A 57671-nucleotide genomic window follows, 5' to 3' on the forward strand; every position below is an offset into this window, starting at 1 on the left:
GCCTCGCGGCCGCCGGGCAGGATCAGGCCGCACACGGCCACGGCGGGCAGGACGACCAGAAGCCGCAGGAGGTCGCCGGCGGCGGAGACACCCCGGTGCTGACGATCGGCGGCGAGCCGGTCCCGGTGCCTCGAGGGGGCGAGGAGATCGCGGCCCCGTCGTCCGACGAGCGTGCCGCCACGGTCTCGCTGGATTCGCTGGACGAGGCCCTGGCCTCCCGGTCCGAGGCGTCCTCGGCAGACGAGGGTCCCTCGCGGCGCACTGCCGACTCAGAGGCCTCCGGCCGCCCTCGGGGGCGCCGGCGTCGCCGAGCCGCAGGCTCCGCTCAGGGTGCCGCCGGTGAGGTGCAGGAGGTCTCGGCCGAGGTCACCGGGCCGAGTCGGACGTTCAGCAGCACCGAAGCGGGGTCCGCTGACTCCGCGGATGCGCAGGCCGGCTCGGGATCCCGGGGCGGGCCGGCCGGTTCAGGAGCCGGTGAGCCGGTGATGCTCGGCGTGGGTGTCAGCGCGGAGGAGATCAGCCAGATCTCCTCCGACGGCGGCTCGGAGTCGGAGACCGAGAACGGTGACGCGCCCTCGACATGATCGGCGTGTCGGAGGGGCCGCTCAGTTGCTGCTGGGCGGTTCTTCCCGTAAAGTAGATCCCTGGTGTCATCGGCACCAGCACGTCTTCTGTGCTCGGAGATGAACGAGTAGACCGCCAGTCAGACGATCCGCATTCCTGAGATGCTCAGGCGTGATGCGAATCCCGCCTGACCGTGGTCGAGTCCTCGTGTCCGACCAGATCAGGAATTTGTCCATATTTGTCATCGAGAGAAGTGAGTCCCAAGTGGTGTACGCGATTGTCCGCGCTGGCGGCCGCCAGGAGAAGGTTTCCGTCGGAGACCTCGTGACCCTTGACCGCGTCCCCGCCGAGGCAGGCAGCACCATTGAGCTGCCGGCAGTGATGCTGGTGGACGGGGACAAGGTCACCACCGCAGCCGACGACCTCGCCAAGGTCACGGTCACTGCCGAGGTTCTGGAGAACGTCCGCGGCAAGAAGGTGGTCATTCACAAGTTCAAGAACAAGACCGGCTATCACAAGCGCCAGGGTCACCGTTCTGAGCTGACCCGCGTGAAGGTCACCTCCATCGCCTGAGCGGCGAGACGACGCACGCTCATCCCGTTCCACACAACCATCCAGCTGAGAGGCAGGCAGACCTATGGCACACAAGAAGGGTGCGAGCTCGACTCGCAACGGCCGTGACTCGAACGCACAGCGCCTCGGCGTGAAGCGTTTCGGCGGCCAGACCGTCAACGCCGGTGAGATCCTGGTGCGCCAGCGCGGCACCAAGTTCCACCCCGGCACCAACGTCGGGCGCGGCGGGGACGACACCCTGTTCGCCCTGGCCGACGGCGCCGTGGAGTTCGGCAGCCGCCGCGGCCGCAAGGTCGTCAACATCGTCCCAGCCGCACAGTGAGTGCGGCGCCGGGCTGAGCTGGGCGCCTTGCGCCCTGCGGGCCCGGACGACTGACTGACAGCAGATCGAGGACGGGCCATCACGGTCCGTCCTCGATCTGTCTTAACAGCCGGAGATGAGACCGGCCCATCGGCCCCTGAGAAGGAGCATCACCATGGCACACTTCGTCGATCGCGTCGTGCTGCACGCCGCAGGCGGTGACGGCGGGCACGGCTGCGTGTCCGTCCACCGGGAGAAGTTCAAGCCGTTGGGCGGCCCGGACGGGGCCGACGGCGGCGACGGCGGCGACGTCGTGCTCGTCGTCGACCCGCAGACCACGACGCTCCTGGACTACCACCACCGGCCGCATCGTCGGGCGGAGAACGGCGGCGTCGGCCAGGGCGGACTGCGTCACGGGCGCCGCGGAGCGACTCTGGAGCTGCCGGTGCCCGACGGCACAGTGGTGAAGGATCGCGACGGCACTGTGCTGGCGGACCTCGTCGGCGCCGGGGCTCGGCACACGATCGCCGACGGCGGACAGGGGGGCCTCGGGAACGCCGCGCTGGCCTCCAAGAAGCGCAAGGCCCCCGGCTTCGCGCTGCTCGGAACCCCCGGCGAGGAGCGCGAGGTCGTCCTCGAGCTGAAGACCGTCGCCGATGTCGCCCTGGTCGGGTTCCCCTCGGCGGGCAAGTCGAGTCTGATCGCTGCGATGAGCGCGGCCCGCCCGAAGATCGCGGACTACCCCTTCACGACCCTGGTGCCGAACCTCGGTGTGGTGCAGGCGGGTGAGACGAGGTTCACCGTCGCCGACGTGCCCGGCCTCATCCCCGGCGCGGCGCAGGGCCGGGGTCTGGGACACGAGTTCCTGCGGCACGTCGAGCGCTGCGCGGCACTGGTGCACGTGTTGGACTGCGCCTCCCTGGAGACCGACCGTGACCCGCTGAGCGACTTCGAGGCGATCGAGGCGGAGCTCGCGGCCTACGCGCCCGACGCCGTCGTCGATGCCTCCGGGCACACGGGCGAGGCCGCGATCCCGCTGAATGAGCGTCCGCGTCTGGTGGCGCTGAACAAGACCGACCTGCCGGATGGGGAGGCGATGGCGGACATGGTCCGCGAGGAGCTGGAATCCCGCGGTCTCCGGGTCTTCGACGTCTCCGCGCTGAACCGGTCCGGGCTGCGGGCGATGGGCTTCGCCATGGCCGAGATCGTGGAGGAGGCCCGCCGCCAGCGGGAGGCGCCCTCCGCTCCCGTGCAGGTCACGGTCCGACCGAAGGCGGTGGACTCGAAGCCGTTCACCATCACCCGCGAGGAGAAGGGCGGAGAGCCGCTCTTCCGGGTGCGTGGGGCCAAGCCCGAGCGCTGGATCCAGCAGACCGACTTCAACAATGACGAGGCGGTGGGCTATCTGGCCGACCGCCTGGCGAAGCTCGGCATCGAGGACGAGCTCTTCCGCCAGGGAGCGACTCCCGGAGACGCCGTGGTCGTCGGGGGAGAGGACGGCGTGGTCTTCGACTGGGAGCCGACGATGGTCGGTGGAGCCGAGCATCTGGCTGGACCCCGGGGGAGTGACCTCCGCTTCGAGGATACGAACCGTCCCACCCGGGAGCAGAAGCGTGCCGAGCAGCAGGCCCGCCGTGACGCCAAGGCCGCGGTGCGGGCCGAGATGGAGGCCCAGTACGCCCACTGGGATGCTGAGGAGGACGAAGGCGCCGGTGGGGACGAGGACGAGGTGGAGGTCGTCTACACCCACGGCGATCCTGAGGAGGACCTGCGCATCGAGCACGGTGGACGCTCTGCGGAGGAGGCGGAGGAGACGGGGGAGGGCCGTCGATGAGCACTCCTCGCCTCACCCAGTCTGTCATCACCGAGCGTTCCGAGATCACCCGCGCCCGACGGCTCGTGGTCAAGGTGGGTTCCTCCTCGCTGACGACCCTCGACGGCGGGATCTCCGTGGACGCGCTGAACCGCCTGGTGGACGCGCTGCAGCTGCTGCGTTCCCGAGGGACGCAGATCGTGCTGGTCTCCTCCGGCGCGATCGCGGCCGGACTGGCCCCGTTGGGACTGGAGCGTCGGCCCCATGACCTGGCCACGCAGCAGGCCGCGGCCGCCGTGGGACAGGGGCTGCTGCTGGCCCACTACAACCGGGCGTTCGCCACATACCGAACCACGGTCTCGCAGGTGCTGCTGACGGTGGAGGACCTGATCAGGCGCACCCACTACACCAATGCCCTGCGGGCGATCGAGAAGCTGCTGAGCCTCGGATCGGTGCCGATCGTCAATGAGAACGACGCGGTGGCCACCCATGAGATCCGTTTCGGAGACAACGATCGCCTCGCGGCGCTGACGGCGAACCTGATCCGCGCCGACGGCCTTGTGCTCCTCTCCGACGTCGACGCCCTCTACGACGGGCCTCCGGAGCAGGGCGGACGCCCTGTGCCCACCGTGCGGGGCCCGAGGATCTGGAGGGGGTGACGCTGGGCCGACGCGGCAAGGCCGGCGTCGGCACCGGAGGCATGGTCACCAAGGTCGAGGCTGCGCAGATCACAGCCGGCAACGGCATCCCGGCGATGCTGACCTCTGCGGCGCAGGCTCCGCGGCTCTTCGCCGGCGAGGATGTGGGCACCTATTTCGTGGCCCAGGGCCGCCGCCGCGGTGCGCGTTCGGCCTGGCTGGCGCATCTGGCCCACGTCAAGGGACGCCTGACCATCGACGACGGTGCTGTCGCCGCCGTCGTGGACGGGCGACGCTCACTGCTGCCGGCGGGGATCCTGCGGGTCAGCGGCGAGTTCGAAGCCTCAGACCCAGTGGAGATCGCCGACCCGCGAGGCGTGGTGCGTGCCCGCGGACTGGTGGGATATGCCTCCACGGAGCTGCCCGGCATGCTGGGACGCTCCACGGCGGACCTGGGCCGGGACATGGGAACCGACTACGAGCGACCGGTGGTCCACACCGATGACATGGTGCGCGTGCCGGTGCTGGGTGGATGACACTGCTGAGAGGACGATCCCCGACGGCGACGGCAGGACCGACCGCCGCATGTGACGCCCGGGGGTGGTCCCCGGGACGACGAGGACTAGGCTGGAGAGCATGAGCGAGAAGCAGAGCACGGAGCAGCAGAGCACGGAGCAGCAGAGCACCGAGAAGCTGACCACCGAGCAGGACGCGGGCCGGGAGTTCGAGGGCGAGACGACCCGGACCGAGGACCAGGACCTGCCAGGAGCGATCCGGGAGCTGTCCGAGCGTGCCCGTGCGGCGTCGAGACGCCTCGCTCAGCTGGATCGGGAGCGGAAGGACCGGACGCTGGCTGCTGTGGCCCAGGGGCTGCGTGAGTCGCGGGCCGCCCTCATCGAGGCGAACCAGAAGGACCTGGATCGCGGTCGGGAGTCGGGGCTGAGCCGTGCCCTGCTGGACCGGCTGGCCCTCGACGAGGCACGCATCGAACAGCTGGCCGCCGCCGTGGAGGAGATCATCGCCCTCGACGACCCTGTGGGTCGCGTCGTGCAGGGTCGCACGTTGCCCAACGGCCTGCGACTGAGTCAGGTGACGGTTCCGCTGGGCGTCATCGGGGTCATCTACGAGGCCCGCCCCAATGTGACGGTCGACATCGCCGCGTTGGCGCTGAAGTCCGGCAACGCGGCGCTCCTGCGCGGCGGCTCGGCGGCGCAGAGCACCAATGAGACGCTGCTGGCCGTGATCCGGGACGCCTGCGGGCCACGGCGGCGCCGGTGGACGCTGTGCTGAGCATCGATGCGCACGGACGAGACGGCGCGACCGAGCTGATGACGCAGGTCGGCTCGGTGGACGTGCTGATTCCGCGCGGAGGCCGGGAACTGATCCAGCATGTCGTGCGCACCTCCCGTGTGCCGGTCATCGAGACCGGTGAGGGCAACGTCCACGTGTTCGTCGATGCCAGCGCCGACCCGTCGATGGCTCGAGACATCGTGGTCAACGCCAAGGCGCATCGGCCCAGCGTGTGCAATGCCGCGGAGACCCTGCTGCTGCATCGGGATGCGGAGGCCGCCGGCCGTGAGGTGCTGCGCGGTCTGCTCCGTGCCGGCGTGGATCTGCATCTGGACCCCCGAGCCCAGGAGTGGCTGCCGGTTCAGGAGCCGGAAGATCCGGCGCGCAGCGGCGTCGAAGGCCAGGTCCTGGAGCTGACGGACGAGGACTTCGCCACGGAGTACCTGGATCTGCAGATGGCTGTGGGCGTCGTCGACTCCCTGGAGGAGGCGATCGAACACATCGGCCGGTGGAGCACCGGACACACCGAGGCGATCATCACGGATTCGGTGGCCCATGCGGACCGGTTTGTGGCGGAGATCGACGCGGCGGCGGTCGTGGTCAACGCGTCGACCCGGTTCACCGACGGCGGAGAGTTCGGCCTGGGGGCCGAGGTGGGGATCTCGACGCAGAAGATGCATGCCCGCGGCCCCATGGGCATGGGCGAGCTGACCACCACCAAATGGATCGTTCGCGGTGAAGGTCAGGTGCGTGGGGCCCGTGCCGAGAGCTCCGCGTTCCCGGGATCCTGCCCGGGGGACTGACGCGCTGACGGTAGACGCCTGCCAGGGCCTTCGGTAGCGTATGTGATGTCGGCCACTCCTTCGCGAGCGGCTGACCACCGCAGACGACGAAGGAGTCATCATGAACCTGGGCGACTACGACTGGCTGGGGCTGGTCGAGAAGGTCGTCATAGCTCTGGTCATCCTTCTGGTCACATGGATCGTGGCCAAGGTAGTCCGATGGGCTGTGGCGAAACTGGTCAGAAGCGTTCCTCTCCTGCAGCGTGGAGGTGATGGCGGCCAGTCCTTGGGCGAGGGGCTCGGCCAGATCGCCTCATTGCTGATCTGGCTGTTCGGCCTGGTGGCGGTCCTGCAGGTGTTCGCCCTGGAACAGGTCCTCACCCCGGTGCAGGAGCTGCTGCAGGTCTCTCTGGGCTTCCTGCCCAACATCATCGCCGCCGGTGTGATCTTCTTCATCGGTGTGGTGATCGCCCGCCTCGTCAAGCAGCTCATCGAGGCGACGGTCGGCAGGGTGAACTTCCACGGGCTGGCGAACCGGGCCAGGTCTGCCGCTGACCGCACCAGTGAGGCGGCAGGGGCTCCGGGTACGGCGGCACCCGCGGGGCAGAGCGGTCCACCGCCTGGCCAGGCGCCGGGTGGCGCCTCAGCCGAGGCCGTCGACGTCAATCGCAGGATCACCTCGACGATCGCCAACATCGTGTTCGCGATCATCGTCATCGTGGTCGGCATCGCCGCTCTGCAGGTACTGGGCATCTCGGCGATCTCGGAGCCTGCCACCGCGATGCTCGACATGATCCTCAACGCCATCCCGGCGATCATCGCCGCAGCGCTGATCCTCGGCGTCGGCGTCCTGATCGCGAAGTTCATCGGAGGCCTGCTCGAGTCGACCTTGGGCAGCATCGGCACCGACCGGTTCGCCGCCACCTTGGGCGTCGAGCCGCAGCAGTCCAGTGTCTCGTCGATCCTCGCGAAGATCGGGCAGGTCGCGATCGTTCTCTTCTTCGCCATCATGGCGGCCAGGGCTCTGAACTTCCCGGAGATCACGCTGATCCTCAACGAAGTCCTGGCGCTCGGCGGCCGGGTCCTCTTCGGCGCGATCATCATCGGAGTCGGCTTCTTCATCGCCAACCTCCTGGCCCGCACCGTGGGAGGCGGGACCGCGAGCACGATCATCCGCTACGGCACGCTCGCGCTGTTCGTGGCGATGGGTCTGCAGTACATGGGGATCGCGGACTCGATCATCAATCTGGCCTTCGGCGCCGTCGTCGTCGGAGGGGCTCTGGCCGCGGCCCTGGCCTTCGGCCTGGGAGGCCGGGACACGGCGGCCCGCACCCTGAAGAGGCTCGAGGACAACAGGGCGAGCACGTCGACGCCGGCTACCGCGAGTGCCGACGCCACCCGACGGACGGGCGGCGCAGCCCAGGCCGGCGGCGGAACAGGGTCGACGGGCGGAACAGGGTCGACCGGACGCCCTGCGACGCCGCCGCAGTCGCCCCCGAGGACGCCCCCGCAGTCGCCTCCGGGGACTCCACCGTCCGCGCCGCCGCAGGCTCCATGAGGCTGCCGCTGACGCGAGCCTGACAAGGGGTCGGTTCGACCTGTCGGCGCATCGGATCGCTCCGGTGCGCCGACAGGCGAGTCGGCCCCGTCTTCGCGTAGACTTGCGGTGTTCTGAATCGTCCGTAGAGGGAGAGGCATGCTCAACCTGCCGTTCGCCGCCGAGATGCTGGCCGCCGAGGCTGAAGAGGAGATCGCCCTCTTCATGCCCGCCGAGTGGTTCGGCATCATCATGTTCATCGTGCTGATGCTGCTCCTGCTGATCACCGTCGGATTCTCCAGCAAGAGCAAGAGCCCCGCCGCCCGGGAGCACGAGGACCACTGAACGCAGTGCCTCCACAGTCCGCCGCCACCTCCGACCCCGGACGCCGCAGGATGCGGCTCGGGCTCATGGGTGGGACCTTCGACCCCATCCACCACGGTCACCTGGTGGCTGCCAGCGAAGTCGCCAGCGAGTTCGAGCTCGACGAGGTCATCTTCGTCCCGACCGGCCAGCCTTGGCAGAAGGCGGAACGTGATGTCACCGCACCGGAGCACCGGTACCTGCTCACTGTGATCGCCACGGCGGCCAACCCCCGGTTCACCGTGTCGCGGGTGGACATCGATCGCGGAGGACCGACCTTCACGATCGACACGCTCCGGGATTTCCGCCACCTCTATCCCGAGGCGGATCTGTTCTTCATCACCGGGGCGGATGCGATGGCACAGATCATGTCCTGGAAGGACGTCGACGAGCTGTGGGAGCTGGCACACTTCGTGTCCGTCACTCGGCCTGGCTACGTCTCCGAGGACTTCGGGCGCACCGATCACATCTCGCTCATGGAGATCCCGGCGATGGCGATCTCCTCCACCGACTGCCGAGAACGGGTCCGGGACGGCAAACCGGTCTGGTATCTGGTGCCGGACGGGGTGGTGCAGTACATCGCGAAGCACAGGCTGTACCAGGATCTCTCCAGTGCAGACGAGTCGTCTGTCACGTCCGGCGAGGCGGCCACGGGCGAGGACGACTCCCGGCATAGCATGGACGAAATCCCGCAACCCCGGACGACACACAGTCCGCAGGAGGCTACGACATGAGTGCAGAGAACCCCGAGCAGGGCGACGGCGGCGATCTCCGCGCCCGCTATCTGCCCGTGTCCCGGAAGGAGCTGCGCCGTCGTCGTGAGGCTGAGCTGGCCGCCCAGCAGGCCGACGGGCGTCCCTCGGGGACCCAGGACGGCGGCTCCGTCGACACGCCTTCTGACGAAGATTCTCAGCCGACGCCCCCGGCTGGGCCGGTCTCTGCCGCCGTCGTGCTCGACGAACAGACCCAGACGGCGAGCACGCCCGTGGTGAGTCCCCACGACCAGGCAGACGCCGCGGTGCTCGATGCTGACGATGACGAGGCGGTTGCCGGCAGCGAGGATGCCGCCGGTGAGGACGGCGCGGCTGACGACAGTCAGGGCGTCGAGGACGTTGCGGCAGAGGTCACCGACGTGACGTTGCCGGCGGTTCGGGAGGAAGACGCAGCCCACGACCTGGCCGACAGCGAGGACCTGGCGGACAGCGAGGGCCTGGTGGATGTGGATGCCGCGGAGACCGGAACTCTTGAGGTGGTCCCCGTTCCCCCTTCCGAGGACGGCGACCAGGCTGAGGCATCGGACGCCGACGATCTCGACGATGACGACGGCGATGACGACGACGGGGATGACGACGGCGATGACTTCGACGGCGACGATCTCGAGGACGCCGACGACGTCGGCCTCGGAGCCGGCGACCCCGGCGGTGAGACGGCCGACGCGGGTCTGCCTGAGGACGAGGCAGATGATGCCGACGACGTGGACGACGACGCAGATGACGCGGACGACGACGAGGCGGACGGCGGGGAGGACTCCGAGGATTCGACGGAGGAGACGGCACCCGTGCCCGCGTCGCGCAAGGCACGGCGCCTGCTGAGAGAGACCGGCAGCCTCCAGGCGCTGACCGATGACAAGCTGCAGGAGATCGACCAGCTGACGGCAGCGATCGCGACGCAGTCGTCCCAGGACCCGCATCGGGTGGATCCTGAGCTGCTGAAGAAGCAGCAGGCACTCGCTGCCAAGGCCATGCAGGCCAACCAGGAGCGCCGTCGTCGGGAGATCGAGGAGGAGGAGCGTGACCGCCGACGTCGTCGTCGGGAGCGGCCTGAGTCTGAGGTCATCACTCGCAAGGCGCTCCGCGCCTACGCCACCTCGGACGACCAGGAGTACGTGGACGTCCCCACCGGGGAGATCGACCCGATCGAGGCCAGTGGCGCCCACGGCCTCGAACTTGACGACATGGTGGAACAGACCACCCGGCAGGCCTCCCGGCAGGCCCTGCTTCTCTGGCTGGTGATCATCCTGGCAGCATTGCTGCTGATCGCCGTCGGCGTCGTCCTGTTCACCGTTCTCTGACACGACCACACCACACTTCGGCGGGGATCTGCCGACAACTGAGGAGCTTCGACTCGACGTGACCATCTCTGATGCGGTCCTGACCGAACTGCGCACAGCCGCCGCCGCGGCTGCGGACAAGCTTGCCACAGACATCGTGGGCCTCGACGTGGGGGAGAGGCTGGGCATCACCGACGCCTTCCTCCTCTGCTCGGCGCCGTCAGAGCGTCAGATCGGGTCGATCGTGGATGAGATCGAGCGTCAGCTGCGTGAGCAGCACGACTCCGCGCCGCTGCGCCGGGAGGGACGGGGGTCCGGCACGTGGGTGCTTCTCGACTATGGGCATCTCGTGGTCCATGTGCAGCACGAAGAGGAGCGCGTCCTGTACGGGCTGGATCGTCTCTACGCGGATGTGGACCGGGTGGATCTGCACCTGCCAGAGGCCGGACCAGCCGCAGCGGGCGAGTGATCGCCCCAGGTCAGGAGCCGATGGCGATGTGGCGAGCGCCACGTCATCCCGATTTGCATCGGCACTGGGCGGATGAGTAAAGTATAGGAGTCGCCACGGCGGCGGAGAGAAAAACATACGGGGGTATGGCGCAGCTGGTAGCGCGTCTGCATGGCATGCAGAAGGTCACGGGTTCGAGTCCCGTTACCTCCACCGATAGATGAATTACCCAGAGATGCCTCGTCAGATGACGGGGCATTTCTGCGTCTGGAGATGATCCGCTCCCAGAGGGGCGCAGGCGGGCTCACCCCGCGGCGGCGCTCGCCTCCTCGATCCGCACCTCAAGTCCGTCGAGCACCAGGTCGAGGCCGTGGATGAACTCTCTCCTCTCGGTGACCTGCGTCGGCTCGTCCGTCTCGGGGAAGACGCTCGAGGCGAGCATCTCGGCCACCTGGGGGAAGCGGTCCGCTGTGACGAGCTGCGTCAGCGCCGACCCGTACTCGTGCTCGGCCTCAGCCTGGGCCTGACCTGCGGGGCGGCCGTCGTGGAGGTCCTGCATGAGCAGGATGGACTGCCGCACGAAACCGCTGAGCAGAGTGATCGCGCGGATCTTCTCGCGCCACGTCAGCCGGGTCGCGGCCAGGGGTTCGAGGCCACGTTCCAGCCAGGCGATCTGATGCGGGCCTGAGGGCGCGCGATGCACCGGGATCCGAGGGATCCATGGGCGCCGGACGTACAGGTCCCAGAGGTCAAGCGCCCATTGGCGCAGGCCGGGGCGCCATCCGGCAGGGGGTGCCGACGTGCCGGGCAGTTCGCTCGCGGCATCCATCATCAGGTGGAGCAGATCCTCTTTGGAGCCGATGTGCCGGTACAGCGACATGGCCGTGACGCCCAGCTGGTCGGAGATGCGGGGCAGAGTCACGGCATCCAGGCCTGACGTGTCAGCCAGCTCCACCGCCGTCGTGATCACCGTCTCGAGATCCAGTCTCGGCTTGCGTCCCTGGCGCGCCTGGCTCGCAGGGAGCCGCCACTGGCGGCGCATGAGGTCAGGCACGGTGCTGTCGTTCATGGTCCCGATCCGGTGGCTGGTCCGCCCGATGGCTTCGGGCGCGTCCCAGGATACCTGAGGCCATTTAGTATACGAGATATAGTTTAGCTGTTATAGTTCCCGCATGGCCCCAGAATCTCCCCAGACGGCGCGCAGCGCCACACACCAGAGGCTGCATGACGTCGACGCCCTGCGCGGCTTCGCCCTGCTCGGCATCTTCGTCGTCAACATCACCTTCATGGCATCGGCCTACTCGGGGAACCTGGTGGACGACCCGTCGTTCTCGTCGCCGGTCGACCACATCGCACGCTTCCTCGTCGCGGTGCTGTTCTCGATGAAGTTCTACCTCCTGTTCTCCTTCCTCTTCGGCTACAGCTTCGTCCTCCAGATGGAGGCGTCCCGACGAGCGGGGAAGGCCTTCGTCCCGCGGATGCTGCGCAGGATCCTCGGCCTCTTCCTGCTCGGGGTCGGGCATATCGTGGTGCTGTACGGCGGAGATGTGCTGACCACATACGCCGTGGTGGGTCTGATCCTGGTGGCCATGCACCGCGTGAGAGACGTCGTCGCGCTCCGCGCCGCCGGGGCGATCTACGCCTTCGTGCTGCTGTCCCTGATCATGAGTGCTCTGTTCATCGATCGCTCGACGTTCATGCCCGAAGAGGCTCAGCGGTTGACCATCGCCGCGGAGCAGACTCAGCTCCTGCTGGGCGGTCCCGCCGACGTTGTGGCGCACCACCTCAGCGGACTCGATCTGCTGGTGGTGCAGGCGGCATCACTCCAGGGACCCACTGCCCTGGCGATGTTCCTCCTCGGGATGGTCGCGGCACGGCGCGGCCTGTTCACCGCGCTGAGCGAACGCCCTCGTCTGCTGCGGCAGGCCCAGGTCGTCGGTTTCCCGGTGGGCCTCGGCGGAGGCATCGTCTACGCCCTCTTGGGCGCCGACAGCAACACAGTCGCCGTCGCCGTGAGCGTCGCGACGGCGCCGTTCCTGACCGCCGCCTACGTGTCGACCCTGGTGCAGCTCATGCACCGGGCGGCCTGGATCCGCGAGGCGTTCGCACCGGTCGGTCGGATCGCGCTGTCGAACTATCTGGCGCAGTCGGTGGTCGGCGTCCTCCTGTTCACCGGAGTCGGACTCGGGCTGGCCGGCCGAGTGTCGCCGCCGCTGCTGATCCTGACGGCCTGCATCGTGTTCGCCGGGTCCGTCGTGGCGAGCCGATGGTGGCTGCGGCGCCACCGATACGGACCCGCGGAGCATCTTCTTCGCTGGTTCACGAACTGGAGCCGCCCGAGCAGTCCGCGAGCGACCAGACCGCTGACACGCTGAAGGAGCCGTTCCGTCATGGATGTGATCACCGCGAAGACCACGGGCGAATGGGAGCGCTGGCTCGAGGCCCATCATGACACCGCACCGGAGGTGTGGATCCTGATCGGCAAGCGGGCCTCCGGCATCCCCTCGATCCAGCCGGAGGAGGCGACCGAAGCGGCCCTGTGCTTCGGATGGATCGACAGTCACCGGCGCGCCGTCGACGACAAGACTTATCTGCAGCGCTACTCGCCCCGTCGTCGTGGAAGCCGTTGGTCATCGCGCAACGTCGCCCTGGCGGAGAGACTCATCGCTGAGGACCGCATGCGGCCAGCAGGGCTGGTCGAGTACCAGAAGAGGAGGCCGCCCGATCCCTGAACGCCTCGGAGAGCCGCGGCCCCACAGACGACCGAAAGGAACACCATGCTCCACGGATTCACCACCATCACCTTCTACGTCGACGACGTCGCAGGCGCCGCGAGCTGGTACCGAGAAGTGCTGGGCATCGAGCCCTATTTCGTCCGACCGTCGAGGGAGGACCCGGCCTACGTGGAATTTCGGGTCGGCGACCAGGATGCCGAACTTGGCCTGATCAGCAGTCAGTACCGTCCCGGAGGTCATGGAGAGGCCCGTCCAGCGGGAGCGGTCATGTACTGGCATGTGGATGATGTCTCCGGCGCGGTCGGGCGCCTCCTCGAGCTCGGCGCCACGGAGCTCGAACCTCCGACGCCACGGGGCACCGAAGGGTGGGAGACCGCCCAGGTGGCCGACCCGTTCGGCAACATCCTCGGCCTCATGTACAGTCCACACTTCCTCGAGCTGCGGGATCGCCGAGCAGCCGAGAGCTCGCGGGACTGACCTTCAGGCATCGGCTCCTCGGCTGCTCGCAGGGACCGTGGCGTGTGACGACCGGATTATGTCCTGCGGAAGGACTAGAGTTGACCTCGGCGGCCGGATCGATCGCGCCGCCACATGTCGTCGACACCGCACAGGAGCACACGTGGACCACAGGATTCTGGGCAGGACTCGTCGGGAGGTCTCAGCCATCGGCCTGGGGACTTGGCAGCTGGGAGCGGACTGGGGCGATGTGGAGGACTCCGCCGCCCTGGCCGTCCTGGATGAGGCCGCCGAGTCCGGGGTGACCTTCTTCGACACTGCAGACGTCTACGGGGACGGGCGCAGCGAGACCCTCATCGGGCGCTGGCTCCAGCAGAATCCGGCATGGGACGGAACCGTCGCCACGAAGATGATCCGCAGGGCGCCTGAGCCCGACCTCGCTCACGCCACCTACGACAACTTCCGTGCATGGACGGACCGTTCCCGCCGCAACCTCGGAGTGGACACCCTGGACCTGGTCCAGCTGCACTGTCCCACCAGCGACGTCATCGCCTCCGATGCGGTCTATGAAGCCCTCGACCGCCTCGTCGAAGACGGTGCGATCGCTTCCTACGGCGTCAGCGTGGAGACCTGCCGGCAGGCCCTCGACGCGATCGCGCGGCCCCACGTGGCGACAGTGCAGATCATTCTCAACGCTTTCCGGCGCAAGCCCCTGGATGAGGTGCTGCCCGCCGCTCAGTCCGCCGGCGTCGGGATCATCGCTCGGGTTCCTCTGGCCAGTGGGCTCCTCAGCGGCCGCTACACCACCGAGACCGTCTTCGCGGAGAACGACCATCGCAGCTTCAACCGCGGCGGGGAGGCGTTCGACGTCGGGGAGACGTTCTCCGGGGTGGACTATGCGGCCGGCGTGGAAGCAGCCGCGACGTTCTCGGAGCTGGCCCGCGGCGTCGGCCTCGAGCCGGCGACCGCCGCGCTGGCCTGGGTCGCTCAGCAGGAGGGCGTGAGCACTGTGATCCCGGGTGCCCGTTCCACGGAGCAGGCTCGGGCCAATGCCGCCGCCGGAGAGGTCGAGCCGCTGTCTCAGGAGTTCCTGGACGCCGTCCGGGACCTCTACGACACGACGTTCCGGGAGGTCATCCACCCCCGCTGGTGACGGTGGCGGTGGGGCGGATTCAGCGTCTCCAGGCGGAGAACGTGCTCTCCAGCGCACCGTGGAGCTCTCGGTGCATCCGCCGCCGATGCTGATGCTCAGCCACCAGGGGAGAGGGGCGCGTCGGCACCTCCGACGATGTCGCCGCAGCGGCTCCTGCCGTGGGTGAGTCCTCCCCAGCGTCCTGAGCGGGGCGCGACTGGTCCGCCAGCGGTCGGATCTGGTGCCGATGGAGCACGGTCTCGGCCGCTGCGCGGGCCGCGTGGCGTGCCGCGGCGTCCTCGCCCCCGCGGACGTGCAGGACGTCCATTCCGGTGGCGTCCGCCAGGAGCTGTCGCCACACTCTGCTGGAGGCTCCTCCGCCCACCGTCGGCAACGTGGGTTGGCGCAGGTTCAGCTCGTCGACGCCGCAGGCCAGGGAATAGGCGACGCCACCGAGGACCGCCAGATAGAGGTCGACCGCGGTCGTCTCCGGAGTGATCCCCACGAACGCTCCGCGGGCCGCCGCGTCTCTGACCGGGTAGCGTTCCCCGGTCAGAGACGGCAGGCAGAGGGGGCGCGGCGCCAAGACGCCGAGTCGGGTGGCCGCAGCCTCGTCGGCCTCCTGCGGGGTGGCTCCCGCCAGGAGCTCTCGGCGCGCCCATTCGGCCACGGTCCCGGCAGACTGCACCGCCACGATCCTCAGGTCCGCGTCACCGGAGAGGGCCAGGCGATGTATGGGCGAAGCCGTGTCCGCCGGGCGTCCCACGTCGTGATCACCGGTGACGGCGGCGATCCACCCGGAGCCGCCCAGGGAGGCGTAACCCCGGCCGGGGGAGTCCCCGCTCACCCCGTCGGTCGAGGCGCCGGCGTCGCCCAGCCCCAGCACCACCGGTGTGTCCGCGGCCAGTCCGAGCTCGGCCGCGTCCTCGGAACGGAGGCGGCAGGCCACGCTGCCTGGCCCGACGAGAGAGGGGAGGAGGTCCGGCAGGCCTGCGGCCAGGCGCGCTGACCGGCTGCGGCTCTGCAGCGCCCGGAGTCCGCCGGTCCACCAGCGGCGGGACTTCAGCTCGAGCAGCCCTGTGGTGGAAGCGGTGGTGGGGTCGGTCAGCGCCGGCGCGCCGAGGCGGCGGGCGATGGCTGCGGCCGGCCCGAAGACGACGTCGGCGGCGGCCTCGAGGACATGGGGTCGGTGACGGTCCAGCCAGAGCAGCTTCGGCATCAGTCCGCTGGCGTCCTGGAGGCTGCCGCTGCGTGCCGCCCAGTCGGGAAGGTCCCCCGCCAGCTCGTCGAACTCCTCGTGGGCGCGGACGTCCGAGTAGAGGATCGCCGGGGCCACGGGCAGGCCTGCCGCATCGAGGAGGACCACGTCCTGCATCTGGCCGGTGAGGCCGATGGCGACGACGCGCTCGGCCAGGCCGGGGCGCGTCACGGCGGCGGCGATCACCGCGCGGAAGGCGTCCCACCAGTGCTCGGGATCCTGCTCCGTCATCACGTCCCCAGACGCGGACGGAGGGTGCGCAGTCGGGTAGTCCTCGCGGTGGGAGGACCGATGCCGACCCTGCTGATCGACCACCACGAGTTTCACTCCGGAGGTGCCGAAGTCCACTCCGACGATGAGGGCGTCCTGGAGGCTGTGCATCCGCATCAGCGTATCGGGTGGGAGGTGCGCACTGGAATCACCGGGCCGCGGGAGGCTGACCTGGGCGACCGCTGGTGGCTACGGTGGCGGCGGTGCCCCGTGCCGTCTGCCCAGCCGTCAGGAGATCCATGACTGAGCCCAGATTCACCAATTGGTCCGGCAGCGTGTCATGCAGCCCCGCCCGGTGGCTGCGCCCCGTCGGCGTGGACGAGTTGGCGGAGACCGTCGCCGAGACGGCGGCCCACGGGGGCACTGTGCGTCCTGTGGGATCCGGACATTCCTCCATGCCGCTGATGAGCACCGAGGACGTGCTCGTCAGCCTGGACGACTTCTCCGGGGTCTGCGGCGCCGACGTCGACTCGGGCCGGGCCACAGTGCTGCCGGGCACGGGGCTTGCCGAGCTCGGGGCGCAGCTGGCCGTACACGGAGTCGCGTTGGAGAACCTCGGTGATGTGGACTACCAGGCCATCGCGGGTGCCGTCGGGACGGGGACGCACGGTTCCGGCGTGCGGCTGGGCAACCTGTCCTCGACGGTGGTGGGCGGAGAGCTCATCGACGGTCGGGGAGAGGCCGTCGCCTTCGGCGAGGATGCCGGCGGCGACACCGACGACCCCCTGCTGCGAGCCGCTCAGGTCTCCCTCGGCGCCTTGGGGGTCCTCACCCGCCTGACCCTGCGCGTCGAACCTGCCTATCAGTTGCACCGGGTCAATGTGATGACGCACGTGGACTGGGTGCTGGAGAACTTCGACGCGCTCATCGCGGCGCACCGCAGCGTCGACTTCTACTGGTATCCGCGCAGCGATCTGGCCCAGGTGCGCATGCTGAACATCCCGGGCCATGAGCCGGACCCCGACCAGCCGGGGGCTGTCCCGGCCGGGACTGTGAAGACCGAGGAGACGGGGCCGTCCTACGAGATCATCCCGAATGCCCGCGATCTGCGGTTCGAGGAGATGGAGTACATGCTCCCGCTAGACGCGTCGTTGGAGGCGTTCCGGCGCGTTCGGGAGCGCGTGAAGGCCCGTCATCGGGCACGCGTGGGCTGGCGGATCCTGGTCCGGACGGTCGCACCGGACCGGGCGATGATCAGCAACGCGCAGCGACGCCCCACGATGACCATCGCTCTGCTGCAGAACGCCACGTTGGATCACCAGGCGTATTTCGCGGACATGGAGCCACTCCTGCGAGCCTTCGGAGGACGGCCCCACTGGGGGAAGAAGCATTCGCTCCGAGCCCCGGAGCTGCGAGAGCTCTATCCAGAATGGGAGGACTTCCTGGAGGTGCGAGACCGGATGGACCCGGAACGCGTCTTCCTCAACGACCATCTGGGAGAGATCTTCGGCGTGGAGACCCACGGAGGACGTCCTCGACGACAGGAGACAGGATGAGGCACTCACCCCCTGGAGGAGATGCCGCCGCAGGACCCGGCCACCGTCGGTGGGCGTTCTCCGCCGGGTGGATCCCGCCGGAGAGCACCGGGCACGAACCGGAGTTCACCAGCCGAGACGTGCTGTGTCTGCTCAACGCCGAGGCGGCTGACGCCTGTGTGGAGGTCACGGTCCACCACGCCGCACGCGAGCCGGTGGGGCCCTACCGGATCAGGGTGGGCGCCGGCCGGGTCACCCATGTGCGGATCAATGACCTCATCGACCCCGAGGCCGTCCCGCTGGGGGAGCCTTATGGCCTCTGCCTGGTGAGCGACGTTCCGGTGGTCGCCCAGCTGGCGCATCTCGACAGCCGCAGGGGCGGTCTGAGCACGGCGGTGACCACCGGAGTCCCTGGCGACTGAGGTCTGGCCGCTTCGACGGGCTCCGGTGCGGGCACGTGCCCGCCGAGCTCGCCTGCGCCGCGGCCGAGGCGAGTCGTCCCGCCGGGAGGGTGAGCGGTCGCAGATCAGTGGTCGCGCAGGTCAGTGGTCGCGCAGGGCCGAGATCAGTTCGTCCTTGGTCATGTCGGAGTAGCCGGTGATGCCGAGCTCCTGGGCGCGGTCCCGCAGCTGATCGACGGTGCGGTCCTCATAGTTCGATGACTTCCCGCCCTTCTCACCGACTTCGCTGCGGCCCTCGTCCGCCGCCTGGTTGGCGATGCGTGCAGCCTTCTCCTTGGACTCGCCCTCATCGCGCAGCCGCTCGTAGAGCTCTTCGTCCTTGATGCTGTCGCGGGCCATCTCAGAACCCCTTTCCACCGGTCACCGGGATCACGGAGCCGGACACATAGGATGCTTCCTCACTGGCCAGGTACACATAGGCGCCGGCCAGCTCGGCCGGCTGTCCGGGCCGACCCAGGGGAGTGTCCTGTCCGAACTGTTCGACGGCGTCGTCGGGGAACCCGGTCGCCGGGATGAGCGGAGTCCAGATGGGCCCCGGCGCCACCGCGTTGACGCGGATGCCCTTCTCGCCGAGCTCCAGCGCCAGGGCTTCCGTGAAGGCGACCTGTGCCGCCTTCGTCATCGCATAGTCGAAGAGCGGGGGCTTCGGGCCGACCGCCTGGATCGAGGTGGTCGTGATGATCGAGGCCCCTGGCTTCAGATGCGGCACAGCTTCGCGGGTCATCACCACATGGGCGAGCAGGTTCGTGTCGAAGACGCGGCGCACCTCCTCAGTGGGCACGGTGTCGATGCCGTCACGTTGCCGCTGGTAGGCCGCGTTGAGGATGAGGACGTCGAGCCCGCCCAGGTCCTCCACGGCACGTACGACGACGTCGACCGCGTTCTGCTCATCAGTGATGTCGGCAGGGTAGGAGAAGGCATTCCGACCCGCGCTCTCGATGAGTCGGCGGGTCTGTGCGGCGTCCTCGGCCTCCTCGGGAAGGTGGACGAAGGCGACGTCGGCGCCCTCCCGGGCGTAGGCGATCGCCACCGCCCGGCCGATGCCGGAGTCTCCTCCGGTGATCAGGGCCTTCTTCCCGGTGAGCCGACCGTGGCCGACCCAGCTCTCCTCGCCGTGGTCCGGCGTGGGCGCCGTCGGGCCGGTCAGTCCCGGCTGGTCCTCCTGCTGCTGGGCGGGGAGCTCGTCCCCACGGTGCTTGGTGCGTGGGTCCTGCTGGGTGTCGTGATGGGGGTGATGCGATGTCACCGGAAGTCTCCCTTCTTTCAGCTCTCTGGCACGCGTCAGCGGGATCCTGCACTCACCAACCTACGCCGTCGGCCTCCGCAGTCAACGGGGTGGGGACGTATTGTGAGGGAACTCCCAGGAAATCAGCAGAAAGTTCTGGGGAGCGGGCCACCGAGACGCCAGCGGGACAGGTGCGGGGCACGGACAGGGTCCGTGACCAAGATGTCGAAGAGCTCAGGCCCGGCCGGGGCGCCGGATCAGGCTGGTCAGTGCGCGACGTCCCAGGAGGAAGACGGCCAGGGTCACGGTGGTGACCAGGACGAAGGACACCGGTGCACCGCCCAGCCCCAGCAGGACGCGCAGCAGCATGCCCAGGGCCACCGTCACTCCGAGCACCACGACGCCGTCGGGCCAGATCCGAGACGGCCGACGCCACGTCCGGACCAGGGTCGAGGCGAGCGCCCAGGCGAGGAGGAACGGGAAGGCGGTGGAGAGGATGTCGAGCAGGCCCAGGCCGCTCACATGTGTGCGGTTCCCCAGCGCCGCGAACAGCGTGATCAAGAGCGCGTCCGCTGCGAGGAGCCACGCGGCGTGCCGCGGAGCGGGCGCTGGTGCGGTTCGGACGGGGCCGGGGGTGATGTCAGAGTCGTCGGCGGTCTTCATCGCAGCCCAGCTTAGACCGTCCTTCCTGGAGGTTGTACCGCAATTTACAACCCCTCAAGGGTGTTCCTGTAGATACAATCTGCTAAGGTTGTGCACATGATCATCATGACGCTCGACCAGAAGGACTCGCGGCGGCAGCCCGATCTGGTGAACCGAGTCGTCGCGGAGCTGGATGCGATGGCCGGACCGCATCTGGTGCGCCGATTCCAGCGCACCGCCGGGGACGAGGTGCAGGGAGTGCTGGACGACGCGCAGACGGTGTTGGAGATCGCCCTCGCCGTGGCGCGCACCGAGCAGTGGAGCACCGGCATCGGCATCGGGGCGGTGCGCACCCCGTTGCCTGAGGAGACGCGCGCAGGGAGCGGCCCCGCGTTCGAAGCGGCTCGCGACGCCGTCACCCGGGCCAAGCGGGCATCCGGGGGAGTGGCGCTCACAGCCTCCGACGCCGAGGCGGCGGAGCAGGCCGAGGCGCTGGTGCAGCTGCTCTGCGAACTTGAGCGTCGGCGCACGGACTCGAGCCAGGAGGCTGGGAAGCTCGTGGACGAGGGGCTCTCGCAGTCGGCCGCCGCGGAGGAGCTGGGCACAAGTCAGCAGGCGGTCTCCAGGCGCCTGCAGAGAGGGCTCTGGACAGAGACTCGCCGGGTCCTGTCGGTGGCTGCTGGCATCATGAAGGACATGGATGCCACCGATGGAGTCGATGCCACCGATGCCACCGATGCCACCGATGCCACCGATGCCGCTGACATCCCGGAGGATCGCGTCGGTGATGGGCGGCCGGAAGGGGAGGCATGATCCTCGTCGTCGTGATCCTGCTGCTCCTGTCGGCGGCCCCCGCCGCCGGCTCACTCCTCCCGCGGGTCGCGCGCCCACCTGTGGGTCTGATGAACCTCGCCGCGGCGGCTCAGCTGGCCCTGCTCGGAGCCGCCGCCCTGTGCGCCCTGCAGGTCTCGGACCTCGGGGACCCGTGGTGGCGTGCCGGACTGGTCATCGCCGCAGCGACGGCGGCCTGCCTCGGTGGCTCCGGCATCTCCACCGCAGTGCTGGACACGGCGACCCGTCACGATGCACGCCGCCGCCCGGACGTAGGGGCGGAATCCTCAGGTGACGCCTCCTGGGGTGCCGTCGCGCCGCGCAGCAGGCCGCTTCAGGACCTTGCCGAGGATGACCGTCCTGTCCTGCGAGGAGGTGCATGGATCGGCTTGCTCGAGCGCCTCGCGGTGGTCTCCACTCTGCTCGCATCCTGGCCGGAGGGGTTGGCTGTGGTGCTCGCGGTCAAGGGACTCGCGCGCTACTCCGAGCTGAAGCGGCCCAATGGGGCGGCGGAGAGATTCATCATCGGTACGTTCTGCTCTGTGCTGTGGGCGGCGGCCTGTGCCGGCGTGGCCGCACTCGGCCTGACGGGGTGATGGGGGCCGCGTGCGCATCACATCCTCATTGTGCAACCACATGTTGCATATCTGGCCACCCGGAGGTATGGTGAGCGCTATGCAACTTTAGGTTGCACATCCGGGGTCCGGATGTCGTCACTCGTCACAGGGAGCAGGCCATGGAAGACCGTAGGCAGGGCATCACAGAGCTCGAGCTGGGCACCATCACCCGAACCATGGAGATCGCCGCGCCGCCGGAGATCGTCTACGAGGTCCTCAGCACCCCCGGCCACCTCGTGAAGTGGTGGCCGGATGGGGCGGACTTCACGCCCCAGGCGGGGGAGATCGGCACACTGACCTTCGGTGAGACCAGCGCATGCGGTCATGCAGAGACAGTGCCGATGGCCGTCGTGGAGGCGGATCCGCCGCAGCGCTTCGCGTTCCGCTGGGTCTATGACGCTGACGCATCCGCCGAACCTGGGAGCTCGCTGCTGGTGACCTTCGACATCCGGCCCGGCGAAGCTGAGCAGTCGAGTGTGGTCACCATGACCGAGGCCGGATTCCGGGAGCGCGGCTGGAGCGAGGCGTCCGTGCAGGCTGAGTACGAGGACCACGTGCACGGATGGACCACCTACCTGCCGCGCCTGACCAGCTATGCGGAGACGCTGGTGTCGGCGGCATGACGGCCACCTCTGAACGCAGCGGCGGCGAATCGTCCAGGATCGACGACACGCTGTGGGATGCCGTGGGGGATCCGACCCGCCGGGCTCTGATGGATGTGATGATCGCCGCGGGTCCGAGCAGCGCCACGAGGCTCAGCGAGCAGATGCCGGTGAGCCGACAGGCGGTGGCCAAGCATCTGGCCGTCCTGGAGAGGGCCGGGCTCGTGGAGGCTCGCCAGGAGGGTCGAGAACGACGCTTCACTGTGGATCCGGAGCAGCTGTCCCGCGCGACGGCGCAGCTGCAGGATGTCGGGCGGCGCTGGGATGCACGACTCGACCGGATCCGCCTGCTCGCCGAGGAGATCCACCGATCGCGGGCGAACTGAGCATCCTGGAGTGCTCGCCTGAAGTGCTCACCTGGAGTGATCACCGGCCCGCTCCGGTGATCGCGGGGAAGGCGGCGGGCGCCGGACGGGGCAGGGGCCTCCGGGCATGGTACGGCCTCCTGAGGATGCCGCCCTCATCGGTAGATTGACATAATGTAGATTATCGGCGATCGAGCGTGATGTGGTTGTGCGCGATTCGGGCTCCGTCACGCCCACAGTCGATCTCCCGCAGCTGGAGTCGATCTCCCGGAGTTGATCTCCCGTGACCTGGCCGTGGGTCTCAGGCGCGGTGCCGCAGGTCATGCCACCGGATACGCTCGGTGGCATGACCTGCTCGCCCCAGAGTTTCGACCAGATCGACCCGATGCGTGAAGACCGCTGGCCGCTGCGCTGCCCGTTGCACCTGTCAACTGCGCCGACCCCACTGACGGTGCTGACAGAGCTGAGAGAGGCGGACGAGTTGCATGCCAGGTCGCGCATCAGGGGGCTCACCTGCGCCGCAGGGCATCGCTTTGATGCGGCACGTCAGGGTTATGTCAATCTGCTGGTCGGCGCAGGATCTCGGGCCACACCCGACACGGCGGCGATGATCATGGCTCGCGAACGCATCCAGGATGCCGGGGTGTTCTCGGCGCTGACCTCGGCTCTCCGAGAGATCGCCGACATCAGGATGCCTCAATCGTCGAGGCCCGTGCTGCTGGACTGCGGGGCCGGGACCGGACATCACCTGCGGAGCCTGCTGGAGGGGCACCCTTCCGCCCGCGGCATCGCTCTGGACCTCTCCCCCGCCGGGCTGAAGCGTGCGGCGCGGCATCCCCGCACGCTCGCGCTGGCCTGGGACCTGTGGCGCGACCTGCCTCTGCAGAGCTCTTCGGTGGATCTGCTGCTGGACATCTTCGCTCCGCGGAACGTGGACGAGTATGCCCGCGTGCTGGCCCCCGGTGGGGCTGCCGTCGTCGTCACTCCGCGGCCGGGGCATCTGGCAGAGCTCGCTGACGGCGGACTGCTGGCCATGCGTCCCGACAAACATGCGGACCTCACGGCCCACATGGGGCGGCGCCTCGGAGATGCCGTGGAGCGCCGCAGGGTCCGCGCGCACGTGCCGGTGGCCGAGTCCACGGCGGTGGATCTGGTGATGATGGGCCCGGCCGGCCATCATCGTGAGGCCCCCGACGTGGCCGCCGCGGTGGCCGAGGCCGGTGTGCACGAGGTGACGGTGGACCTGGATGTGACCGTGTGGATCGCATGAGCCGGCGGGTTGTGCACAGTTCGGCTGTGATGGGGATGACGGGAGCACTGTCGTCAGGCAGAATGAGGAGCACAAGCGGCTCACCTGTGGGTTTTCTCTACGTACTGGATGCACGCACTGGATGAGTCGGCGACGAATCGGGGTCAGGAGGAGGCGATCGCATGATCGAATGGTTCGGCGAGAATCTGTGGGCGGCCTGGCTCTCCCTGACCTTCGTCCTCCTCGTGCTCGAGCTGCTGATGCTCGACCTGCTGTTTCTGATGCTGGCCGCGGGGGCGGCCGCCGCGACCACTGTCGCTCTGGCCGGAGGCCCTGGGTGGATGCAGGTGGTCATCGGGTCGGCGACGGCGCTGCTGATGCTCGGCGCAGTGCGCCCTGTCGCGCTTAAGCATCTGAAGAAGGGCTCCCAGGAGCAGCTCACCAATGTGGACCGGATGACAGGCATGGAGGCCCAGCCGCTGGAGACCGTCACCCGGGACGCCGGCCTGGCGGAGGTCGACGGCGACACCTGGACCGCGCGGGCGGCCGGCGACTTCCGCATCGAGCCCGGCATGGCCGCCGTCGTGGAGTCCGTGGACGGTGCCATCGTCTACCTGCGGCCCGCCGCAGGCATCGCCTGGGAGGACCCCGAACCCCGAGAAGCCTGACCGACGGCGCAGAGGCGACCGGTTCGGCAGGACCAGACCACCCCACCGAGAACCACACGAGGAACGGAAACCCCATGGATGTAGCACTTCTCTTCGTCCTTCTGGCGCTCATGGCGCTGGTCGTCATCATCCTGGTGCGCAGCGTGCGGATCATTCCGCAGGCCCGTGCCGGGATCGTGGAGCGCCTCGGCAAATACCAGCGCACGCAGGGGCCCGGACTGACCCTGCTGGTGCCATTCATCGACAGACTCGTCCCCCTGCTGGACATGCGTGAGCAGGTCGTCTCGTTCCCACCGCAGCCGGTGATCACCGAGGACAACCTGGTGGTCTCCATCGACACCGTGGTCTACTTCCAGATCACCGATCCGAAGGCCGCCACCTACGAGATCCAGAACTACATCCACGCCGTCCAGGAGCTCACCACCACGACGCTGCGCAACGTGGTCGGGGGCATGCACCTCGAAGCCGCGCTGACCTCCCGTGACACGATCAACGGTCAGCTCCGCGGTGAGCTGGACAAGGTCACAGGCCGCTGGGGCATCCGCGTGGCCCGAGTGGAGCTCAAGGCCATCGAGCCGCCCCTGTCCATCCAGGACTCCATGGAGAAGCAGATGCGTGCCGAGCGTGACCGGCGTGCCGCGATCCTCACGGCCGAGGGCACCAAGCAGTCGGCCGTGCTGACGGCCGAAGGTGAGCGTCAGGCGGCCATCCTTCAGGCCGAGGGTGAGGCGCAGGCCCGCATCCTGGCCGCCAACGCGGAGGCCCAGGCCATCGAGACCGTCTTCAACGCGGTCCACGACTCCGAGCCGGGCCCCGAGCTTCTCTCCTACCAGTACCTGCAGACCCTTCCGGAACTGGCCAAGGGAGACTCCAACACCATGTGGGTGATCCCCGGCGAGTTCGGAGACGCCCTCAAGGCGTTCTCCGGAACGTTCAGCGGCCAGGCCCAGTCCTCCGACGGGCGTTCTCCTGAGGAGCGCGAAGCTGAGCGTGCTGCCCGCGAGGAGCGACTGCGCGAGCGGCGCGAGCGCCGGGAGCGCGAGGCTCGTGAGCGCAAGGGCAAGCCGGCGATCTCCGATGCCATCGCGGACATGGCCTCCTCGGCCCGGTCCACCTCCGTCACCGACGAGCACCCCCACTATGAGGGCACCCAGGAGATCGAGGAGGAAGCACGGAAGGCACAGAGCGCCGGCTCAGGACGCCGCGCCTCGAGTGCGACGGAGGAGTCCAGCGCGGATGCGCTCAAGCGGGTGGCAGAGACGGCTCCCCCGGAGGCGGATCCGTCCATCGGCTCTGGCCGCGGCATCGGCGATGACTCCGGCCAGCGGTCGTTGCCGCAGAACCCGGAGCCCCCCGCCTACGACCCGTACCAGCAGCCCCAGCCGGGACAGCAGCCGCAGCCCGAGCCGGGCCACCCCCAGGGACAGCAGCCGCCACGGCCTCAGCAGGGGCAGCAGCAGTGGCCGCCGCAGCAGCCGGGTCAGCCGGGTCAGGGTCAGCCGGGAGGCCGGCCGCCGCGCCAGGGCTGAGCCGATCCTCGGCCCGGGGCCGACGGACGCCGGCGGGACTGAGCGGGTGCGTCGCGGAATAACCGCGCCGCACCCGCTGTTGGCCTGTGGGACAACGTGTGTCCCCGTCAGTGGAGGAGAATGCCGATGAGCGACCGCAGTCTGCGCGGAATGCGCCTGGGTGCGCAGTCGATGGAGACCGAGTCGGGTGTGGAGCCTGCTCCGCGTCAGGACGTCGAGTACGTGTGTGAGGACGGCGAGAAGATCACCGTCACCTTCGCCGCCGACGCGGAGGTCCCGGCCACCTGGACCTCGCCCACCGGCAAGGAGGGTGTCCTCGTGGACGGCACCAAGCCGGACGAGACCCCGGAGAAGCCCGTCCGTACGCACTGGGACATGCTTCTGGAGCGTCGTTCCGTGGAGGAGCTCGAGGACATCCTCACCGAGCGGCTCAGGAAGCTGCGCGAGCGCCGCGGCGAGAAGGTCTCCTGACCGGCTCACCCGCCTGAGCGGCTCGACTCACTGTGCAGCGACGTCAGAGGGCCCGTCACCTGGTGGTGACGGGCCCTCTGACGTCGGGACGGGGTTCTCTCACGGACCGGGTCCTCGCACAGATCCCGGCCCTCACGCGGGAGGTTCAGCCCAGGCCCAGACGACCGGCCAGCGTCTGGGCGCGCGCGGCCAGGCCCCAGCGTGTGACGTTGAGCATCGCTTCCACCACGATGTCGGAGCTCATCTTCGAGGCACCCAGCGTGCGTTCCACGAAGGTGATCGGGACTTCCACGATGGTCTTGCGCTGCCGCGCCACACGGAAGGTCATGTCCACCTGGAACCCGTATCCGACCGACTCGATGCTGCCGAGGTCGACGTCCTCCAGCGTGGAACGACGGAAGACGCGGTAGCCGGCCGTGATGTCTCGCACGTCCAGACCCAACATGGTGCGCGAGTACAGCGACCCGGCGCGCGAGATGAGCTCGCGGTGGAACGGCCAGTTGACCACGGCTCCTCCGGGCACCCAGCGCGAGCCGATCACGAGGTCGGCCTCGTCGATCTTCGCGATGAGGTCCGGCAGCTGCTCCGGCTGGTGGGAGCCGTCGGCGTCGAGCTCGATCAGCACGTCATAGCCCTGGTCGAGCCCCCAGCGGAACCCGGCGATGTAGGCGCCGCCCAGCCCGTTCTTCGCGCGCCGGTGCAGCACATGGATCTGGGGATCTTGGTGCCCCATCCGCTCGGCCAGCTGTCCGGTGCCGTCCGGGCTGTTGTCATCGACGACGAGCACGTCAGACTCAGGCACCGCGGCCCGCAGCCGCTGCACCGTGATCGGCAGAGCCTCGATCTCGTTGTAGGTCGGGATGATCGTCAGGATCTTCACGGGTGGCCTCGTGCCCCTTCTGTCTCGTGCGGTCTCATGCCGCGTCCCTGGCAGCCCTGGATTTCCGCTGGGACGGGCGTGGTGCTCGCCGGGGTTCGACGGCACTCGATGTATTGTGCACCCCTCAGGGCGGGATCAGGAATCCTGGGCCCCGGAGTGTCGGGCGTCCGCCGTACCGTGAACTTCGACACCGGAGACCACGGTCGCCCGGAGCCGGGGCAGCGCAGCAGGCTCCGCGGCCGTGCCGAGGAACGGCAGCAGGGGCGTGCGGGCACGCGCATCGGTGCTCCAGGCCGCGGTCCGTGCGTCGGGCGTCTGCACGGCCAACGACTCGACCTCCCAGACGGTGTAGGTGGCCACGGCGCCCGGCGCCAGCTGGGCCGCCAGCCCGGCCGTCCCGGGCCCGAGGCCGTCAGGCGCGGGCAGCGACCGATGGGCCGCGCGGGTCTGCGCATTGAAGGCGGCCCGCACCGACACCGCCGCCTCACTGCGGTGCACATGAGTCGCCACCATGGCCCATGGATCGACGTCGGCACCCGGTGCCACCGACGTCGGGATTCCGGCGCTCAGGGCCAGGCCGAGATGGCCGGGGGCTCGCATCAGCACATGGTGGGCCGTGCCCACCAGCGCCTCCCAATCGGCGCGCCGGGCGGAGTCGAAGTCGACCAGCACGGTCGGTCGGTCAGGGCGCGGCGTGGTCCTGCGCTCCTGGAGGCGTCGGCGGGTGTCGACGACGACGGCGGCCACGGCGTCCGGGGCATGGCCCGCGACGTCGAGCAGCATCTGACGGGATGCTTCAGCCAGGGGGGCAGAGACCTCCACCAGATGGTCGACGATGTGCTCGTGGGTCTCCGGGCTCACTGCAGATCCGGCCGGGAGGACGCCCCCGGAGATCTCGCCCAGGCTCAGTTCGATTCCCACGGGTGCCCCTGCGGCGTCGTCACAGTGCTCCACGAGCGCGATCAGTCGCTGGATCTTCTGTGCAGGGCCCGGGAGCCCTTCCTGACCGGCTCCGCCGTCGGAGGTGGGGACGTCGGCGGCCAGCCCCGTCAGCCGCACCACCGGAAACGCCACCACGGGATGCCAGTACGCGGCCTTGAGGACCTCCACCAGGCGAGTCCGAGTGCCGGGATCACCCTCCAGGGACGCGGTCGTGACGTCGAGGACCAGGCGCAGGGCGCCCTGACCATGGGCGGCGGCCTCGTCCAGGAGCGTCGCCACCGCTGATGCATTCAGGGCTCGCAGGTCGGAGTCGACGCGCCCGACGAAGGCGGGGGCGACCAGACCCCGGTCGAGCTCCTGGCGCTCGTGGTCCCCGCGGATGACGTGCTCGGCCGACTCCGGCGCTCCGATCCAGGAGATCAGGCCGTCCTGCACGAGCATCGCCTCCGCGTAGGGTTCAGCCGTGCTGTGGATCGTGCCGTCGACCAGCAGCCGAGGCACTCCTGCGGCCCGAGGGGCCTGGTCGTCGTGATGTTCGCGGGATCGGGCGTCGTCGGTCTGCCGCCCGGCTGGTGTGCTGCTCATCGCTGTGCTCTCATCCTCACTGCGCGTCATCGTCTGCAGGGTCCTGTCGGAGGAGATCGTGCTCCGTCACGTCATCCTCGGTGCTGTCCAGATCGTCCAGGTCGTCACTGTCGTCCAGGTCGTCACTGTCGTCGGTCTCGTCGATGCCGGGGAGCGTCGCCACCGCAGAGTAGGACACCACTCCCCTGGCGATCAGGTCCACCGCCTCCTGGCAGCGTGCGGCCAGCTTGGCGGAGGTGTGCGGCGCGCGACCGAGCTGATCGAGCGAGTCGATGCACTGTTTCGCCCACCGGACGAAGTCTCCGGCCGCCAGAGGGGAGTCCTCCAGAGCCTGACGCAGGTTCCTGCCGGAGGCCCAGGCGTACATGGGCGGCACCAGACCCAGCTCGGGCGCGGAGGTGGGCTCCAGGTGGTGCTGCTTCTCCAGAGCTTCGAGATCGGCGTGGACGTCGACGGCCGCTCGCACGGCGGAGGTCAGTCCCTTCGTGGGCATCTGCGGCATCGCGCCCTCATCCTCACGCTTCGCCTGGTAGATCAGCACAGTGGAGAAGGCGGCGAGCTCCGCGGCGCTCAGGCGCATCAGGACGCCCTGATGCTGCAGCATCTCGGTGAACAGGTCCCGTTCGCCGTAGATGCGCCGCAGCCGGTGGCCGCGCGGGGTCACCGTGAACTCCACCGCACCCGGAGCATCCGACTCGTCGTGACTGGACGGATCGGCGCTGGACAGTTCGGGGCCGGGCTCGGCGGCTGACTCGGGCAGGGCGGCCGTCTCCAGGTGGCCGAGCTCCACGAGCACTCCGCAGATCCTGTCGAAGGTCTTGGCGATGGAGCCGGTGCGGCGGCTGATCCGCTCCCGGATCTGGTCCGTCTCCCGGCGGAGCTTCCACCACCGCTCCGCCCACCTCGCGTGCTCCTCGCGGTCGCCGCAGCTGTGGCAGGGATGACGGCGCAGCCGTGTCTGCAGCGACTCGACCATCTCCTCATCGGGCTCGTGGACGAACCCGAAGCCCGGCGCGGGAGCGTCGGACCGCGGCGGCACCCGATCGTGCAGCGCGCTGCGCATGCTCGAGGCCAGATCCCGACGGACCTTCGGCACCTTGATCTGCGGCTTTCGGGGCAGGCGGATGCTCGCGAGGACCTCGGGAGGCTGGCTGAAGTCCTCCACGGTGATGCGCCGCAGCTGGCCGGCACCGGTGATGACGCCGGGACGGGGGTCGTGCTCCGGGGCGCTGTGGACCACCAGACACTCCCCCAGCCTGCGCCGCCCGGCCACCTCGATGACGTCACCGGGCTGCAGGGCGGCGAGCACGCGGATCAGCTCGCGACGTCGCTGCCTGCCGCGGGACTTGGCCTGCCCCTTCTGCAGGTCGGTCAGCCGTCGACGAAGCTCGGCGTACTCGCGGAAGTCGCCCAGATGGCACGACATGGCCTTCTCGTAGCCGGCCATCGACGATTCACGCTGGGCGACCTCTCGAGCCAGGCCGACCACCGACCGGTCGGCCTGGAACTGGGCGAAGGAGGACTCCAGGATGGTGCGGGCACGTTCCCGACCGAACTGGGCGGTCAGGTTGACCGCCATGTTGTAGCTGGGACGGAAGCTGGAGTTGAGCGGGTATGTCCGGCGGGAGGCCAGGCCGGCCACCTGGCGTGGGTCCATTCCCGGCTGCCAGACGACGACGGCGTGGCCCTCCACATCGATGCCGCGCCGTCCGGCTCGCCCGGTCAGCTGGGTGTACTCCCCCGGGGTGACGTCCACATGGGACTCCCCGTTGAACTTGTCGAGCTTCTCGAGCACGACGGTGCGTGCCGGCATGTTGATGCCCAGGGCCAGGGTCTCCGTGGCGAAGACCACTTTGAGCAGTCCAGCGGCGAAGAGCTCCTCCACGAGCTCCTTGAACGGCGGCAGCATGCCGGCGTGGTGGGCGGCGACGCCGTTGACCAGGGCCTCCCGGAAGCTGTCGTATCCCAGCACCGAGAGGTCCTCGGCAGGCAGCTCCCACCCCATCTGCTCCACCCGTGAGGCGATCTCGGCCGCCTCCTGCCGGGTGGTGAGCTGGATGCCCGCCTGCAGACACTGCTCGACGGCGGCTTCGCAGCCAGCCCGCGAGAAGATGAACGCGATGCAGGGCAGCAGACCGTCCCGGTCCAACGCGCGGATCATGCGAGGCCGGTTGAGTCGGGCCCGGCCCCGGGAGGAGCCGGAGATCCCGGAGGCCTCGGCGGTCATGTGCCGCGAGGAGCGCCGCTCCGAAGGACGGTGCCTGCGCTGGTCCTGTCGTCCCCGGCCCCGCGACCGGTGCCCGCCGGAGCGACGCGAGGGCGGAGCCTGCTGCCGCTGTGCCAGGCGCTGCAGCTCGGGATTGACCAGCAGCTGGCCACCTGAGGCGGCGTCGTGCTGGTCGTCGTCGGTGATGAACAGGTCGTGGAGCTCATGGTCCACCAGCATGTGCTGCCACAGCGGGACGGGCCGGTGCTCGGAGACCACCACGGCGGTCTCGCCCCGGACCGTGTCCAGCCAGGCCCCGAACTCCTCGGCGTTGGAGACCGTCGCGCTGAGGGCCACCACCTGCACGTGCTCGGGCAGGTGGATGATGACCTCCTCCCACACGGCACCGCGGAACCGGTCCGCCAAGTAGTGGACCTCGTCCATCACCACATGGGCCAGGTTCTGCAGGGCCTCCGAGTCGGCGTAGAGCATGTTGCGCAGCACCTCGGTGGTCATCACCACGATCTGCGCGTCGGAGTTGATGGAGGTGTCCCCTGTCAGGAGGCCGACCCGCTCGGTCCCGTGGTCCGCCACCAGGTCCTGGTACTTCTGGTTGGACAGCGCCTTGATGGGCGTGGTGTAGAACGTCTTGGTGCCCTGGGCCAGGCCCAGATGGACCGCGAACTCGCCGACGACGGTCTTGCCGGCCCCGGTGGGCGCGGCCACGAGGACCGCCTTGCCTGCTTCCAGGTGCCGACAGGCTTCGAGCTGGAACTCGTCGAGCTCGAAGCTCTGCGCCCGGCGGAAGGCGCCCAGCTCGGTCCTGGCTTCCGCTGATCGGCGTCGCGCCTCGGCGTACCGCTCGGCCGGTGAACTCATGGCCCCAGCCTATGGCATCGCCCCTGGTCCGCGGGCATGGTCGGCCCATGCGCCTCGAGAGGAGCCACCCGCCCAGCGCCGTCCAGGGCGTGCGAGTAGGCTGTCGGACGTGCACGTCCACGGCCGCCCCTCCCCCGATCCGGCAGGTTCGGCCCGTCTCGGCGCGCTCTTCCCGCTGCAGGCGGTCGTGCTCGGGGCACTGGTGCCGGCCTTCATCTTCAGCATCGGCATCGGGGCGATGCTGCCGGTCATCGCACCGCATGCGGTCCAGCAGGGCGCTCCGCTCGCGGTCGCGGGAGTCATCGCAGCGATGCTCCCGGTGGGGCAGATCCTCGCCGACATCCCCGCCGGAGCCCTGGCCGCCCGCATCGGGGACCGTCGAGCGATGCTGGCGGCCGGCGGCCTGGCCGGTCTGGGACTGCTCGCCGAGGCCGCGGCCCCCACGCTGGTGACGCTGGGGCTGGCGGTGCTGCTGGTGGGTGCCGCGAATGCGGTGTTCCACCTGGCGCGGCATTCCTACCTCACGGAGATCACCCCGGCTCTGCATCGCGCCCGAGTCCTCTCCACCCTGGGCGGGGTGCATCGCATCGGGCAGTTCGTCGGGCCGTTCCTGGGGGCGGTCGTCCTCCATGCCGGGGACCTGCGGCTGGTCTTCGTGCTGGCGGCTGGGACGGCGGCCGCGGCCACCGTCACCGTGGCGCTGGCTCGACCGGACCCGTCAGCCGAGACTCTGGATGCGCCCGTCGCCGGAGACTCCCGACGCCGTCCCCGGCTGGCCGCCGTGCTCGGTCAGCACCGCAGGCTCCTGCTCACCCTGGGGGCACCTGTGCTGCTGGTGGGCGCGATCCGCGGGGCCCGGCAGCAGGTGATTCCGCTCTGGGGCGAGCACATCGGCCTGGATCCGGCGACCATCTCGATCATCTTCGGGATCGCCGGCGGCATCGACATGCTGCTGTTCTACCCGGCGGGGAAGATCATGGACCGGTTCGGCCGTCTGTGGATCGGGGTCCCGGCCATGATCACCCTCGGCGTGGCCATGGCGCTGGTCCCGTTGACGCACAGCACGACCCAGATGGTCTGGGTGGCCGTGGCACTCGGTCTCGGCAACGGTCTGGGGTCCGGGATCATGATGACCGTCGCCTCCGATGTCGCGCCGTCGCAGGGGCGGCCCCAGTTCCTGGGGGCCTGGCGGCTCTTGCAGGACCTGGGCATCGCCGCGGGCCCGCTGATCGTGGCCTCCGGAGCGGCTCTGGGCTCGTTGGCGGCGGGCATCTGGGTGGCGGCCACGATGGGCCCCTGCGCCGCCGGCGCCCTGCAGCGTTGGCTGCCGCAGTGGTCAGTGCATGCGAACCGGACCACTCGGCGGCGGGCAGGGCTGTCGGCGGATCAGCGGTGATGCTCCGGGAGCGGTCCGGGTGCGAGCTCAGTGCGGGGCGCTGACCGATTCGATCCGGGGTGCGGAGGTGGAGGAGCGCACCACCAGGTCATAGGGGAGGTCGGCGTCGGCGTCGTCGGTGGGCAGCGCCTCGGTGCCCTCGATCAGCTCCAGGATCTCCCGTGCTGCACGGCCTCCCTGACCCAGCGGATGCTGATCCACCGTGGTGAGTCCGAAGAGGGGGCCCAGGTCATGGCCGTCGATGCCGATCACCGAGACGTCTCCGGGGACCTCCAGGCCCAGGTCGCGGGCCGCCAGCAGTGCTCCGATGGCCATCTCGTCGGAGAAGGCCACCACCGCGGTGGGGGCAGATGTTGAGCGGCCCAGCACGGACTTCGCCGCTCGATGACCGCCTTCCACCGTGAAGTCCGCAGTCACGCACAGCTGCCGATCCGCTGAGAGTCCAGCCTCTGCCAGTGCATCACGGAATCCGTTCTCCCGCCGCGCCGGCACATGGAAGTCGCGGTTGAAGCTGGCCTCTGCTCCGATGCGGCCGATCCTCCGGTGGCCCAGACGCAACAGGTGCTCCACGGCGAGGTGGGCGACGCCGTGGTCGTCGATGGCCCGGCCGGGCAGGCGGGGGTTCGATCCGCCCAGCGTCAGCACAGGAATGCCGAGACCCGTGAGCTGGTCGATCTCGTCGGCGTCGAGCTCCATGGCCACCACGATGAGGCCGTCCACGCGTCGCCGGCGGAGGAACGAGGAGAAGATCTCCTGTCGGACCTGGGCGTCGTCGGTGACGTTGTAGAGCGTGAGATCGTAGCCGCGACGGCTGAGCTCCTCGGAGATCCCGGTGAGCACCGTGGAGAAGAACCAGCGGTGCAGATCCGGCAGCATGACCCCGATGTTGCGGGTCCGCCCGGAGGCCAGGCTGGAGGCAGCCGAGGACACCACGTAGCCGAGCTCATCGGCCACCTGGAGGACCTTCTGCCGCGTGGCCGGCGAGACATGGCCTCGTCCGCTGAGCGCGCGAGAGACGGTCGCGGACGACACTCCCGCCGCGCGGGCGACCTCATCGATGCTGACCACGGTGGCGATTCCTCAGATCAGGGGGACGTTCTCCGGCGAGACCAACCATACAACGGCGTCCTGCGGCAGCAGGGGCGCTCGGTCCTCCCGGTCCGGAGCGCCGGACTCGGCGACCAGCTCGGTGCTGGACGCCAGGACGTGGCGCCCGGGCGGCAGCGGGATCGGCGTGGCGCCGAAGTTCGCGAGCACGACGACGTCCTGGTTGCTCAGCGCCAGGACATCTTCGCTCTGCCCCTCAGCGACCCCGGGCAGCTCGCCCGGATCGAGCCAGCGCAGCGTCCCCTCCCCCAGGCCGTGGGCGCGACGGACCTCCAGCAGGCGCCGATACAGCGACAGCGTCGAGCCGGCGTCGTCGCGCTGACAGTCGCGGGCGAACGTCCCCCAGCCCTCCGGCTGAGGCAGCCAGGAACGGCCCGAGGAGCTGAAGCCCGCCGCCGGCGCATCCGACTCCCAGGGAATCGGCACGCGGCATCCGTCCCGGCCGTACCGTTCGCCGCGGGTGCGGAACCATGTGGGATCCTGCCGGGCCTCGTCAGGGATGTCGAGCACCTCCGGCAGGCCCAGCTCCTCACCCTGGTACAGGTAGGCCGAGCCGGGCAGCGCCAGCATGAGCGCCGTGGCGGCGCGCGCCCGGCGGAGGGCATGCTGCGGCTCGGGCAGTCCGGGGAAGTCCGGACCGATGCCCGTGCCCTGCGGGTTCTCCGCCGTGAGTCCCAGACGGGTGGCGTGCCGGACGACGTCGTGATTGGACAGCACCCACGTGCTGGGCGCACCCACCGCGCCGAAGGCACGCAGCGAGTCGTCGATGATCCTGCGCAGGGCCGCCGGCTCCCAGGGAGTCTCGAGGTAGTGGAAGTTGAAGGTCTGGTGCATCTCGTCGGGGCGGACCCATAGGGCCGTCTTCTCGATGGTGGAGACCCAGGCCTCACCGCACAGGGCGCGGTCGCCGTCATACTCGGCCAGCAGCCGGTGCCAGTCTCGGTAGATCTCGTGGACGCCAGGCTGCTCCCAATACGGCGCGGGGGCGCCGTCGCCGCCCATGGAGGCCGCCTCCGGATTCGGGCTCCAGTCGGGGAAGGAGGGGTCCTTGACCATGCCGTGGGCGACGTCCACGCGGAAGCCGTCGACGCCGCGATCGAGCCAGAAGCGCAGGATCCGGCGGAACTCCTCCCGGACCTCCTCATTCTCCCAGTTGAAGTCCGGCTGGCTCGAGTCGAACAGATGCAGGTACCACTGGCCGGGGCTGCCGTCCTCCTCGGTGACGCGCGTCCACGCCGGTCCGCCGAAGATCGAGTCCCAGTTGGTGGGCGGCTGGTCACCGCCGGGACCGCGTCCGTCCCGGAAGATGTAGCGGGCCCGCTCGGCTGATCCCGGTGCTGCCCGGAGCGCCTCCTGGAACCAGGGGTGCTGGTCCGAGGAGTGGTTGGGGACCAGGTCCACGATGATCCGGATCTCGCGGGCATGGGCGGCGGCGAGCATCTCGTCGAAGTCCGCCAGCGTGCCGAAGAGCGGATCGACGTCGCAGTAGTCGGCCACGTCGTAGCCGGCGTCCTTCTGGGGCGAGACCATGAACGGGCTGAGCCAGAGCGCGTCGACGCCGAGGTCGGCCAAGTCGTCCAGCCGCCGAGTGATGCCGCGCAGATCCCCCACTCCGTCGCCGGAGGCGTCCGCGAAGGACCGCGGGTAGATCTGGTAGATGACGGCGGTCCTCCACCACTCGGGGGCGGTGAGAGTCTGCGTGGTGTGGCGTGCGTCATGGCGGGTCTGCATGCTGACACTGTACTGGCAAGCGTTTGCAATTCGCATCTCGACATCTCTTCAGCGATCTGGGCGTCACAGGATTGCCGGCGACCAGGCTTGCACTGGAAGGTGACCTGCTTCATACTGGAAGCGCTTGCAGTGAGATGGCCCACGAGCTGTCTCCTTTCACCGCACCTGTCATGCCACATCGACGATCAGAGGACACACCATGAGGGCGAACTTCACCCGAGCCCGCGGCGCCGGCGCCGCGCTGGCCGCCAGCGCGCTGCTGCTCACCGCCTGCGGCGCTGACGAGCCCACCACCGACGGAGACGGCGAGAACGAGGCGCTGGAGGCCACGGGAAGCCTCACCGTCTGGGTCGACGCCGACCGCGCCGACGTGCTCGGCGACGCCGCCGCCGACTTCACCGACGACACCGGCATCGACGTCGAACTGGTCCAGCAGGACTTCGGAGACATCCAGGACCAGTTCGTCTCCCAGGTTCCCACCGGAGAAGGCCCGGACATCGCCGTCGGTGCCCACGACTGGCTGGGCACCCTGGTCACCAACGGGGTGGTGGCCCCCATCGAGCTGGGCGACGCCGCCGCCGACTTCCAGGACGTCGCCCTGGAGGCCTGGACCTATGAAGGCAACGTCTACGGCCTGCCCTACTCGATCGAGAACATCGCGATGCTGCGCAACGCGGAGCTCGCCCCGGAGGCGCCGGACACCTATGACGACATGATCGCCATGGGCCAGGACGCCGACGTCGACTACCCGTTCCTGGTGGGTCTGGACCCCACTGAGGCTGACCCCTACCACCTCTACCCGTTCCAGATGTCCTTCGGCGCTCCGGTGTTCGGCACCGACGCCGACGGCTCCTATGACGCCGACGACCTGCAGATCGGCAACGACGGTGGACTCGAATTCGCCGACTGGCTCGCCGAGCAGGGCGCAGAAGGTCTGATGAACACCAACATCGACGGAGATCTCGCGCGCGAGAACTTCATCGATGGGAACACCCCGTTCCTGCTCACCGGGCCGTGGAACGTCCCCGCCGCACTGGAGGCCGGCATCGACCTCGAGGTGGACCCGGTCCCCTCCCCCGGCGGTGAGGACGCTGCGCCCTTCGCCGGCGTGCAGGGCTTCTTCCTCTCCGCCCAGAGCGAGAACGTCGTGGCCGCCACCACCTTCCTGACTGAGTACATCGGTTCCGCCGAGGTGCAGACCGCGCTCTACGAGGTCGGCGGCCGTGCCCCGGCCCTGACGGAGTCCTTCGATGCGGCGCTGGCCGATGACGAGATCGTCGCCGGGTTCGGCGAGGTCGGCGCCGAGGCCGTGCCGATGCCCAACATCCCCGAGATGGGCGCCGTCTGGGAGTTCTGGGGCACCACCCAGGGTGCGATCCTCAACGGTGACGGCGACCCCGCTGAGCTCTGGGAGGACATGGCCGAGGACATCGCCGGAGCCATCGACTGATCCCTGATGACCACCACCACTCCCGCTCCCGGCCAGACCCCGCCGTCGCTCCCGACACGCGGGCCCTCTTCCGGCGGCTCCTCACAGCGGAGGCGGAGTCGGCGTGCCCAGCGCATCGCCGACACCGCCTCCGCGGGGTGGAAGCTGCTGGTGTTCAAGATCCTCGTCCTGGGTGTGCTCAACGCCCTGGGCGTCTATGCGGCGCTCGTGCTCTACGCCAGCGGCCGCCCCGTCATCGCCGCGCTCGTCGTCGCCGCAGGGATCTTCATCTCCTGGGTATACTTCCGACGCGGTGGCCTGCCGGTAAAATACCTCCTGCCCGGAGTCGCGTTCCTGCTGATCTTCCAGATCTTCATGGTGCTCTACTCCGGCTACGTGGCCTTCACCAACTATGGGACCGGCCACAACAGCTCCAAGGACGACGCGGTCCACGCGATCATGCTGCAGAGCCAGGAGCGCGTCCCGGACTCCCCCACCTACCAGCTGGCGGTGGCCGAACGTTTCGGCGAGCTGTCCTTCGTGGTGACCGACCCGGCCGGCGACGTGTTCATCGGTGCTGAGGAGCAGCCGCTGGAGGCCGTCGACGGCGCCGTGCTCGACGCCGGCGTGGTGGTCGACGTCCCCGGTCATGACGTCCTGGACTTCGCCGAGGTGCTTCAGCGCCAGGGCGAGATCACCCAGTTGGCGGTCCCCTTCAGCGAGGACCCCAACGACGGGATGCTCCGCACCCAGGACGCCCGCTCGGCCTACCTGTACACCTCCCGCTACGTCTACGACGTGGACGCCGACACCATGACGAACTCCGAGACCGGCACTGTCTATGCCGACGTCGGAGACGGCGCCTTCACGTCGTCGGCCGGCGAGCAGCTGATGCCCGGCTGGCGGATCCACGTCGGCATGGACAACTTCGTGCGCGCCGCCACCGAACCGGCCATCCGCGGACCACTGATCTCGGTGACGATCTGGACGTTCGCCTTCGCCTTCCTCTCCGTGGCGACGACCTTCGTGCTCGGGCTGTTCCTGGCGATCGTCTTCAACGACCCGCGGATGCGCAGTCGCAGGTACTACCGGCTGATCATGATCCTTCCCTACGCCTTCCCCGGATTCCTCTCGGCGCTGGTGTGGGCCGGAATGCTCAACCAGGAGTTCGGCTTCGTCAACAACGTGCTCTTCGGCGGCGCCAGATCCCCTGGCTGACGGATGCCCTGCTGGCGAAGGTCTCCATCCTGCTGGTGAACCTGTGGCTGGGCTTCCCCTACATGTTCCTGGTGTGCACCGGAGCGCTGCAGGCGATACCCGACGACCTCACCGAGGCGGCGCAGATGGACGGGGCCCGTCCGTTCCAGGCGTTCCGCCTGATCAAGCTCCCCCTGCTCCTGGTGTCCTTGGCCCCGCTGCTGATCTCGGCCTTCGCGTTCAACTTCAACAACCTGACTCTGGTGTACATGCTCACCGGGGGCGGGCCGCGGAACCTCGATGCCGACATCAACGTGGGCGCCACGGACATCCTGATCACCCTGGTGTACAAGGTCGCCTTCGTGGGCGCCGACCGGGACTACGGTCTGGCCAGCGCCTTCGCGATCCTGATCTTCCTGCTGGTGGGGACCGTCTCGGTCATCGCCTTCCGGCAGACCAAATCGCTCGAGGAGCTGAACTGACATGTCCGTGCAGACCTCAGCCGGCACGACCACCGTGCCGGCCGCAGAGCCCCGGCTCGTCCGGACCAAGCGTCCCTTCCGCGTCTGGATGCGCCAGACCGGCTGGCGTCACCTCGTCGGCGCCGGAATCGTCGTGTTCTCCGTGTTCCCGCTGGTCTATGTGTTCTCCGCCTCGCTGAACCCCGGCGGCACGCTGATCACGGCGAACACCCTGTTCGGAAACCTCAGCCTGGACAGCTACATCGACCTGTTCAACCGACCTCAGCAGCCGTATGCGGCCTGGTTCGGCAATACGCTGTTCATCGGCCTGACAGCCTCCGCGGGCAGCGTGCTGCTGGGGGCGCTGGCCGCCTACGCGTTCTCCCGGATGCGGTTCACCGGGCGACGCGTGGGCCTCATCACGTTGCTGCTGGTGCAGATGTTCCCCCAGCTGCTGGCCATGGTGGCGATCTTCCTTCTGATGCTCGCCATCGGCGACGTCTTCCCGGCGATCGGTGTCAACAGTCAGCTGGGTCTGATCATGGTCTACCTCGGCGGAGCATTGGGAGTGAACACGTACCTGATGTACGGGTTCTTCAACACGATCCCCCAGTCCATCGATGAGGCGGCGCGCATCGACGGGGCCGGTCACGCCCGGATCTTCTTCACGATCATCCTGCCGCTGGTCTCCCCCATCCTGGCTGTGGTGGCGCTGCTGTCGTTCATCGCGACCACCAACGACTTCGTCGTGGCCTCGGTGCTGCTCATCGATCCGGAGAAGCAGACCCTGGCTGTGGGCCTCTACCAGTTCATCTCTCAGGAGACCTCGCAGAACTGGTCGATCTTCGCCGCCGGCGCCGTGCTGGCCGCGATCATCCCGGTGGCGCTGTTCCTGGCCCTGCAGAAGTACATCATCGGCGGCCTGACCGCCGGCAGTGTGAAGTGAGGACTCGTGACCGTCTCCCCCGTGCCGCGTCCCCTCCCCCACCATGACGGGTCCCCGCTCCACGTCTCCGAGGACGCCCCGGCGCTCGGGGACGTGGTGCGGCTGCGCCTGCGCGTTCCCACGACGTGGGATCCGCTGGTCTCTGTGACCGTGCGATCCAACCCAGACCGCGAGCCGGTCTGGGACGAGGCCGTCCTCCTCGGGGAGGCCGGAGGCTGGCAGTGGTGGGAGGCGACGGTCACCGTCCACAATCCCCGCCACGGGTACCGGTGGCTGCTGCGGCAGCACGATGGAGCCGTCCGCTGGCTCAACCAGGCCGGTCTGCACGCCGGAGAGGTGCGCGACGTCGACGACTTCGTCCTGCTGGCCACCCCTCCGGCGCCGAGCTGGCTCGCGGAGTCGGTGATGTACCAGATCTTCCCCGATCGCTTCGCCCGGTCCGCGGCTGCGGACGGACGTCCCACCCCGGACTGGGCGATCCCCGCCGCCTGGGAGGACCCCGTGGATCCGGTCATGCCCGCCCGGACCCAGCAGCTCTACGGCGGCGACCTGGACGGGGTCGTAGAGAAGCTCGACCACCTGGCGGACCTCGGCGTGGATCTGCTGTACCTGACCCCGATCTTCCCCGCGGCCTCCAACCACCGGTACGACGCCGCCAGCTTCGACCACGTGGACCCGCTGCTCGGCGGCGACGACGCCTATGTGCGGCTCGTGCAGGCCGCCCACGCCCGCGGAATGCGGGTGATCGGCGATCTCACCACGAACCACTCCGGAGAGCGGCATGAATGGTTCCAGACGGCGCTGGCCGATCCCGAGTCTCCGGAACGGACGTACTACTACTTCACCGAAGATGAGGAGAACGGGCGGTCCGTCAGCGCCGAGGACCCGGGCTATGAGGCGTGGCTGGGCGTCCCCTCGCTGCCGAAGTTCGACTGGTCCTCCCAGGAGCTGCGGAAGCGCTTCATCCAGGGGCGCGACTCCGTGGTCGCACGTTGGCTGCTCCCGCCCTTCGAGGCCGACGGGTGGCGCATCGACGTCGCCAACATGACCGGACGCCTGCGCGACGTGGATCTGAATGCCCAGGTGCGGCAGATCATGCGCCGCACCATGGAGGAGATCGACCCCGACACGGTCCTGCTCGCGGAGTCCACCAACGACGCCACCGAGGACCTGCAGGGGGACGCCTGGCACGGGGCCATGACCTATCCGGCCTTCACCCGGCCGCTGTGGTCCTGGCTGAGTGAGCCCACCGGGGAGCCCTGGACGACCGCCCAGGACGAGCAGGTCGTGGAGCCCTGGTTCTTCGGTCAGCCGCTGGGCGGCATCCCGAGGGCCACGGCGGCGGAGTTCGCCGAGGCGGTCACCCGGTTCACTGCGGGGATCCCCTGGCGCATCCGGCTGGGGAACATGCAGCCGCTGAACACCCATGACACCGCCCGGTTCGCCACCCACGCCGCCGACGGCGCCATGCCGCTGGCCCTGGGCCTGGCGATGACGCTGCCCGGCGTCCCCGTGCTCTTCGCCGGGGACGAGTTCGGTCTCACCGGGGCCGACGGGGAGACCAGCCGCACGCCGATGCCCTGGGGAGCCGAGGCGGACCCCCCGGTCGCCGAGCGGCTGTCCCTGTGCCGACGGCTCGTCCGGCTGCGCCGCGGGCATCAGGTGCTCGCCCGCGGCGGGATGCGGTGGCTCCACACCGACGATGACGCCGTCGTCTTCCTGCGCGAGTCGGCCTCCGAGACCCTGCTCGTCGTGGCGACCATGGGCGACCGCATCTGGGAGTCCTCCCGGGAGGCGGTCCCGGGACTGGTCGCCGAGGAGGGTCTGGGCACCGACGACGTCTCACGCGTGTTCGGAGAGGCTCAGCTGAGACTCGGCGCTGACAGGGTGCGGGTCTCCGCCCCGGCCCGCACGTTCACCGTGTGGCGGCTTCCCGGAGTGCCTGTGCCCGGAGAGGCTGCCGTCATGAGCTCCGCTGATGCTCAGGAGAAGTCCAGGTTCCGTTCATAGTGTGGCAGGGCTCACCGGGGCTGAAGGCACCGGGGGCGGCCCTGCACCGCACCCAAGGAGAACGACCCTGTCGATGCAGTTGGACATCCTGGGCCCGATCCGGGTCTGCCACGAGGATCGGAGTCCGGTGGTCCTCACCGGCCTCCAGGGGCTGCTGCTGGCCATGCTGGTGGCGGCCCGCGGACGCCCTGTCCCCACGGACCGACTCCTCGACGCGATGTGGGGAGACAACCCCTGCCCCCGGGCGGCCCACCGCCTGCAGACCCATGTGCACCGGCTGCGCCGCACACTCGGGGGCCCCGACGTGCTGCAGGCGGTGGGCGGCGGCTATGTGCTGCAGGTGCCGCCGGGCGCCACGGATGTGGAGCGGTTCGAGAACCTGATCGATGAAGCCGCCGTGACGGCCGATGCGGACCCGCGCCGCGCGCAGGAGCTGCTGGGTCAGGCCTGCGGACTGTGGCGGGGACGACCCTTCGACGGGCAGACCGGCGCCGGGCTCAGCATCGAGGCGCAGCGACTCGACGGACTGCGGCTGACCGCGCGGGAGAGGCTGAACGCGGCGCGCCTGGCCTGCCGAGAGCCGGAGGCGGTGATCGAGGAGGTCCCTTCGCTCATCGCCGAGCATCCCCTGCGGGAACGGCTCTACGAGCTGCTGATGGCCGCTCATGCCCTGCAGGGCCGGCCCGCTGAGGCCCTCGAGGTGCACCGGCAGGCCCGCCATCGGCTGGCCGAGGAGCTCGGACTCGACGTCGGCCCTGGTCTGCGTCGGCTCCAAGAGCAGGTGCTCCGTGGAGGGGCGCCGGCGCCGGAGACCTTCCTCACTCCCCGTCGGTCTCCTGCCCCGGCCGCCGGTGCCCCCGCAGCTGGCGTCTCTGCAGCTGGTGGCTCTGTGACCGATGTCTCTGTGACCGGTAGCGCCTCAGGTCGCGCGGCCACGTCCGGCGCGGTCCCTCCCCCGGCACAGCTGCCGGCGCCACCCCGCGGCTTCCACGGTCGGGAGGAGCTGCTCGCCCGGTTGGACGAACTGCTGGGCGCCGCGCCCGCAGGGGCGTCAGAGGCCGCTCCGGGCGACGCCGCCGGGTCCGGATCGTGGCACTCACGGGAGGCGGCGGCACCGGCAAGACCGCACTGGCTCTGCACTGGGCCCACGGGGCTGTCACCGACTTCCCCGACGGGTGCCTCTACGCCGATCTGCGGGGCTTCGGTCCGGAGGCTCCCCTGGATCCTTCTCGCATGCTCGCATGGTTCCTCATCGCGCTGGGTGTGGACGCCGCCGGTGTTCCGGCCTCTCGCGCAGAGAGATCCTCACTCCTGCGCTCACTGACGAGCTCCCGTCGCATGCTCATCGTGCTCGACAACGCCCGCGATGCCGACCAGGTCCGTCCTCTGCTGCCCGGGTCGCCTCGCTCCGCGGTGCTGGTCACCAGCCGAGCCGACCTTCGACCTCTGGTGCTCCACGACGGCGCCCATCAGCTGACGGTCCCTCTGATGTCCCCGGCGGAGTCCCGCGCGCTGCTGGGCGGGACCCGTGGCCCCCGTCCCTCCGAGGAGCTGCGGGACTCCCTGGCGGAGGCCTGCTCCCATCTGCCGCTGGCCCTGCGGATCATGGATGAGCGGCTGCGACTGGAGACCGTCGAGACGGCCCCCGCCCTCCTGCGGGACCTCCAGGATGAGAGGCTGAGGCTCGACCTGCTGGACTCCGGGGATGAGGCGACCTCGGTGCGCACGGTCTTCTCCTGGTCCTGTCAGCGACTCTCCACCTCCTCGGCCCGTCTGTTCCGACTGCTGGGGACGGCCCCCGCCCGGTGGCTGGACGTCCCGGCCGTCGCGGCGCTGGCCGGACTGGGACCGGCCGAGGCGCGCCGTGGGATCGAGGAGCTCGACAGGGCCTGGTTGCTGGAGAGTCTGGAGACGGACCATGTCCGACAGCATGATCTGCTGCGTGACTATGCCGCCGAACTGGCGGAGGAGCAGGAGAGTCCTGAGGAGATCCGGGCGGCGTTCGATCGGCTCTGCTCCCATCTTCTGACCGTCACGGCCGCCGCCGTGCGGTCGGTGACGCGACCGCAGGCCTCAGAATCTGCTGAAGCTGTGGAGCCTGCTGAACCCGGCGCCTCTGGTGCGCCGGCCGCCTCAAGCAGGCCGGCGGAGCGGTTCGACGACCCTCAGGCGGCGGAGGACTGGCTCGCGCGGACCATCGACACCCTCGCCCTCGTCGCAGATCGGGCTGCCGACACCGGGCCCCGCTGGTTTCCGACCGAGCTGGCACGTCTGCTGGATCGTCACCTGGATGATCGACGTCAGCTGGACTGCGCCCACCGCCTCCACCGGGCTTCGGCCACTGCGGCGCGACGCATCGGCGAGCTCGAGGCCGAGGCCCATGCCGAGCTCGGGCTCGCCGTGGTCGCGCTCCGGCGGAGTCGGCGGAGCGAGGCTGAACCGCATCTGGAGCGGGCGATGGCGCTGTTGGAGGAGGTCCACGACCCGGTGTGGCCGGAGACCGGGCCGTCGAGCTGAGCGGCGACCCTCGGTGCCTGTCAGAGGGCTCTCGTACCCTCCCTTTGTATTCGAAGATGTGTTCGAACTACGATGGAGGGGACGTACGGCGGCGCCTCTGCCCTGACCGCCGCCCGCGTCTCTTCCCATCGTCAGCGAACACTGCACCTGTGCGCCTCCGGGCGCTGGATCAAGGGAGTAGAGCTGATGAGCCCCACCTCGACCACCCCCGCCCTGCCCGGCGTCGTCCGCCTCCTGGCCCCGGAGGAGGGCCGGCGTCTCGCCGCAGCTCGGCATCGGGCGGCGGAACGCCTGGACTCTTCAGACGCCGCAGGACACCGGTCCCCTGCTGACGTCGACGGCATGCGCCCCCCTGCCTCGGCCGCGCAGCATCTGAGCACCCAGCATCTGAGCACCCAGCGTCTGAGCACCCAGCTGACGGTGGAATGTGACGACGCTGAGATCCCCCGGCGACTCTGTTGGCGAGACCGCTGGCATGTCGTGGTGGAGGATCCGGTCCGCTGGTTCGAGCGGCGCCGCTGGTGGTTGGAGGACTCCCGCGCGGAGCGCGGGCGCGGACCGGGCGTGGTCGACCATGAGATCTGGCGCCTCCAGATCCGCCTGGAGGCGGCCCCCCGTGCCATGCCGCGCACTGTCGACCTGAGTCGGCACACCGGGTCGGGACGATGGCGGCTGCTGAGGGTCCACGATGTGGCGGCCTGAGCCGTCCGTCCCGGCCGCCGGATCCCGGAGATTCCACTGATGGGCGGCTTCGTGCATCTCGACGTGGCCACCGCCTACAGCGCCCACCACGGTGCCAGCTGGCCGGAGGACCTGGTGGCGGCCGCGGCGGCCGACGGCGCCGGAGCCGCCACCTGCGTGGATCGGGACGGTCTCTACGGGGCGGTCAAGCATGTCATCGCCTGTCAGGGCCATGGCGTCGCTCCGATTCTCGGGGTGAACCTTCCGGTCGCCGAGGAGCGTCCCGACGGCGGCCTGGAGGAGCGTGGACGGGTGGTCCTGCTCGCCCACGGCTCAGCGGCAGGCTACTCCGCCCTGTGCCGGGCGGTCTCCGCCGCTCATCTGCAGGACCGCGGGGCGGGGCCTCGGCTCCCCCTGGCCCGTCTGGTGGAGCTCGCCTGCCCGGAGGGGCCCCGGGCGATCGCCGGGCAGGCTGAGCCGGCCCTGTTCGTGCTGCTGGGCCCGGAGAGCGACGTGGGCGTGGCGGCGGCCTCTCGTCGCTATGCCCAGGCGCGGCGTCTGCTGCGCGGCTGGGTCTCCACGCTGGGTGCGGGGACGCTGCGGGTCGAAGTGGTCTCTCATCTGGCGCCTCCCGGAGAGCCGCTCTCCACCGCCCATGCTGCGCGGATGCTCGCCGTCGCGGAGGACTGTGCGGTGGCTCCCGTGCTGACCAACATGGTGCGCTTCCTGCATGAGGACGATGCCACGACCGCCGACGTCCTCGACGCCGTCCGGGTGCTCTCCAGCCTGCAGGTCACGGAGACCCTGCAGCCCAACGGGCAGGGCTGGCTCAAACCTGCCTCCATGATGGAGCGGATCGCTGAGGAGATCTGCACGTCCAGCACGGCCGCCCGCATCGGGGCCGTGGAGCTGCTGGAGCGCACTCGGGCGCTGGCGCAGCGCTGCCTGCTGGACCCGGAGGCCCATATGAGCTTCGGGGCCCCGAAGGTGCCTGAGGCGCGAGTCATCGGGCTGGGGGTCTCAGGACGGTGCACAGACCCCCAGCGGGAGCTCGCCCAGCGGTGCGAAGCGGGACTGACCGCCCGCTATCCCCGGCAGTCCCCCGCCGAGGCGGCGGCGCTGCGCGACCGCCTCGAGCATGAGCTGAGGATCATCGAGGACCTCGGCTTCGCCAGCTACTTCCTCACCGTCGCCGAGGTGGTGGACATGGTCGAGCAGATGGGGGTGCGGGTCTCCGCCCGCGGCTCCGGGGCATCCTCACTGGTGAACCATCTGCTGCGGATCAGCGCCGTGGACCCGATCGAGCATGAGCTGGTCTTCGAGCGCTTCCTCTCCCGAAGGCGCTCGACCCTTCCGGACATCGACATCGACGTCGAGTCCGCCCGACGCCATGAGGTCTATCACCGCATCGTGGAACGCTTCGGAGCGGAGCGCACCACGTTGATGAGCATGCAGAACAGCTACCGGATCCGTGGGGCGGTGCGCGACGCCGGCCTCGCCCTGGGGCTTCCCGAGGAGGAGATCGCGCAGATCGCCGAGACGATGTGGCGCTTCCCGGCACGTCAGTTCCGTGAGGCGCTGGCAGAGAAGCCGGAGCTGCGTGCCCTGGCCGCCCGCCTGGACTCCGAACGGGAGCAGGGCCGGCAGCAGCTGGACCTCCTGGTGGACCTCACCGAGCGGCTGGACCGTCTGCCGCGCCACATCTCCACCCATCCGTGCGGGATCATCCTGGGTGATCAGCGGCTGCTGGACCTCACTCCGGTCCAGCCCTCGGGGGTGGACGGTCTGCCGATGAGCCAGTTCGACAAGCACGACATGGACCCCATGGGCTTCCTGAAGCTGGATGTGTTGGGCGTACGTATGCAGTCCACCATCGCCCATGCCCTGCAGGAGATCCGCCGCACCACCGGGGAACGGATCGACCTGGAGTCGGTGGACCGCGATGATCCGGACACCTACCGACTCATCCAGTCCACCCACACCCTGGGCTGCTTCCAGATCGAATCCCCCGGGCAGCGGGAGCTGGTCGGCAAGCTGGTCCCGGAGCGGCTGTCCGACCTGGTGGTGGACATCTCGCTGTTCCGGCCGGGCCCGATGGGCTCGGGCATGGTGACCCCGTACCTGGAGCGACGGCACGGCTTTGAGCAGGTGCGGTTCCCTCACCCGGACCTGGCGCCGGTGCTGTCCGAGACCCATGGGGTGGTGATCTTCCATGAGCAGGTGCTGCGGATCCTGGACCGGATGACCGGCTGCGGGCTCGACCGCGCCGACGAGTTCCGGCGTGCCCTGGGCGGGCCGGAGGAGGATGCCGTAGAGACGTTCTTCCGCAGCCGGTCGGCACGACGGGGGTACTCCCCCCGAGGTTGTCGATGAGGTGTGGGAGATCCTGGCAGGCTTCGGCTCCTTCGGATTCTGCAAGGCCCACGGGGCGGCGTTCGCCGTGCCCACTTTCGAGTCGGCCTGGCTGAAGACCCATCACCCGGCGGCCTTCCTGGCCGGGCTCTTCGAGCATGATCCGGGGATGTACCCGCTGCGGCTGCTGGTGGCTGAGGCCCGCCGCCTGGGTGTGCCGCTGCTGGGCATGGACGTCGACCGCTCCACCGAGCACTACGTGCTCGAGCCGACTCCGTCGCGGAGCCCCCGCGGGGAGCACACCCTGGGCATCCGCATGGCGCTGACCAGTCTCTCGGGCATCAGCGAGGCGGAGGTCCAGCGGATCGTGGAGGCCCAGCCCTTCGACTCCCTGGCGGACCTGCGGGACCGGGCCCGTCCGAAGCGCCCCACGTTGCGCGCGCTCGCCCAGGTGGGCGCGCTGGACTCTCTGATGCCCGGCGGTCGACGGCGCCGGGGCGATCTCGTCGCCTCCGTGGTCGAGCGCACCCGCACGGCGTCCTCCCCGAGGCGGCGCGAAGTGGTGGGGCAGCTGCCCCTGCCGATGGCCGACGTCGAGGTCTCCGCCCTGCCGCAGAAGCATCCGGAGCCGAGCCGGGAGGAGCTGATCAGCGATGAACTCCTGCTGACCAGCATCGACGTCACCGGTCATGTGATGGAGACCCATCGGCACACGATGGACCGTTTCGGTGTGACCCGGGCGGAGGACCTGCTGACGCTGCGCAGCGGCTCCACCGTCCGGGTGGCCGGCATCCGGGTGGCCACCCAGACGCCTCCGATGGCCAGCGGACGGCGGGTGGTGTTCATCAGCCTCGACGACGGCACCGGCTGTGCCGACGTCGCCTTCTTCGACGAGGCGCAGGGCAATGCCGGGGAGATCCTGTTCACCGCCCAGCTGATGCTGGTGGAGGGCACGATCCGCCGCACCGGGCCCCGGGCGGTGAACATCCAGGCCCACGAGGCGTGGGATCTGCGCCGCGAGGACCACGTGGAGCAGCTGTCCCGACGTCGCGCGCCGCAGGCCGCCCGCTCGACTCAGCCGGTCCGGACCGGCTCCAGATCCTCGGCCTCCTCATCGGTGAAGAGGCGGGAACGGATCATGAACCGATGACCGGTGGGCCCCTCGATGGAGAATCCTGCACCGCGGCCTGCGGTGACGTCGATCGTGATGTGGGTGTGCGACCAGTACTCGAACTGCGCCCGGGAGATCCACACCGGGACGGGTTCGCCCGTGCCGGCGTCGAGCTCTCCGAGCAGGACGTCCGACGATCCGGTCAGGAACGTCCCCTGCGTGTAACACATGGGGGCGGAGCCGTCGCAACAGCCACCGGACTGGTGGAACATCAGCGGCCTGCCGTGCTCCTGCCTCAGCCGTCGCAGCAACGCAGCGGCATCCTCGGTCACGCTGACCCGTGGGTACGCCATGGCCTTCATTCCCTTCTGGGCTCCGGCGGCGGCTCCCCCGTCCTGCAGGAGCCGCCACCGAGCGACGTCGCCCGGCGGCTCAGAAGAGCCCTGCCGCGCCTTCCGAGTAGCTGACCAACAGGTTCTTGGTCTGCTGATAGTGGGCGAGCATCATCGCATGGTTCTCGCGGCCGATGCCGGACTGCTTGTACCCGCCGAAGGCGGCGTGGGCCGGGTACTGGTGGTAGCAGTTCGTCCAGACGCGGCCGGCCTGGATCTCTCGGCCGGCTCGGTACGCGGTGTTCGCCTCGCGGGACCACACGCCGGCGCCGAGGCCGTAGAGGGTGTCGTTGGCGATCTCCATGGCGTCCTGGTAGCCGGAGAAGCCGGTCACCGAGACCACCGGGCCGAAGATCTCCTCCTGGAAGATCCGCATCGAGTTCTCGCCCCGGAAGATCGTCGGCTGCACGTAGTACCCCTCGGAGAGGTCTCCGCCCAGGTCCACCCGTTCGCCGCCGAGGAGCACCTCGGCGCCCTCCTGCTTGCCGATGTCGATGTAGGACAGGATCTTCTCCAGCTGGTCGTTCGAAGCCTGGGCCCCGATCATCGTGGAGGTGTCCAGGGGGTTTCCCTGGGTGACCTTCCGGGTCCGGGCGATCGCGTCGTCCAGGAAGCCCTCGATGATGGAGTCGTCGATCAGCGCACGCGACGGGCAGGTGCAGACCTCCCCCTGGTTCAGGGCGAACATCGTGAAGCCCTCGAGCGCCTTGTCGTAGAACGCGTCCTTCTCCCGGGCGACGTCGTCGAAGAAGATGTTGGGGCTCTTGCCGCCGAGCTCCAGGGTCACCGGGATCAGGTTCTGCGTGGCGTACTGCATGATGAGCCGGCCGGTGGTGGTCTCCCCGGTGAAGGCGATCTTCCGGATCCGGGGGCTGGAGGCCAGGGGCGCCCCAGCCTCCGCGCCGAAGCCGTTGACCACGTTGACCACGCCCTCCGGGAGCAGATCGGCGATGAGCTCCATCAGCACCAGGATGGAGGTCGGAGTCTGCTCGGCGGGCTTGAGCACGACCGCGTTGCCGGCGGCCAGGGCCGGGGCGAGCTTCCAGGTGGCCATCAACAGCGGGAAGTTCCAGGGGATGATCTGTCCGACGACCCCGAGCGGCTCGTGGAAGTGGTAGGCGACCGTGTCGCCGTCGAGCTCGGAGATGCCGCCCTCCTGTGCCCGGATCGCTGAGGCGAAGTAGCGGAAGTGGTCGACCACCAGCGGCAGGTCGGCCGCCAGGCACTCCCGCACAGGTTTGCCGTTGTCCCAGGTCTCGGCGACGGCCAGCATCTCCAGGTTCTCCTCGATGCGGTCGGCGACCCGGTTCAGGATCACGGCGCGCTCCGCCGCAGCAGTGCGGCCCCAGGCGGGTGCGGCCCGATGGGCGGCGTCGAGGGCCAGCTCGATGTCCTCGGCGTCGGACTGCGCGATCTCGGTGAAGGTCCGTCCGGTCACCGGTGAGGGGTTCTCGAAGTATCGGCCCTTCACGGGGGCGGTCCACGCTCCACCGATCCAGTTGTCGTAGCGGGCTTTGAAGGTCACCAGGCTCTCAGGACTGCCGGGCTGCGCGTAGACGGTCATCGGGACTCCTTCGTCGTGATGGTCAGTGACGTCGCTCACGACTGTGACCGTAGCTCCGCCGACGTTGCACCTTCGTTGCATGCCCGTCGAGTCATCACAGGGCGGGCCCTCAGCTCCGGCAGATGACGGCACCGCTGTGATGCTCGTCTCCTCTGCGTGGTCTATCCTGACCGCATCACGTGCACCATCGGAGCCGTCGTCGGATCGGTGTGCGACGGCCCTGCCGGCTGACGAGCATCTCGCGCAGGCCCCATCGGCGGCCCGAACCTCACCAGCCCATGTCCCACCACCACAGGAGGTCTCATGGGGCGAGAGCCCGTCCCCGATGATCCGCAGACCTGGTCTGTCCTGCCGCCGGTGCTGCGCGAGTCCTGGCTGCGTTCGGCGAGCTACCTCGACGACCCCGTGAGAGCCCAGGCGCCGATCGACCTGGACGAGGGCGACCTGAACACGCTGCGTCGCGAACATCCGCTCTCCGCAGCCATGCCGCTGCTGGACAGGCTGCTGGTCCAGCCCGCGAAGGACGCGGGTCTCGTCGTCGCCATCGGCGACGCCCAGGGGCGCCTCCTCTGGGTGGACGGTTCGCGCCAGGCGATGCGCCGGGCCGAGACCAGTGCCTTCCAGGCGGGCGCCAACTGGTCGGAGCGCGCCGTCGGCACCTCGGCTCCCGGCACTGCGCTGGCCACCGGACGGGCCGTCCAGGTGAATCAGGAGGAGCACTTCGTCCCTGCAGCCCACCAGTTCTCCTGCTCAGCCGCGCCGATCCGCTGCCCGCAGACCGGTGACCTGCTCGGCGTGGTGGACATCACCGGCGGTCCTGCAGCCGTGGAGACGCACGCGCTGCCGCTGGTGCTCGCTGCCATCACCGCGGCCCAGGGTGAGCTGCGCTCCCAGCCCCGATCCGCCCCACGGCTCAGATTCTCCGTGCTGGGCTCGGAGACCGGCACGGTCACGGCTGGAGCGTCGAGCTGGCGATTGAGTCTGCGTCACGCAGAGCTGCTGACCCTGCTGACCTGGGAGGAGTCATCGTCCTCCGGAGGCGGCGCCAGCGCTGCCCGTCTGGCCGAGGACATCTTCGGTGAGACGGGGCATGAGGTCGCCCTGCGCGCGGAGGTGACTCGGCTGAGGCGACTCCTTGTCGGCCTGCCGGGACACGCGGACCCGCCCAGGCTGAACTCTCGGCCGTACCGCCTGGATCCGCCGCCGTGGCTGGACGCCGTCGGTGTCGTCCATGCCCTCGCCGCCGGTGATCGCACCGCGGCGTTGGACCTGTACTCCGGGGAGCTGCTGCCTCGGTCCGAGGCGCCGGGGATCGTCAGGATCCGTTGGGAGCTCTCAGCGATGCTCCGAGAGTCCATCCTGCAGGACGGCTCCCCGTGGGAGATCTGTCGATATCTGCAGCTGCCGGAGGCGCGCGGTGACGGCGAGGTCCTCCGGGAGGCACTGCGCGTGTTGCCTCCGGACTCGCCGCAGCGAGCCCTGCTGATCGCCCGCTCGAACCTCTGAACGGCAGTGCTCGGCTCTGTGGAGCATTGGGCTGGTGCAACCTCACTGCAACGAGAATGTGACTAGCGTCACGGTCGTCATCGTTCATCGAACAGACGAGGAGCACGATCATGAGCACCATGACAGCAGCAGTCGTCGAGGAGTTCGGCGCAGAACTCACCGTCCGAGAGCACGAGCTGCCCGATCCCGGCCCGGGGCAGGCCCTGGTGCGGCTGCTCGCCTCAGGCGTCTGTCACACTGACCTGCACGCCGCCGAGGGTGATTGGCCGATCAAGCCGACGCCTCCGTTCATCCCCGGACACGAAGGCGTGGGCGTGGTGGAGAAGGTCGGGTCGGACGTCACGGACGTCGAGGTCGGGCAGACTGTGGGCAATGCCTGGCTGTGGAGCGCCTGCGGGTCCTGCGAGCACTGCCGCACCGGGTGGGAGACGCTCTGTGAGGAGCAGATCAACGGTGGATACTCCGTCGACGGATCCTTCGGGGAGTACATGATCGTCGACGCCCGCTTCGCCGCGGCGATTCCCGAGGGCGCGGATCCGTTCGAGGTCGCACCCGTGCTCTGTGCCGGCGTGACGGTCTACAAGGGACTGAAGATGACCGGAGTCCGGCCCGGCCAGTGGGTGGTGATCTCCGGGATCGGCGGCCTCGGGCACCTGGCGGTGCAGTATGCCGTGGCCATGGGGATGCGGGTCGTCGCCGTGGACATCGCCGACGACAAGCTGGCCCTGGCTTCCCGCCACGGGGCGGAGATCACCCTCAACGCGATGGGCTCCGATCCTGCCGAGGAGATCCATCGCCGCACCGGGGGCTCCCACGGAGTCCTGGTGACAGCGGTGCATCCGGATGCCTTCGGGCAGGCGATCTCGATGACGCGCCGCGGCGGAACCATCGTCTTCAACGGACTGCCGCCCGGGGAGTTCCCCGCGCCGATCTTCGACATCGTCCTCAAAGGGCTGACCATCAGAGGATCGATCGTCGGCACCCGCCAGGACATGGTCGAAGCTCTGGAGATCTATTCCCGCGGCAAGATCCACCCGACGGTCTCCACTCGGCCTCTGAGCGACATCAACGCGGTGTTCGACGAGATGCACCATGGAAAGATTGACGGCCGGGTGGTCATCGACTTCTCTCAGCGGGACTGACTTCTCTCAGCCGGACCGACCCGCTCAGCGGGACTCAGCCAGGAGAGGGGCCCCGAGGAGGGAGACCAGCGCGGCGACGGCGGCGAGGACCGCCGTCGCCGCCACCTGCGTCCACGGTTCGTGGATGAGCACGGCAAGGGCCCCCAGCATCGCTGCCGCGGTGAGGACACCGCGAATGCTACCGAGCAGCAGCAGCACCCCGGTGAGGTCCCCCACGGGAGTGGGGACGGGCGGGATCCCCAGCAGGGGTGCGTCGCGGGAAGTCACCTCCTGCAGCAGGCGACAGCTGAACATCACGACGACGGCGGCCACCGCCCAGCAGGCTCCCTGTGCTGCGGCTTCGAGGGAGGACCAGCCTCCTGCGCCGATGCCTCCCTCGTGCTCAGGCCACCAGAGGCCGGCGACGACGCAGCCGATCAGCACGCAGGGCGACGCGACGGCCACGGGCCACAGACCATGGCGCACCGTCAACTCGCGCCGGGACCAGCCGAAGAGCGGGGCGGCCTGCAGCTCCTCCTGCAGGCCGCGGAGCCCAGGACTGACTCCGGCGAGACCGGCGTCGAGCAGCAGACACAGGGCCAGCATCGCTGCGGTGCCAGAGACGACATCCTCACCGCCGTATCCGGTCGTCGGGCCGACGAGTCCTGCGACCATGCCGGCGGCCATCAGCAGCACGACGCTGCGCAGCGCCTGACCAGGATGCCGGAGGGAGGCTGCCGCATCCTGTCGCCACCCGACCGACACAGCGCTGAGCCGGCGATGCGTGGCCTTCTGCACTGAATGCCCCAGCCTCATGGGTGGGTGTCTCCGGGGAGGGGAACGCGTCGCCTCCGCGGCGCGGCGCAGATCTCCGCCTCCGGCCAGGAGCAACGCAGACTCGACGCGCTGCGCCTGAACCATGATCCTGGTGGTCGGCACCGAACTGAGGCCTGAGGGCAGTGCCCGATACATCACCCAGGCACATGCCGTCAGCGCCCCAGCCGCCGCCAGCAGCATCCAGTCAGCAGGCGTGGGCACCTGCCCTGTCGCCAGCAGCCCGTACCAGCCTCCGGTCGTGAGCAGTATTGTCGGGGACCACAGGGTCGCCGAACCCGAGAGCACCAGGATCAGGGCGACGATACCGGACGCGGCACCCGGGCCCACGCGCTGCCCGACAGCCCATGCCAAGCTCGCCTGCCCGCCGAGGACCACACTGGCCAGAACCACCAGCAGGGTCGGGCCCCCGGCGGCACCCTGTTCCAAGGATCCGCGGGAGGCGCTCAGGATGAGGCTGGCTGAGGTGATGCCGACGAGCAGCGTGCCCAGCGTCATGTTCCTGAGGGCGGCGCGCCCCAGCACCTGAGCGCGCGGTATTCCGGTGGCCATCAGGATGTGCGCGCTGAAGGGCGACATCAAGGCGGGGCCGCAGCGGATCCCGGCCCAGAGTCCGAGCGCCTGCACTGCGGAGGCGCCCAGGGCGACTCGATCAGCCCCGGCCCTGACGACACCGTGAAGCGGCTCCGCCAGCAGCTCTCCGAGGACCCAGAAAGCGGGGAGGACTCCGAAGACCACCAGGATCCCCCCGACGTACAGCGCCGGTCCTGTCCCGCCGTCACGGAGGAGGCCTCGCAGGACCAGTCGGGTGCGGCGCAGGCGGAGTCGATGCATCGCCTTCTCGTCCCTCTGCATCGCCCTGACGTTCATGGAGTCCGGTCTGCGGCCGCGAGGCAGATCCGGCGGTCGGCCTGCTCCAGGAGTCTGTGATCATGCGTCGCGACCACCACCGTGGTCCCAGCCTGCGCCCGGTGCTTCAGCAGGGCTCCGAGCTGAGTGATCCGCTCCTCGTCCAGATGGCGCTCCGGCTCATCGAGGAGCAGCAGGCTGGATGGGCGATGACAGGTGAGAGCGAGCATGACGAGCTGCAGCTCCCCGGCAGAGAGTTCATGGATGAAGCGCCCGGAGAGATGAGCGGCGTCCAGAGCGATCAGCTGGTCATCTGCTCCGGCCCACGGGTCCCGATCTGCCCACCAGGACGCACCCACCACGGCCAGCTGCTCCCGGACGGTGAGGTCCCGGGCCAGCGGAGGCGTATCGATGAAGGAGGCCACGGCTTCGCGGAATCGCCCACTGGTCTCATCGGGAGGTCGCCCGTCAACGAGGCAGAGGCCGGAGCTGAGGGGACGTCGGCCCGCGATCACCGAAAGGAGGGTCGACTTTCCTGAGCCGTTGGGGCCGCTCACTGCGCTGAGCAGACCTGCAGGCAGGTCCGCGTCAAGGGGTGCCAGCATCGTCACCCCACCGGCGGATACGGCGGCACGTCGGCAGAGGACATCCATCGAGGTCAGCGTACCAGCGCGCGTCAGCGAACGACGTCGACACGATCGGGGACCTCCAGGGGCGTGCTCACATGTCCCGGGATGAGAGCACGCAGAACTCGTTGCCCTCGGGGTCGGCCAGCACCGTCCAGGTGGCGTCGTCGCCCGCACCGACGTCGATGCGCCGCGCGCCCATGTCGATCAGCCGCCGGATCTCGGCGTCGCGGTCGTCACTGGTGTGCGGAGCGAAATCCCAGTGCAGCCGATTCTTGGTGGTCTTGGCATGTTCCACCGGGACGAACACCATGCCAGGCGGGACGTGATGGAACTCGAGGATCCTCACGAACTCGCGCGCCCAGGGCGGCAGCACGACCGCTTCTTCGTCCGTGGCGATCGCGACGTCCCAGCCGAGCGCCTCAGCCCACCACCGAGCGAGCGCGTGGTGGTCCTGGGCCTCGACCACGGTGGAGTACCAGCGCAGCGCCATCGTCGCCCCTCCTGCTCCTGCCGCTCCGATCGCCACCGACGGTTCATCCGTGGGCGGCCGGGAGCTCAGGTTAGCCCATGAGCGGGGCGCCGATGAAGGGATCGATGGCCAGTCCGATGAAGAGCAGCGTCAGGTACATGATGGACAGGTGGAAGACCTTCATGGCCTTCTTGTCGGTCACGGCTTCACGCTGAGCCTGACGGTGGAGCACATGGCACTCGTAGAGGAACCAGCCGCCGGAGACCGCGGCGAAGGCCGTGTACGTGATCCCGGCCCATCCCATGGGCACCAGCAGCAGGGAGCACACCACAGTGGCCCAGGCGTAGAGGACCACCTGGACGGAGACCGTCTTGGCCGTGGCCACGGCACCCAGCATGGGCACGTCCGCTGTCTGGTAGTCCGTCCGGTACTTCATGGACAGCGGCCAATAGTGAGGCGGAGTCCACAGGAAGATGATGAAGAACAGCACCAGCGCGGGCCATTCGACGGTCTCCCGGACGGCCGCCCACGCGATCAGCACGGGGAAGCACCCGGCGAGGCCGCCCCAGATGATGTTCTGCTCGGTCCGCCGCTTGAGCACCATCGTATAGATGACTACGTAGAAGAACATCGCCGCGGCGCCCAGTCCGGCGGCCATCGGATTCGCACCGAACCACAGGACCACGAGCGCGAGGACTCCCAACAGCGAGGCGAACACGAAGGCCTCGCGCGGACTGAGCTCGCCCGTGACGAGCGGGCGCTTCTTCGTCCGGTTCATGAGCTTGTCCATGTCCCGGTCGATGTAGCAGTTGAACGCTCCCGCCGAGCCAGCGGCGAACGCGCCTCCGACCATAGTGGAGAGCACCAGCCAGAAGTCGGGGAACCCCCGCTGGGCGAAGAACATCGTCGGCAGCGTGGTCACGAGCAGCAGCTCGATCACCCGCGGCTTCGTCAGCGACCAGTAGGCCGCGGCCTTGCGTCGCCACTGCGGCCGCGTCTCACCGGCCGGACGGCCCGGCGTCGGCGAGGGGGCGGTCTCACGGGGCGCGCCGGACACGGCGGCGGAAGAGTTCTGGGTCACGTCTGGGGCTCACAATGGGTCAAGGTGCAGTCGCGGTCAGAGGACAGTCTATCGCCAGAACTCGGCTGGTCGCGCTGTCACGCGCCAGTGAGGCAGAGTGTTTCGACACGTTGTAGAAGAGATGCTCCACCCTCACCGGCGACGGCGACCTCAGGCGTCGATGCGCTCCCGGTCCAGCGCCTTGGATCCCTCGATGATGAAGTCCTTGCGAGGTGCGACCACGGAGCCCATGAGCAGGTCGAAGACCCTTTCAGCGGCCTCAGCATCGGCGACGCGGATACGCCGCAGGGACCGATGAGCGGGGTCCATGGTCGTCTCGGAGAGCTGGTCGGCATCCATCTCACCGAGACCCTTGTACCGCTGGATCGGTTCCTTGTACCGGAGCCCTTCGTCCTCGAGCTGGGCGAGCAGCCGGTTCAGCTCCGTCTCCGAGTAGGTGTATCGGACCTCA

The 57671-nt window shown here is 69.2% G+C and carries 50 protein-coding genes, 1 tRNA gene and 5 pseudogenes (1 of these 56 running past the window's edge); 39 read left to right on the forward strand and 17 right to left on the reverse strand.

Features of this window, described 5'->3' with window-relative positions; all coding sequences use genetic code 11:
* The 12 genes and pseudogenes from BCY76_RS17875 to BCY76_RS00060 form a co-directional block, all read left to right on the forward strand.
* A pseudogene (locus BCY76_RS17875) lies at positions 1-584 on the forward strand (hypothetical protein); the annotation flags it as partial.
* Positions 585-828: 244 nt separating this feature from the next.
* Positions 829-1137 (forward strand): 50S ribosomal protein L21, encoded by a 309-nt coding sequence (rplU, locus tag BCY76_RS00010; protein ID WP_070158809.1) that lies wholly within the window; start codon positions 829-831, stop codon positions 1135-1137.
* Between the two features lie 64 nt (positions 1138-1201).
* The gene (gene rpmA / locus BCY76_RS00015) at positions 1202-1459 is read left to right on the forward strand and encodes a 50S ribosomal protein L27 (RefSeq protein WP_070158810.1); all 258 of its coding nucleotides are present in this window, start codon (positions 1202-1204) and stop codon (positions 1457-1459) included.
* Between the two features lie 154 nt (positions 1460-1613).
* Positions 1614-3272, forward strand: coding sequence for a GTPase ObgE (obgE, locus tag BCY76_RS00020; RefSeq protein ID WP_085437016.1), 1659 nt, complete (start codon positions 1614-1616; stop codon positions 3270-3272).
* A pseudogene (proB, locus tag BCY76_RS00025) lies at positions 3269-4425 on the forward strand (glutamate 5-kinase). The gene obgE and the pseudogene proB overlap by 4 nt, the downstream one beginning before the upstream one ends.
* 100 nt (positions 4426-4525) lie before the next feature.
* Positions 4526-5982, forward strand: a pseudogene (locus BCY76_RS00030) (glutamate-5-semialdehyde dehydrogenase).
* A 100-nt stretch (positions 5983-6082) separates the two neighbouring features.
* Entirely contained in the window at positions 6083-7519 is a 1437-nt protein-coding gene (locus tag BCY76_RS00035) for a mechanosensitive ion channel (protein ID WP_085437017.1), read from the forward strand.
* 138 nt (positions 7520-7657) lie between these two features.
* On the forward strand, positions 7658-7843 hold the full coding sequence (locus tag BCY76_RS00040; protein ID WP_070161602.1) for a hypothetical protein: 186 nt from the start codon (positions 7658-7660) through the stop codon (positions 7841-7843).
* Positions 7844-7908: 65 nt separating this feature from the next.
* Complete coding sequence (gene nadD / locus BCY76_RS00045; RefSeq protein ID WP_070161606.1) at positions 7909-8595, forward strand: nicotinate-nucleotide adenylyltransferase; 687 nt, start codon at positions 7909-7911, stop codon at positions 8593-8595.
* Positions 8592-9932, forward strand: a complete 1341-nt coding sequence (locus BCY76_RS00050; RefSeq protein ID WP_070161600.1) for a hypothetical protein — start codon at positions 8592-8594, stop codon at positions 9930-9932. The genes nadD and BCY76_RS00050 overlap by 4 nt, the downstream gene beginning before the upstream one ends.
* A 58-nt stretch (positions 9933-9990) precedes the next feature.
* Entirely contained in the window at positions 9991-10380 is a 390-nt protein-coding gene (gene rsfS, locus BCY76_RS00055; RefSeq protein ID WP_070161598.1) for a ribosome silencing factor, read from the forward strand.
* Between the two features lie 119 nt (positions 10381-10499).
* Positions 10500-10572, forward strand: a tRNA-Ala gene (locus BCY76_RS00060).
* Between the two features lie 91 nt (positions 10573-10663).
* On the opposite strand, the gene BCY76_RS00065 is transcribed toward BCY76_RS00060, so the two are convergent.
* Positions 10664-11428, reverse strand: coding sequence for a TetR/AcrR family transcriptional regulator (locus BCY76_RS00065; protein ID WP_070161596.1), 765 nt, complete (start codon positions 11426-11428; stop codon positions 10664-10666).
* 103 nt (positions 11429-11531) lie between these two features.
* Here BCY76_RS00065 and BCY76_RS00070 point away from each other — a divergent pair, with 103 nt between their 5' ends.
* The 4 genes from BCY76_RS00070 (at position 11532) to BCY76_RS00085 (ending at position 14703) form a co-directional block, all read left to right on the forward strand.
* A complete protein-coding gene (locus BCY76_RS00070; protein WP_070161594.1) occupies positions 11532-12734 on the forward strand; it encodes a DUF418 domain-containing protein in 1203 nt (400 codons plus the stop codon).
* A 15-nt stretch (positions 12735-12749) separates the two neighbouring features.
* Positions 12750-13091: a YdeI/OmpD-associated family protein gene (locus tag BCY76_RS00075; RefSeq protein ID WP_070161592.1), complete on the forward strand. Its 342-nt coding sequence runs from the start codon at positions 12750-12752 to the stop codon at positions 13089-13091.
* A gap of 45 nt (positions 13092-13136) precedes the next feature.
* Positions 13137-13571, forward strand: a complete 435-nt coding sequence (locus BCY76_RS00080) for a VOC family protein (RefSeq protein ID WP_070161591.1) — start codon at positions 13137-13139, stop codon at positions 13569-13571.
* Between the two features lie 142 nt (positions 13572-13713).
* Positions 13714-14703 (forward strand): aldo/keto reductase, encoded by a 990-nt coding sequence (locus tag BCY76_RS00085; protein WP_070161589.1) that lies wholly within the window; start codon positions 13714-13716, stop codon positions 14701-14703.
* A 19-nt stretch (positions 14704-14722) separates the two neighbouring features.
* On the opposite strand, the gene BCY76_RS00090 is transcribed toward BCY76_RS00085, so the two are convergent.
* A complete protein-coding gene (locus BCY76_RS00090) occupies positions 14723-16321 on the reverse strand; it encodes an FGGY family carbohydrate kinase (protein ID WP_170922525.1) in 1599 nt (532 codons plus the stop codon).
* A gap of 128 nt (positions 16322-16449) precedes the next feature.
* Between BCY76_RS00090 and BCY76_RS00095 the strand changes: the two genes are divergently transcribed.
* Positions 16450-17706, forward strand: coding sequence for a D-arabinono-1,4-lactone oxidase (locus tag BCY76_RS00095; RefSeq protein WP_070161585.1), 1257 nt, complete (start codon positions 16450-16452; stop codon positions 17704-17706).
* Entirely contained in the window at positions 17703-18107 is a 405-nt protein-coding gene (locus BCY76_RS00100) for a sensory rhodopsin transducer (RefSeq protein WP_070161583.1), read from the forward strand. Before BCY76_RS00095 ends, BCY76_RS00100 begins: the two co-directional genes overlap by 4 nt.
* A 120-nt stretch (positions 18108-18227) precedes the next feature.
* Here BCY76_RS00100 and BCY76_RS00105 read toward each other — a convergent pair whose 3' ends face one another.
* From BCY76_RS00105 to BCY76_RS00115, 3 genes are all read right to left on the reverse strand, one after another.
* A complete protein-coding gene (locus BCY76_RS00105; protein WP_070161581.1) occupies positions 18228-18485 on the reverse strand; it encodes a DUF7218 family protein in 258 nt (85 codons plus the stop codon).
* 1 nt (position 18486) lies between these two features.
* Positions 18487-19392, reverse strand: a complete 906-nt coding sequence (locus tag BCY76_RS00110) for an SDR family oxidoreductase (protein WP_139827535.1) — start codon at positions 19390-19392, stop codon at positions 18487-18489.
* Positions 19393-19605: 213 nt separating this feature from the next.
* Positions 19606-20034, reverse strand: a complete 429-nt coding sequence (locus tag BCY76_RS00115) for a DUF3054 domain-containing protein (RefSeq protein ID WP_083277684.1) — start codon at positions 20032-20034, stop codon at positions 19606-19608.
* A 96-nt stretch (positions 20035-20130) separates the two neighbouring features.
* On the opposite strand from BCY76_RS00115, the gene BCY76_RS00120 reads away from it, so the two are divergent.
* The 9 genes and pseudogenes from BCY76_RS00120 (at position 20131) to BCY76_RS00155 (ending at position 26345) form a co-directional block, all read left to right on the forward strand.
* Positions 20131-20826, forward strand: coding sequence for a SatD family protein (locus BCY76_RS00120; RefSeq protein ID WP_070161577.1), 696 nt, complete (start codon positions 20131-20133; stop codon positions 20824-20826).
* The gene (locus tag BCY76_RS00125; protein ID WP_070161575.1) at positions 20823-21440 is read left to right on the forward strand and encodes a hypothetical protein; all 618 of its coding nucleotides are present in this window, start codon (positions 20823-20825) and stop codon (positions 21438-21440) included. Before BCY76_RS00120 ends, BCY76_RS00125 begins: the two co-directional genes overlap by 4 nt.
* Positions 21441-21580: 140 nt before the next feature.
* Complete coding sequence (locus tag BCY76_RS00130; protein WP_070161573.1) at positions 21581-22084, forward strand: SRPBCC domain-containing protein; 504 nt, start codon at positions 21581-21583, stop codon at positions 22082-22084.
* Positions 22081-22449, forward strand: coding sequence for an ArsR/SmtB family transcription factor (locus BCY76_RS00135; protein ID WP_070161571.1), 369 nt, complete (start codon positions 22081-22083; stop codon positions 22447-22449). Before BCY76_RS00130 ends, BCY76_RS00135 begins: the two co-directional genes overlap by 4 nt.
* Before the next feature lie 364 nt (positions 22450-22813).
* Positions 22814-22990: pseudogene (locus tag BCY76_RS20570) on the forward strand (putative RNA methyltransferase); the annotation flags it as partial.
* Positions 22991-23035: 45 nt separating this feature from the next.
* Positions 23036-23698: a methyltransferase domain-containing protein gene (locus tag BCY76_RS00140; protein WP_070161569.1), complete on the forward strand. Its 663-nt coding sequence runs from the start codon at positions 23036-23038 to the stop codon at positions 23696-23698.
* A gap of 161 nt (positions 23699-23859) precedes the next feature.
* Positions 23860-24345 carry an NfeD family protein gene (locus tag BCY76_RS00145; protein ID WP_070161568.1) on the forward strand — a complete coding sequence of 162 codons (486 nt, stop codon included), beginning with the start codon at positions 23860-23862 and terminating at the stop codon, positions 24343-24345.
* Between the two features lie 74 nt (positions 24346-24419).
* Positions 24420-25874 carry an SPFH domain-containing protein gene (locus tag BCY76_RS00150; RefSeq protein WP_085437020.1) on the forward strand — a complete coding sequence of 485 codons (1455 nt, stop codon included), beginning with the start codon at positions 24420-24422 and terminating at the stop codon, positions 25872-25874.
* A 126-nt stretch (positions 25875-26000) separates the two neighbouring features.
* The gene (locus tag BCY76_RS00155) at positions 26001-26345 is read left to right on the forward strand and encodes an RNA polymerase-binding protein RbpA (protein WP_070161566.1); all 345 of its coding nucleotides are present in this window, start codon (positions 26001-26003) and stop codon (positions 26343-26345) included.
* Positions 26346-26490: 145 nt separating this feature from the next.
* Here the strand turns inward: BCY76_RS00155 and BCY76_RS00160 are convergent, their stop codons facing one another.
* From BCY76_RS00160 to BCY76_RS00170, 3 genes are all read right to left on the reverse strand, one after another.
* Positions 26491-27225, reverse strand: a complete 735-nt coding sequence (locus tag BCY76_RS00160) for a polyprenol monophosphomannose synthase (RefSeq protein WP_070161564.1) — start codon at positions 27223-27225, stop codon at positions 26491-26493.
* A 135-nt stretch (positions 27226-27360) separates the two neighbouring features.
* Positions 27361-28752 carry a hypothetical protein gene (locus tag BCY76_RS00165; RefSeq protein ID WP_139827536.1) on the reverse strand — a complete coding sequence of 464 codons (1392 nt, stop codon included), beginning with the start codon at positions 28750-28752 and terminating at the stop codon, positions 27361-27363.
* Between the two features lie 16 nt (positions 28753-28768).
* The gene (locus BCY76_RS00170) at positions 28769-31837 is read right to left on the reverse strand and encodes a DEAD/DEAH box helicase (protein WP_083277464.1); all 3069 of its coding nucleotides are present in this window, start codon (positions 31835-31837) and stop codon (positions 28769-28771) included.
* Between the two features lie 109 nt (positions 31838-31946).
* Between BCY76_RS00170 and BCY76_RS00175 the strand changes: the two genes are divergently transcribed.
* Positions 31947-33233 (forward strand): MFS transporter, encoded by a 1287-nt coding sequence (locus BCY76_RS00175; RefSeq protein WP_237089869.1) that lies wholly within the window; start codon positions 31947-31949, stop codon positions 33231-33233.
* A 27-nt stretch (positions 33234-33260) separates the two neighbouring features.
* On the opposite strand, the gene BCY76_RS00180 is transcribed toward BCY76_RS00175, so the two are convergent.
* Complete coding sequence (locus BCY76_RS00180; RefSeq protein WP_085437023.1) at positions 33261-34301, reverse strand: LacI family DNA-binding transcriptional regulator; 1041 nt, start codon at positions 34299-34301, stop codon at positions 33261-33263.
* A 12-nt stretch (positions 34302-34313) separates the two neighbouring features.
* Positions 34314-36071: a glycoside hydrolase family 13 protein gene (locus tag BCY76_RS00185; RefSeq protein WP_085437024.1), complete on the reverse strand. Its 1758-nt coding sequence runs from the start codon at positions 36069-36071 to the stop codon at positions 34314-34316.
* Positions 36072-36270: 199 nt separating this feature from the next.
* On the opposite strand from BCY76_RS00185, the gene BCY76_RS00190 reads away from it, so the two are divergent.
* From BCY76_RS00190 to BCY76_RS18765, 9 genes and pseudogenes are all read left to right on the forward strand, one after another.
* The gene (locus tag BCY76_RS00190; protein WP_070159887.1) at positions 36271-37521 is read left to right on the forward strand and encodes a sugar ABC transporter substrate-binding protein; all 1251 of its coding nucleotides are present in this window, start codon (positions 36271-36273) and stop codon (positions 37519-37521) included.
* Positions 37522-37527: 6 nt separating this feature from the next.
* Positions 37528-39179: pseudogene (locus tag BCY76_RS00195) on the forward strand (ABC transporter permease subunit).
* 1 nt (position 39180) lies between these two features.
* A complete protein-coding gene (locus BCY76_RS00200; protein ID WP_070159889.1) occupies positions 39181-40104 on the forward strand; it encodes a sugar ABC transporter permease in 924 nt (307 codons plus the stop codon).
* Positions 40105-40110: 6 nt separating this feature from the next.
* A complete protein-coding gene (locus BCY76_RS00205) occupies positions 40111-42114 on the forward strand; it encodes a glycoside hydrolase family 13 protein (protein ID WP_237089870.1) in 2004 nt (667 codons plus the stop codon).
* Between the two features lie 73 nt (positions 42115-42187).
* The gene (locus tag BCY76_RS00210; protein WP_170922526.1) at positions 42188-43438 is read left to right on the forward strand and encodes an AfsR/SARP family transcriptional regulator; all 1251 of its coding nucleotides are present in this window, start codon (positions 42188-42190) and stop codon (positions 43436-43438) included.
* Positions 43348-44631 carry a hypothetical protein gene (locus tag BCY76_RS00215; RefSeq protein ID WP_139827537.1) on the forward strand — a complete coding sequence of 428 codons (1284 nt, stop codon included), beginning with the start codon at positions 43348-43350 and terminating at the stop codon, positions 44629-44631. The genes BCY76_RS00210 and BCY76_RS00215 overlap by 91 nt, the downstream gene beginning before the upstream one ends.
* A gap of 186 nt (positions 44632-44817) precedes the next feature.
* Entirely contained in the window at positions 44818-45333 is a 516-nt protein-coding gene (locus BCY76_RS00220) for a hypothetical protein (protein ID WP_442935334.1), read from the forward strand.
* 39 nt (positions 45334-45372) lie between these two features.
* Entirely contained in the window at positions 45373-47685 is a 2313-nt protein-coding gene (locus BCY76_RS00225; protein ID WP_237089871.1) for a PHP domain-containing protein, read from the forward strand.
* Between the two features lies 1 nt (position 47686).
* Complete coding sequence (locus BCY76_RS18765; protein ID WP_237089872.1) at positions 47687-48814, forward strand: helix-hairpin-helix domain-containing protein; 1128 nt, start codon at positions 47687-47689, stop codon at positions 48812-48814.
* On the opposite strand, the gene BCY76_RS00230 is transcribed toward BCY76_RS18765, so the two are convergent.
* Both BCY76_RS00230 and exaC read right to left on the reverse strand, forming a co-directional pair.
* Positions 48739-49137 carry a DUF779 domain-containing protein gene (locus BCY76_RS00230; protein WP_070159901.1) on the reverse strand — a complete coding sequence of 133 codons (399 nt, stop codon included), beginning with the start codon at positions 49135-49137 and terminating at the stop codon, positions 48739-48741. The genes BCY76_RS18765 and BCY76_RS00230 overlap by 76 nt on opposite strands.
* A 70-nt stretch (positions 49138-49207) precedes the next feature.
* Complete coding sequence (gene exaC, locus BCY76_RS00235) at positions 49208-50731, reverse strand: acetaldehyde dehydrogenase ExaC (protein WP_070159902.1); 1524 nt, start codon at positions 50729-50731, stop codon at positions 49208-49210.
* A gap of 303 nt (positions 50732-51034) precedes the next feature.
* On the opposite strand from exaC, the gene BCY76_RS00240 reads away from it, so the two are divergent.
* On the forward strand, positions 51035-52237 hold the full coding sequence (locus tag BCY76_RS00240) for a GAF domain-containing protein (protein WP_070159904.1): 1203 nt from the start codon (positions 51035-51037) through the stop codon (positions 52235-52237).
* 110 nt (positions 52238-52347) lie between these two features.
* Positions 52348-53379, forward strand: coding sequence for an alcohol dehydrogenase AdhP (gene adhP, locus BCY76_RS00245; protein WP_085437027.1), 1032 nt, complete (start codon positions 52348-52350; stop codon positions 53377-53379).
* A 24-nt stretch (positions 53380-53403) separates the two neighbouring features.
* On the opposite strand, the gene BCY76_RS00250 is transcribed toward adhP, so the two are convergent.
* The 5 genes from BCY76_RS00250 to BCY76_RS00270 all read right to left on the reverse strand — a co-directional run.
* A complete protein-coding gene (locus BCY76_RS00250; RefSeq protein ID WP_170922527.1) occupies positions 53404-55026 on the reverse strand; it encodes a hypothetical protein in 1623 nt (540 codons plus the stop codon).
* Positions 55027-55058: 32 nt separating this feature from the next.
* On the reverse strand, positions 55059-55694 hold the full coding sequence (locus BCY76_RS00255; protein WP_083277466.1) for an ABC transporter ATP-binding protein: 636 nt from the start codon (positions 55692-55694) through the stop codon (positions 55059-55061).
* Positions 55695-55761: 67 nt separating this feature from the next.
* Positions 55762-56160, reverse strand: a complete 399-nt coding sequence (locus BCY76_RS00260) for a VOC family protein (protein ID WP_070159908.1) — start codon at positions 56158-56160, stop codon at positions 55762-55764.
* Between the two features lie 70 nt (positions 56161-56230).
* Positions 56231-57220 (reverse strand): heme o synthase, encoded by a 990-nt coding sequence (locus tag BCY76_RS00265; protein WP_237089873.1) that lies wholly within the window; start codon positions 57218-57220, stop codon positions 56231-56233.
* A gap of 150 nt (positions 57221-57370) precedes the next feature.
* Positions 57371-57671 carry the 3' portion of a DNA gyrase/topoisomerase IV subunit B gene (locus tag BCY76_RS00270; protein ID WP_070159909.1) on the reverse strand. The gene runs 1781 nt beyond the window's last position, so only the last 301 of its 2082 coding nucleotides appear in the window; its start codon lies off the right edge, out of view; the stop codon is at positions 57371-57373.

The organism is Nesterenkonia sp. PF2B19 (assembly GCF_001758425.2).
Classification (GTDB): Bacteria; Actinomycetota; Actinomycetes; order Actinomycetales; family Micrococcaceae; genus Nesterenkonia; species Nesterenkonia aethiopica.

Coding starts and splice junctions, on each gene's coding strand:
- rpmA (WP_070158810.1), top strand. CDS start 1,202: ATGGCACACAAGAAGGGTGCGAGCTCGACTCGCAACGGCCGTGACTCG.
- obgE (WP_085437016.1), top strand. CDS start 1,614: ATGGCACACTTCGTCGATCGCGTCGTGCTGCACGCCGCAGGCGGTGAC.
- BCY76_RS00035 (WP_085437017.1), top strand. CDS start 6,083: ATGAACCTGGGCGACTACGACTGGCTGGGGCTGGTCGAGAAGGTCGTC.
- BCY76_RS00040 (WP_070161602.1), top strand. CDS start 7,658: ATGCTCAACCTGCCGTTCGCCGCCGAGATGCTGGCCGCCGAGGCTGAA.
- nadD (WP_070161606.1), top strand. CDS start 7,909: ATGGGTGGGACCTTCGACCCCATCCACCACGGTCACCTGGTGGCTGCC.
- BCY76_RS00050 (WP_070161600.1), top strand. CDS start 8,592: ATGAGTGCAGAGAACCCCGAGCAGGGCGACGGCGGCGATCTCCGCGCC.
- BCY76_RS00065 (WP_070161596.1), bottom strand. CDS start 11,428: ATGAACGACAGCACCGTGCCTGACCTCATGCGCCGCCAGTGGCGGCTC.
- BCY76_RS00070 (WP_070161594.1), top strand. CDS start 11,532: ATGGCCCCAGAATCTCCCCAGACGGCGCGCAGCGCCACACACCAGAGG.
- BCY76_RS00075 (WP_070161592.1), top strand. CDS start 12,750: ATGGATGTGATCACCGCGAAGACCACGGGCGAATGGGAGCGCTGGCTC.
- BCY76_RS00080 (WP_070161591.1), top strand. CDS start 13,137: ATGCTCCACGGATTCACCACCATCACCTTCTACGTCGACGACGTCGCA.
- BCY76_RS00090 (WP_170922525.1), bottom strand. CDS start 16,321: ATGCACAGCCTCCAGGACGCCCTCATCGTCGGAGTGGACTTCGGCACC.
- BCY76_RS00095 (WP_070161585.1), top strand. CDS start 16,450: ATGACTGAGCCCAGATTCACCAATTGGTCCGGCAGCGTGTCATGCAGC.
- BCY76_RS00100 (WP_070161583.1), top strand. CDS start 17,703: ATGAGGCACTCACCCCCTGGAGGAGATGCCGCCGCAGGACCCGGCCAC.
- BCY76_RS00105 (WP_070161581.1), bottom strand. CDS start 18,485: ATGGCCCGCGACAGCATCAAGGACGAAGAGCTCTACGAGCGGCTGCGC.
- BCY76_RS00115 (WP_083277684.1), bottom strand. CDS start 20,034: ATGAAGACCGCCGACGACTCTGACATCACCCCCGGCCCCGTCCGAACC.
- BCY76_RS00120 (WP_070161577.1), top strand. CDS start 20,131: ATGATCATCATGACGCTCGACCAGAAGGACTCGCGGCGGCAGCCCGAT.
- BCY76_RS00125 (WP_070161575.1), top strand. CDS start 20,823: ATGATCCTCGTCGTCGTGATCCTGCTGCTCCTGTCGGCGGCCCCCGCC.
- BCY76_RS00130 (WP_070161573.1), top strand. CDS start 21,581: ATGGAAGACCGTAGGCAGGGCATCACAGAGCTCGAGCTGGGCACCATC.
- BCY76_RS00135 (WP_070161571.1), top strand. CDS start 22,081: ATGACGGCCACCTCTGAACGCAGCGGCGGCGAATCGTCCAGGATCGAC.
- BCY76_RS00140 (WP_070161569.1), top strand. CDS start 23,036: ATGATCATGGCTCGCGAACGCATCCAGGATGCCGGGGTGTTCTCGGCG.
- BCY76_RS00145 (WP_070161568.1), top strand. CDS start 23,860: ATGATCGAATGGTTCGGCGAGAATCTGTGGGCGGCCTGGCTCTCCCTG.
- BCY76_RS00150 (WP_085437020.1), top strand. CDS start 24,420: ATGGATGTAGCACTTCTCTTCGTCCTTCTGGCGCTCATGGCGCTGGTC.
- BCY76_RS00155 (WP_070161566.1), top strand. CDS start 26,001: ATGAGCGACCGCAGTCTGCGCGGAATGCGCCTGGGTGCGCAGTCGATG.
- BCY76_RS00165 (WP_139827536.1), bottom strand. CDS start 28,752: ATGAGCAGCACACCAGCCGGGCGGCAGACCGACGACGCCCGATCCCGC.
- BCY76_RS00170 (WP_083277464.1), bottom strand. CDS start 31,837: ATGAGTTCACCGGCCGAGCGGTACGCCGAGGCGCGACGCCGATCAGCG.
- BCY76_RS00185 (WP_085437024.1), bottom strand. CDS start 36,071: ATGCAGACCCGCCATGACGCACGCCACACCACGCAGACTCTCACCGCC.
- BCY76_RS00190 (WP_070159887.1), top strand. CDS start 36,271: ATGAGGGCGAACTTCACCCGAGCCCGCGGCGCCGGCGCCGCGCTGGCC.
- BCY76_RS00200 (WP_070159889.1), top strand. CDS start 39,181: ATGTCCGTGCAGACCTCAGCCGGCACGACCACCGTGCCGGCCGCAGAG.
- BCY76_RS00210 (WP_170922526.1), top strand. CDS start 42,188: ATGCAGTTGGACATCCTGGGCCCGATCCGGGTCTGCCACGAGGATCGG.
- BCY76_RS00215 (WP_139827537.1), top strand. CDS start 43,348: ATGCTCGCATGGTTCCTCATCGCGCTGGGTGTGGACGCCGCCGGTGTT.
- BCY76_RS00220 (WP_442935334.1), top strand. CDS start 44,818: ATGAGCCCCACCTCGACCACCCCCGCCCTGCCCGGCGTCGTCCGCCTC.
- BCY76_RS00225 (WP_237089871.1), top strand. CDS start 45,373: ATGGGCGGCTTCGTGCATCTCGACGTGGCCACCGCCTACAGCGCCCAC.
- BCY76_RS00230 (WP_070159901.1), bottom strand. CDS start 49,137: ATGAAGGCCATGGCGTACCCACGGGTCAGCGTGACCGAGGATGCCGCT.
- exaC (WP_070159902.1), bottom strand. CDS start 50,731: ATGACCGTCTACGCGCAGCCCGGCAGTCCTGAGAGCCTGGTGACCTTC.
- BCY76_RS00240 (WP_070159904.1), top strand. CDS start 51,035: ATGGGGCGAGAGCCCGTCCCCGATGATCCGCAGACCTGGTCTGTCCTG.
- adhP (WP_085437027.1), top strand. CDS start 52,348: ATGAGCACCATGACAGCAGCAGTCGTCGAGGAGTTCGGCGCAGAACTC.
- BCY76_RS00250 (WP_170922527.1), bottom strand. CDS start 55,026: ATGCATCGACTCCGCCTGCGCCGCACCCGACTGGTCCTGCGAGGCCTC.
- BCY76_RS00255 (WP_083277466.1), bottom strand. CDS start 55,694: ATGGATGTCCTCTGCCGACGTGCCGCCGTATCCGCCGGTGGGGTGACG.
- BCY76_RS00260 (WP_070159908.1), bottom strand. CDS start 56,160: ATGGCGCTGCGCTGGTACTCCACCGTGGTCGAGGCCCAGGACCACCAC.